Annotated in this window: 48 protein-coding genes; 33 read left to right on the top strand and 15 right to left on the bottom strand. The window is 72.9% G+C overall.

Annotation, left to right across the window (positions count from 1 at the left end):
* Positions 1-180: 180 nt before the first annotated feature.
* Both ACFV3E_RS08005 and ACFV3E_RS08010 read right to left on the bottom strand, forming a co-directional pair.
* Positions 181-609, bottom strand: a complete 429-nt coding sequence (locus tag ACFV3E_RS08005) for an ATP-binding protein (protein ID WP_500533987.1) — start codon at positions 607-609, stop codon at positions 181-183.
* Complete coding sequence (locus ACFV3E_RS08010) at positions 609-1,511, bottom strand: MEDS domain-containing protein (RefSeq protein WP_500533988.1); 903 nt, start codon at positions 1,509-1,511, stop codon at positions 609-611. Before ACFV3E_RS08010 ends, ACFV3E_RS08005 begins: the two co-directional genes overlap by 1 nt.
* An 856-nt stretch (positions 1,512-2,367) precedes the next feature.
* On the opposite strand from ACFV3E_RS08010, the gene ACFV3E_RS08015 reads away from it, so the two are divergent.
* From ACFV3E_RS08015 to ACFV3E_RS08025, 3 genes are read left to right on the top strand one after another with little or no spacing between them, the layout of a single operon-like run.
* A complete protein-coding gene (locus ACFV3E_RS08015; protein WP_500533990.1) occupies positions 2,368-6,285 on the top strand; it encodes a Pls/PosA family non-ribosomal peptide synthetase in 3,918 nt (1,305 codons plus the stop codon).
* The gene (locus ACFV3E_RS08020; RefSeq protein WP_500533992.1) at positions 6,282-7,646 is read left to right on the top strand and encodes a M1 family metallopeptidase; all 1,365 of its coding nucleotides are present in this window, start codon (positions 6,282-6,284) and stop codon (positions 7,644-7,646) included. The genes ACFV3E_RS08015 and ACFV3E_RS08020 overlap by 4 nt, the downstream gene beginning before the upstream one ends.
* Positions 7,643-7,933 (top strand): glutaredoxin domain-containing protein, encoded by a 291-nt coding sequence (locus ACFV3E_RS08025; protein WP_500533993.1) that lies wholly within the window; start codon positions 7,643-7,645, stop codon positions 7,931-7,933. Before ACFV3E_RS08020 ends, ACFV3E_RS08025 begins: the two co-directional genes overlap by 4 nt.
* On the opposite strand, the gene ACFV3E_RS08030 is transcribed toward ACFV3E_RS08025, so the two are convergent.
* The 3 genes from ACFV3E_RS08030 to ACFV3E_RS08040 all read right to left on the bottom strand — a co-directional run bounded on the left by ACFV3E_RS08030 (position 7,912) and on the right by ACFV3E_RS08040 (position 9,404).
* The gene (locus tag ACFV3E_RS08030) at positions 7,912-8,352 is read right to left on the bottom strand and encodes a protein-tyrosine phosphatase family protein (RefSeq protein WP_500533995.1); all 441 of its coding nucleotides are present in this window, start codon (positions 8,350-8,352) and stop codon (positions 7,912-7,914) included. The two genes, ACFV3E_RS08025 and ACFV3E_RS08030, sit on opposite strands and share 22 nt — an antisense overlap.
* A complete protein-coding gene (locus ACFV3E_RS08035; protein WP_500533997.1) occupies positions 8,342-9,097 on the bottom strand; it encodes a hypothetical protein in 756 nt (251 codons plus the stop codon). Before ACFV3E_RS08035 ends, ACFV3E_RS08030 begins: the two co-directional genes overlap by 11 nt.
* A 79-nt stretch (positions 9,098-9,176) precedes the next feature.
* On the bottom strand, positions 9,177-9,404 hold the full coding sequence (locus tag ACFV3E_RS08040; RefSeq protein WP_500533999.1) for a hypothetical protein: 228 nt from the start codon (positions 9,402-9,404) through the stop codon (positions 9,177-9,179).
* Positions 9,405-9,720: 316 nt separating this feature from the next.
* Here ACFV3E_RS08040 and ACFV3E_RS08045 point away from each other — a divergent pair, with 316 nt between their 5' ends.
* The 3 genes from ACFV3E_RS08045 to ACFV3E_RS08055 all read left to right on the top strand — a co-directional run bounded on the left by ACFV3E_RS08045 (position 9,721) and on the right by ACFV3E_RS08055 (position 12,349).
* The gene (locus ACFV3E_RS08045) at positions 9,721-10,911 is read left to right on the top strand and encodes an AfsR/SARP family transcriptional regulator (protein WP_500534000.1); all 1,191 of its coding nucleotides are present in this window, start codon (positions 9,721-9,723) and stop codon (positions 10,909-10,911) included.
* Between the two features lie 143 nt (positions 10,912-11,054).
* Positions 11,055-11,483, top strand: coding sequence for a hypothetical protein (locus ACFV3E_RS08050; RefSeq protein WP_500534001.1), 429 nt, complete (start codon positions 11,055-11,057; stop codon positions 11,481-11,483).
* Positions 11,480-12,349, top strand: a complete 870-nt coding sequence (locus ACFV3E_RS08055; RefSeq protein WP_500534002.1) for a DUF4332 domain-containing protein — start codon at positions 11,480-11,482, stop codon at positions 12,347-12,349. Before ACFV3E_RS08050 ends, ACFV3E_RS08055 begins: the two co-directional genes overlap by 4 nt.
* 12 nt (positions 12,350-12,361) lie before the next feature.
* Here ACFV3E_RS08055 and ACFV3E_RS08060 read toward each other — a convergent pair whose 3' ends face one another.
* Positions 12,362-12,670 carry a hypothetical protein gene (locus tag ACFV3E_RS08060; RefSeq protein ID WP_500367359.1) on the bottom strand — a complete coding sequence of 103 codons (309 nt, stop codon included), beginning with the start codon at positions 12,668-12,670 and terminating at the stop codon, positions 12,362-12,364.
* A 427-nt stretch (positions 12,671-13,097) separates the two neighbouring features.
* Here ACFV3E_RS08060 and ACFV3E_RS08065 point away from each other — a divergent pair, with 427 nt between their 5' ends.
* Complete coding sequence (locus tag ACFV3E_RS08065; RefSeq protein WP_500534003.1) at positions 13,098-13,409, top strand: hypothetical protein; 312 nt, start codon at positions 13,098-13,100, stop codon at positions 13,407-13,409.
* A gap of 32 nt (positions 13,410-13,441) precedes the next feature.
* Here ACFV3E_RS08065 and ACFV3E_RS08070 read toward each other — a convergent pair whose 3' ends face one another.
* Positions 13,442-14,020 (bottom strand): hypothetical protein, encoded by a 579-nt coding sequence (locus ACFV3E_RS08070; RefSeq protein WP_499513305.1) that lies wholly within the window; start codon positions 14,018-14,020, stop codon positions 13,442-13,444.
* 106 nt (positions 14,021-14,126) lie between these two features.
* Between ACFV3E_RS08070 and hemL the strand changes: the two genes are divergently transcribed.
* From hemL to ccsB, 8 genes are all read left to right on the top strand, one after another.
* Positions 14,127-15,440: a glutamate-1-semialdehyde 2,1-aminomutase gene (gene hemL, locus ACFV3E_RS08075; protein ID WP_500534004.1), complete on the top strand. Its 1,314-nt coding sequence runs from the start codon at positions 14,127-14,129 to the stop codon at positions 15,438-15,440.
* On the top strand, positions 15,437-16,111 hold the full coding sequence (locus tag ACFV3E_RS08080) for a histidine phosphatase family protein (protein WP_500534005.1): 675 nt from the start codon (positions 15,437-15,439) through the stop codon (positions 16,109-16,111). Before hemL ends, ACFV3E_RS08080 begins: the two co-directional genes overlap by 4 nt.
* 197 nt (positions 16,112-16,308) lie before the next feature.
* Entirely contained in the window at positions 16,309-17,640 is a 1,332-nt protein-coding gene (locus ACFV3E_RS08085) for a polysaccharide deacetylase family protein (RefSeq protein ID WP_500534006.1), read from the top strand.
* A gap of 89 nt (positions 17,641-17,729) precedes the next feature.
* The gene (locus ACFV3E_RS08090) at positions 17,730-18,302 is read left to right on the top strand and encodes a type 1 glutamine amidotransferase domain-containing protein (RefSeq protein WP_500534007.1); all 573 of its coding nucleotides are present in this window, start codon (positions 17,730-17,732) and stop codon (positions 18,300-18,302) included.
* Between the two features lie 87 nt (positions 18,303-18,389).
* On the top strand, positions 18,390-19,007 hold the full coding sequence (locus tag ACFV3E_RS08095) for a TlpA family protein disulfide reductase (RefSeq protein WP_500534008.1): 618 nt from the start codon (positions 18,390-18,392) through the stop codon (positions 19,005-19,007).
* A 1-nt stretch (position 19,008) separates the two neighbouring features.
* The gene (locus ACFV3E_RS08100) at positions 19,009-19,767 is read left to right on the top strand and encodes a cytochrome c biogenesis CcdA family protein (RefSeq protein ID WP_500367346.1); all 759 of its coding nucleotides are present in this window, start codon (positions 19,009-19,011) and stop codon (positions 19,765-19,767) included.
* Positions 19,768-19,770: 3 nt separating this feature from the next.
* Positions 19,771-21,543 (top strand): cytochrome c biogenesis protein ResB, encoded by a 1,773-nt coding sequence (gene resB, locus ACFV3E_RS08105; RefSeq protein ID WP_500534009.1) that lies wholly within the window; start codon positions 19,771-19,773, stop codon positions 21,541-21,543.
* Positions 21,540-22,622 (top strand): c-type cytochrome biogenesis protein CcsB, encoded by a 1,083-nt coding sequence (gene ccsB, locus ACFV3E_RS08110; RefSeq protein ID WP_500367342.1) that lies wholly within the window; start codon positions 21,540-21,542, stop codon positions 22,620-22,622. The genes resB and ccsB overlap by 4 nt, the downstream gene beginning before the upstream one ends.
* Positions 22,623-22,649: 27 nt before the next feature.
* Here ccsB and ACFV3E_RS08115 read toward each other — a convergent pair whose 3' ends face one another.
* Genes ACFV3E_RS08115 through ACFV3E_RS08125 form a run of 3 tightly spaced genes read right to left on the bottom strand, consistent with a single transcriptional unit; the run spans position 22,650 to position 24,478 of the window.
* Positions 22,650-23,603 (bottom strand): isopenicillin N synthase family dioxygenase, encoded by a 954-nt coding sequence (locus ACFV3E_RS08115; RefSeq protein WP_500534010.1) that lies wholly within the window; start codon positions 23,601-23,603, stop codon positions 22,650-22,652.
* Positions 23,600-24,046, bottom strand: coding sequence for a nucleoside deaminase (locus tag ACFV3E_RS08120; protein WP_500534011.1), 447 nt, complete (start codon positions 24,044-24,046; stop codon positions 23,600-23,602). The genes ACFV3E_RS08115 and ACFV3E_RS08120 overlap by 4 nt, the downstream gene beginning before the upstream one ends.
* Before the next feature lie 21 nt (positions 24,047-24,067).
* On the bottom strand, positions 24,068-24,478 hold the full coding sequence (locus ACFV3E_RS08125; RefSeq protein WP_499513316.1) for a PLD nuclease N-terminal domain-containing protein: 411 nt from the start codon (positions 24,476-24,478) through the stop codon (positions 24,068-24,070).
* A gap of 88 nt (positions 24,479-24,566) precedes the next feature.
* On the opposite strand from ACFV3E_RS08125, the gene ACFV3E_RS08130 reads away from it, so the two are divergent.
* A complete protein-coding gene (locus ACFV3E_RS08130; RefSeq protein ID WP_500534012.1) occupies positions 24,567-26,018 on the top strand; it encodes a menaquinone biosynthesis decarboxylase in 1,452 nt (483 codons plus the stop codon).
* Positions 26,015-26,938 (top strand): menaquinone biosynthesis prenyltransferase MqnP, encoded by a 924-nt coding sequence (gene mqnP, locus ACFV3E_RS08135; protein ID WP_500367335.1) that lies wholly within the window; start codon positions 26,015-26,017, stop codon positions 26,936-26,938. Before ACFV3E_RS08130 ends, mqnP begins: the two co-directional genes overlap by 4 nt.
* Positions 26,939-26,968: 30 nt before the next feature.
* On the opposite strand, the gene ACFV3E_RS08140 is transcribed toward mqnP, so the two are convergent.
* Positions 26,969-27,598 (bottom strand): magnetosome magnetite crystal formation protein family, encoded by a 630-nt coding sequence (locus ACFV3E_RS08140; protein ID WP_500534013.1) that lies wholly within the window; start codon positions 27,596-27,598, stop codon positions 26,969-26,971.
* A 42-nt stretch (positions 27,599-27,640) separates the two neighbouring features.
* Positions 27,641-28,177, bottom strand: a complete 537-nt coding sequence (locus ACFV3E_RS08145; protein ID WP_500534114.1) for a rhomboid family intramembrane serine protease — start codon at positions 28,175-28,177, stop codon at positions 27,641-27,643.
* Positions 28,178-28,440: 263 nt separating this feature from the next.
* Here ACFV3E_RS08145 and ACFV3E_RS08150 point away from each other — a divergent pair, with 263 nt between their 5' ends.
* The 5 genes from ACFV3E_RS08150 to ACFV3E_RS08170 all read left to right on the top strand — a co-directional run bounded on the left by ACFV3E_RS08150 (position 28,441) and on the right by ACFV3E_RS08170 (position 31,985).
* Positions 28,441-29,130 (top strand): UbiX family flavin prenyltransferase, encoded by a 690-nt coding sequence (locus tag ACFV3E_RS08150; RefSeq protein WP_500534014.1) that lies wholly within the window; start codon positions 28,441-28,443, stop codon positions 29,128-29,130.
* Positions 29,131-29,211: 81 nt separating this feature from the next.
* On the top strand, positions 29,212-29,667 hold the full coding sequence (locus tag ACFV3E_RS08155) for an Lrp/AsnC family transcriptional regulator (protein ID WP_499513321.1): 456 nt from the start codon (positions 29,212-29,214) through the stop codon (positions 29,665-29,667).
* 47 nt (positions 29,668-29,714) lie between these two features.
* On the top strand, positions 29,715-30,878 hold the full coding sequence (gene mqnE, locus ACFV3E_RS08160; protein WP_500534115.1) for an aminofutalosine synthase MqnE: 1,164 nt from the start codon (positions 29,715-29,717) through the stop codon (positions 30,876-30,878).
* A gap of 180 nt (positions 30,879-31,058) precedes the next feature.
* The gene (locus tag ACFV3E_RS08165) at positions 31,059-31,577 is read left to right on the top strand and encodes a GNAT family N-acetyltransferase (protein WP_500534015.1); all 519 of its coding nucleotides are present in this window, start codon (positions 31,059-31,061) and stop codon (positions 31,575-31,577) included.
* 108 nt (positions 31,578-31,685) lie between these two features.
* Complete coding sequence (locus ACFV3E_RS08170) at positions 31,686-31,985, top strand: DUF4229 domain-containing protein (RefSeq protein WP_500534116.1); 300 nt, start codon at positions 31,686-31,688, stop codon at positions 31,983-31,985.
* Positions 31,986-32,037: 52 nt separating this feature from the next.
* On the opposite strand, the gene ACFV3E_RS08175 is transcribed toward ACFV3E_RS08170, so the two are convergent.
* A complete protein-coding gene (locus tag ACFV3E_RS08175) occupies positions 32,038-32,892 on the bottom strand; it encodes a MaoC/PaaZ C-terminal domain-containing protein (protein ID WP_500534016.1) in 855 nt (284 codons plus the stop codon).
* 429 nt (positions 32,893-33,321) lie between these two features.
* On the bottom strand, positions 33,322-33,525 hold the full coding sequence (locus tag ACFV3E_RS08180) for a cold-shock protein (protein ID WP_354796699.1): 204 nt from the start codon (positions 33,523-33,525) through the stop codon (positions 33,322-33,324).
* Between the two features lie 306 nt (positions 33,526-33,831).
* Here ACFV3E_RS08180 and ACFV3E_RS08185 point away from each other — a divergent pair, with 306 nt between their 5' ends.
* From ACFV3E_RS08185 to ACFV3E_RS08225, 9 genes are all read left to right on the top strand, one after another.
* Positions 33,832-34,704: a menaquinone biosynthetic enzyme MqnA/MqnD family protein gene (locus ACFV3E_RS08185; protein ID WP_500534017.1), complete on the top strand. Its 873-nt coding sequence runs from the start codon at positions 33,832-33,834 to the stop codon at positions 34,702-34,704.
* 141 nt (positions 34,705-34,845) lie between these two features.
* Complete coding sequence (locus ACFV3E_RS08190; protein ID WP_500534018.1) at positions 34,846-36,534, top strand: serine/threonine-protein kinase; 1,689 nt, start codon at positions 34,846-34,848, stop codon at positions 36,532-36,534.
* A gap of 53 nt (positions 36,535-36,587) precedes the next feature.
* Positions 36,588-37,787 carry a cyclic dehypoxanthinyl futalosine synthase gene (gene mqnC, locus ACFV3E_RS08195; RefSeq protein WP_500329493.1) on the top strand — a complete coding sequence of 400 codons (1,200 nt, stop codon included), beginning with the start codon at positions 36,588-36,590 and terminating at the stop codon, positions 37,785-37,787.
* A gap of 8 nt (positions 37,788-37,795) precedes the next feature.
* Positions 37,796-38,200 carry an imidazolonepropionase-like domain-containing protein gene (locus ACFV3E_RS08200; RefSeq protein ID WP_500534019.1) on the top strand — a complete coding sequence of 135 codons (405 nt, stop codon included), beginning with the start codon at positions 37,796-37,798 and terminating at the stop codon, positions 38,198-38,200.
* 162 nt (positions 38,201-38,362) lie between these two features.
* Positions 38,363-39,052, top strand: coding sequence for a class I SAM-dependent methyltransferase (locus tag ACFV3E_RS08205; protein ID WP_499513330.1), 690 nt, complete (start codon positions 38,363-38,365; stop codon positions 39,050-39,052).
* Positions 39,053-39,167: 115 nt separating this feature from the next.
* A complete protein-coding gene (locus ACFV3E_RS08210) occupies positions 39,168-40,457 on the top strand; it encodes a geranylgeranyl reductase family protein (protein ID WP_499513331.1) in 1,290 nt (429 codons plus the stop codon).
* 129 nt (positions 40,458-40,586) lie between these two features.
* The gene (locus ACFV3E_RS08215; protein WP_500534020.1) at positions 40,587-41,051 is read left to right on the top strand and encodes a helix-turn-helix domain-containing protein; all 465 of its coding nucleotides are present in this window, start codon (positions 40,587-40,589) and stop codon (positions 41,049-41,051) included.
* Positions 41,044-41,403 (top strand): DUF4180 domain-containing protein, encoded by a 360-nt coding sequence (locus ACFV3E_RS08220; RefSeq protein ID WP_500534021.1) that lies wholly within the window; start codon positions 41,044-41,046, stop codon positions 41,401-41,403. The genes ACFV3E_RS08215 and ACFV3E_RS08220 overlap by 8 nt, the downstream gene beginning before the upstream one ends.
* Positions 41,404-41,703: 300 nt before the next feature.
* Entirely contained in the window at positions 41,704-42,102 is a 399-nt protein-coding gene (locus tag ACFV3E_RS08225) for a hypothetical protein (RefSeq protein ID WP_500534022.1), read from the top strand.
* 318 nt (positions 42,103-42,420) lie between these two features.
* Here the strand turns inward: ACFV3E_RS08225 and ACFV3E_RS08230 are convergent, their stop codons facing one another.
* Entirely contained in the window at positions 42,421-43,203 is a 783-nt protein-coding gene (locus ACFV3E_RS08230) for a C40 family peptidase (protein ID WP_500534023.1), read from the bottom strand.
* A 555-nt stretch (positions 43,204-43,758) separates the two neighbouring features.
* Between ACFV3E_RS08230 and ACFV3E_RS08235 the strand changes: the two genes are divergently transcribed.
* Positions 43,759-44,118 (top strand): NADH-quinone oxidoreductase subunit A, encoded by a 360-nt coding sequence (locus tag ACFV3E_RS08235; RefSeq protein WP_089226370.1) that lies wholly within the window; start codon positions 43,759-43,761, stop codon positions 44,116-44,118.
* Positions 44,119-44,133: 15 nt separating this feature from the next.
* On the top strand, positions 44,134-44,629 hold a 496-nt coding region (locus ACFV3E_RS08240; RefSeq protein ID WP_500534024.1), incomplete at its 3' end, for a NuoB/complex I 20 kDa subunit family protein.

Raw genomic sequence — 44,629 nt, forward strand, 5'->3', positions numbered from 1 at the left:
CGGGCGCGCACTCAACGGCGCCGCCAGAGGTCGTGCTCGGGTGACCGCCGCGCACAGCGGCGGGCGTGGCGGACCGGAGCGGGCCAGGCCTGGGACATGTGCTGCTCGGAGACGTCTTGCGCTGTCGCTGGACTGCACGCGGCGGCCCGGGCCGCCCGGCCCTGCCCGGGCGCCGCCCGCTCAGTGGAGGCGGATCGCGAGGGTGACGACCGCGCCGACCGGGCCCGTGGCGATCGTGAGGTGGTCGGTGACCAGGCGGGCGAGCCACAGGCCGCGTCCGCAGCGGGAGTCGAGGCCCGGCAGCAGTTCGGGGATGACGGTGGCGCTGAAGCCGGGGCCGGCGTCGGTGATCCGGCACTGCACCTCGCCGTCGGTCCGGCGCAGCATCAGGCGGCCGCGGCCGCCGCCGTGGGTGATCGCGTTGGAGGCCACCTCGTTCACCGCGAGGACGAACTCGCCGCGGCGTGCCGCCGGGAGCCCCGACCACATCGCGAACTCCTCCGCCAGTACCCGCAGTCGGGGCAGCTCGCCCTCCGTGAAGTCGCGTTCCAGCCAGCAGCCCCCGGCGGCCGGATCGCCGGCGGAGGGTTCGTGCAGCTCCTCCAGCATCAGCCGCTCACCTCGATCAGTGTCAGCCCCGGCAGGGACGTCGCGCCCAGCGTGCGCAGCAGCGTCAGGTGGAAGGCCGAGCAGCGGACCTCCACCCGTACCCCCCGCTCCCCGGCGGCGGCCGCCAGCGTCAGGAGTTCCGTCGCGCAGCCGACGCCGAGGAAGTGCAGGTCGCGCAGGGCCAGTACGAGCCGCCCGCCCTCCGCGGTCCGCCGCAGCGCGTCCTCGACCACGCCGTGGAACCGTTCCCGTGTGCTGAGGTCGGCCTCGCCGAGCAGCCGCAGCAGGCCCCCGGTGTGCGTCGCGTACAGCGCGCCGAGCCGGGTCAGCAGGTTGCGCGGGTGGGCCTGCGCCATCGCGTCGAGCACGTCCCCGGTGAACCACCGGCGGTCGTAGGCGCAGATCTCCGCGTACGGCCGGCCGGTGAAGAGGTGGTCGGCGTGCGTCTCGCGGTGCACCATCGCCTCGATGGGCGCGCCCATGTCGCGCACCCAGTGCATGTCGATGTACGCGCGCAGGCCCGCGTACCCGTCGCGGACCGCGCGGTCCGTCTCCTCGGCGAGCCGGCCCTGCTGCCGCACCGCCGTGAACGCGAGGTCCGGACGGATCAGCTCGCGCATGCTGCTCAGCACGAGCTGCCCGCGGCGGTGCGCCGATTCCACCCGTGCGTCGGCGTCCCCGGGATGCCCGGTGTCGTCGGCCGGACCCAGGTGGGCCAGCACCTCCCGGTCCGGCACGCCGGGGGCGGCGAAGACCATGACCCGCTCGCCGGCCGCCAGCCCGAGCCGTGCGAACGCGGCCAGGACGTCCCAGCGTGTGTCGTCGCCGTCGTAACTGACGAACGCGTGGTCGCCGGGCCGCATCCGCTGCACCGGCACGACCCGCACATCGGCGGCAGGCATCGGTCCTCACCCCCTGGTTTCCGAGCTGCCGAGGGTAGGAGCGCGCACCGCGGGACCGCCAGGCGGGACCGACTCTGCCCGGGATCGGGCGGGGAGCGATCGGGGGCACGCCGGAGCTGCCCGGAAGCGCCCGTCCGTCAACGCGATGTGACGGACGGGCGATCAACGCACCGGCCGTCCGGACGCCGGCCCGGCCGTTCTGCGTGACGTCACCCGGATGCGCCATGAAGCGGAGGTTCTCGTCCCCGCCGTGGTCCAGTGGGTAGCGAGGTCCCGCCCCCACCAGCAGGGAGTGGCGGCCCGTGCCAAGCTGGGGTCCGTCAGGTCTGTGGCGTGCGTCACACGCGGTGACCCCGCTTCTCGCCGGTCGTACGGCGTCGGCCGAGGACGCCACGGGCGACGTACGCGCCCGGCCCGACTGCCGGGCAAGGGCCGGTGAACGGAGTGGGGGCCGTCGGATCGGCCGTGGGAAGGAGGTGGCGACGACGCCCCGCCGGGCCCGGCACGACTGTGAGAGCGGCCACGTGCCCCCCTTTCGGCGGCCTGCGGGGATTAAGCACCGGTAAACTCCCTGTTCGCCATTTGTGACGCCGGGTGAACGAACCCGTCGCCGGTCCGGTCCGGACGGCGGCGGTACGGGGATGCCGGGCGTGCGCCAGTCGCGGGGACGACCCCGCGCGCCGGGACACCGTGGTCCCCGGCCGGCCGGTCGAGGGGCACCGGCACCGCAGTGGTCCTGAGTTTTTGGAGGGTTTGACATGCGTCTGTCTCTGGCCGTGAGCGACCGGAACAAGGTGCCCGGCGCCTCCGCGGCGGCGCCACCGACCCCCGGCTCGTCCGAGCCGGGGAGCACCGTATGACCCTCGTCGAATCGCCCTTCCCGCTCCTCGAGGACCCCGCGCCCGCCGGTGTCGCCGGCACCTCCGGCGTCCTGTGTCCCGCGCGGGCGCTCTTCCGGGCCGGCGACGCCGCCCCCGTGCGCACGCTGCTCGGGGTCCTGGCCGCCACCGCCCGGGCGCACCCCACCGCACCCGCCGTCGACGACGGCACCACGACGCTGAGCTACCGTGCCCTGGCCGCCGCGACCGAGCGCCTGCGCCGCCGCCTGGCGGAGGCCGGCATCGGCGCCGGCGACCGGGTGGGCGTACGGGTGCCCTCGGGCACCGCCGACCTGTACGTGGCGGTCCTCGCCGTGCTCTCCGCGGGCGCCGCCTATGTGCCGGTCGACGCCGAGGACCCCGAGGAACGCGCCCGGCTGGTCTTCTCCGAGGCGGAGGTGTGCGCCGTCATCGGCGAGCACCTCACGATCACCCCGTGCGCCGAGCCGCGCGGCACCGTCGGCCGCCGTCCCGGGCCGGACGACGACGCGTGGATCATCTTCACCTCCGGTTCCACCGGAAAGCCCAAGGGCGTCGCCGTCACCCACCGTTCGGCCGCCGCGTTCGTGGACGCCGAGGCCCGGCTCTTCCTCGCCGAGGAGCCGCTGGGACCCGGCGACCGGGTGCTGGCCGGGCTCTCGGTGGCCTTCGACGCCTCCTGCGAGGAGATGTGGCTGGCGTGGCGGCACGGCGCCTGCCTGGTGCCCGCGCCGCGCTCACTCGTCCGCACCGGGCTGGACCTCGGCCCCTGGCTCGTCGAGCAGGGGATCACGGTCGTCTCCACCGTGCCCACCCTGGCCGCGCTGTGGCCCGTCGAGGCGCTGGACGACGTCCGCCTGCTGATCTTCGGCGGCGAGGCCTGCCCGCCGGAACTGGCCGAACGGATGGCCGTCGAGGGGCGCGAGGTGTGGAACACCTACGGCCCGACCGAGGCCACCGTCGTCGCCTGCGCCGCCCAGCTCACCGGCGAGGGCCCGGTCCGCATCGGACTGCCCCTGGACGGCTGGGAGCTGGCCGTCGTGGACGCCCACGGCGAACCGCTGGCCATGGGCGCGACCGGCGAGCTGGTCATCGGAGGGGTCGGCCTCGCCCGCTACCTGGACCCCGCCAAGGACGCCGAGAAGTACGCGTCGCTGCCCGCCCTCGGCTGGGACCGCGCCTACCGCAGCGGCGACCTGGTCCGCGCGGACGCGGAGGGCCTGGTCTTCGTCGGCCGCGCCGACGAGCAGGTCAAGCTGGGCGGCCGCCGCATCGAACTGGGCGAGATCGACGCCGCGCTGCAGGCGCTGCCCGCCGTCGCCGGGGCGGCCGCCGCCGTCCGCACCACCAAGGGCGGCAACCAGATCCTGGTCGGCTACGTCGCGGTGACCGGGGACTTCGACCAGGCCGACGCGCTCGCCCGGCTCCGCGAGGCGCTGCCGGCCGCCCTCGTCCCGCTGGTCGCCGTCGTGGACACCCTGCCCACCCGGACCTCGGGCAAGGTCGACCGGGACGCGCTGCCCTGGCCGCTGCCCGGGCTCGACGCGCCCGCCGTGGAACTGGGCGGCACCGAGGGCCTGCTCGCCGGCCTGTGGGGCGAGCTCCTCGGCGCGCCGGTGACCGGGCCCGACGCCGACTTCTTCGCGCTCGGCGGCGGCAGCCTGACCGCAGCCCGCCTCGTCTCGCAGCTGCGCAGCCGCTACCCCGCGGCCGCGGTCGGCGACGTCTACCAGCACCCCGCCCTCGGGGCGCTCGCCGCCCGCCTGGACGAGGCCGACGCCCGCCGTGCCGCCGCGCGCCCCGTACGGCCGGTGTCCCGGCGCGCCGCCGCGGTCCAGCTGGCGCTGATGCTCCCGCTGTTCGTCCTGGCCGGACTGCGCTGGGGCGTCGTGGCGGCCGCCATCGGCAACGCGCTGCGCCTCCTCGGCCCGTTCCCGTGGGTCCCGGCCGTCTCCTGGTGGTGGGTGCTGGCCGGCTGGGCGCTGCTCATCAGCCCCGCCGGACGGGTCGCCGTCTCCGCGGGCGGCGCCCGGCTGCTGCTGCGCGGGGTGCGTCCCGGCACCTATCCGCGCGGCGGGGCGGTGCACCTGCGCCTGTGGGCCGCCGAACGCCTCGCGCAGGTCAGCGGCGCCGGCAACCTCACCGGTGCCTGGCTGAGCCACTACGCCCGCGCGCTGGGCGCCAAGGTCGGCGACGGCGCCGACCTGCACTCCCCGCCGCCGGTCACCGGCATGCTCAAGCTCGGCAAGGGCAGTGCCGTGGAGCCCGAGGTCGACCTGTCCGGTCACTGGCTCGACCGCGACCTGCTGCACATCGGCAAGATCCGCGTGGGGGCGGGCGCCACGGTCGGCTCCCGCAGCACCCTGCTGCCCGGCGCCCGGATCGGCAAGCGCGCCGAGATCGCCCCCGGTTCCGCGGTCGTGGGCGCCGTCCGGGCCGGGCAGCGCTGGGGCGGCGTGCCCGCCGTCCGCACCGGCAAGGCCCCGCACCGCAGCCCCGACTCCCGCCCGCCCCGACGGCTGCGCTGGTCGGCGACGTACGAGGCGACCGCCTTCGCCCTGGACCTGATGCCCGCGGTGTCGGCGCTGCCCGCCCTGCTGGTGCTGGCCCGGTTCCTGCGCGGCGCCGGCGCCGCGCCGCTGCCCGCCGCGCTCGCTGCCGTGCCCCTGGCCACGCTCGCCTGGCTGCTGACGTACGCGCTGCTGGTGCTGGCCGGGGTGCGGCTGCTGGGCGTGGGGCTGCGCGAGGGCCACCACCCCGTGCACGGCCGTGTCGCCTGGCAGGCCTGGACGACGGCCCGGCTCATGGACCGGGCCCGCGCGCACCTGTTCCCGCTCTACGCGAGCCTGCTGACGCCTGTGTGGCTGCGGGCGCTCGGCATGAAGGTCGGCCGCCACGTCGAGGCGTCCACCGTGCTGGCGCTGCCGACGATGACCACCGTCGGCGACGGGGCCTTCCTCGCCGACGACACCATGGTGGGCAGTTACGAGCTCGGCGGCGGCCTGATGCGCATCGCGGAGGCCCGGATCGGCAAGAAGGCCTTCCTCGGCAACTCCGGCATGACCGCCCCCGGCCGCTCGGTGCCGAAGAACGGCCTGGTCGGTGTGCTCTCGGCGACGCCCAAGGGGGCCAAGGCGGGCAGTTCCTACCTGGGCATGCCGCCGATGCGGCTGCCGCGCGTCCCCGAGACGGGCGACCGCAGCCGCACCTTCGCGCCGCCCCGGCGGCTCGTGCTGGCCCGCGCGGCCGTCGAGCTGTGCCGGGTCGTCCCCGTGATGTGCGCGGTCGCGCTGGTGGTGCTGGTGCTCGCCGGGTACGCGGCGGTGGCGGACCGGTACGGGGCGCCCGTGGCGCTCGCGGCCGGCGGGGCGCTGCTCGCGGGCGCCGGTGCGGTCGCCTGCGCGGTGGCCGTGGTGATGAAGTGGCTGCTGGTCGGGCGGGTGCGGGCGGGCGAACAGCCGCTGTGGAGCTCGTTCGTGTGGCGCAACGAACTGGCCGACACCTTCGTCGAGGTGCTGGCCGTGCCGTGGCTCGTCGGCGCGGTCGGCGGCACCCCGCTGATGAACCTGTGGCTGAGGTGCCTGGGGGCGCGGATCGGACGCGGCGTATGGTGCGAGACGTACTGGCTGCCGGAGGCCGACCTGGTCCGGGTCGGGGACGGCGCGACCGTCGGCCGCGGCTGCGTGGTACAGACACACTTGTTCCACGATCGGATCCTGCGGATGGACGAGGTCGTACTCGGGGAGGGCGCGAGCCTCGGCCCGCACGGCATCGTGCTGCCCGGGGCGACGGTCGGGGCCCGGAGCGCGATCGGTCCCGCCTCGCTCGTCATGCGGGGCGAGAGCGTGCCCGAGGGCACCCGCTGGCTCGGCAACCCGATCTCCGCCTGGCACACAGAGGGGGCCCGCACAGGGTGAGCAACGGCAAGCGCGTGCGTGGCGGGGCCGCCGTCCCCGCCACGCCCGGGGCGGAGGTGTCCGCGGACAGCTACTTCCCCGAGCACGGCAACGGCGGCTACCGGGTCACCCACTACGACCTGGAACTGGAGTACCGCCCGGCGGCCAACCGCCTCTCGGGCCGGGCCCGGATCTCCGCGCTGGCGGACCGGGCCCTTTCCGCGTTCAGCCTGGACCTCGGAGCCTTCCGTCTCGACCGGGTCCTCGTCGACGGGCGCCCCGCCCGCTACACCCACCGCGCGGGGAAGCTCCGCGTCAAGCCCGCGAAGGCGCTGCCCGAGGGCCCGTTCGCGGTCGAGGTCCGCTACGTCGGCAACCCGAGGCCCGTCCGCTCCCGCGACTGGGGGGAGCTGGGCTGGGAGCAGCTGGAGGACGGCGCGCTCGTCGCCAGCCAGCCGATCGGCGCGCCCTCCTGGTTCCCCTGCAACGACCACCTCGGCGACCGGGCGGGCTACCGGATCACGGTGACCGCGCCCTCGCCGTACACGGTCGTCGCCAACGGCAGCCTGGAGTCGTACCGGGTGGGCGCCTCCACGACGACCTGGGTGTACGACCAGCCGCGGCCGATGCCGCCGTACCTGGCGACCGTGCAGATCGGCCAGTACGAGCTCATCGACCACCTCGGCGGCGCCGTACCCCAGCCGGCCGCCGTCCCGCCCCGCCTGACCGCCGACTTCGACCACGACTTCGGGCGCCAGCCGCGGATGATGGAGGTGTTCAGCGAGCTCTTCGGGCCCTACCCCTTCGGCGAGTACGCGGTCGTCGTGACCGACGAGGAACTGGAGGTCCCGGTCGAGGCGCACGGGCTGTCCGTCTTCGGCAGCAACCACCTGGACGGCCGCCGCGGCTCCGAACGCCTCGTCGCCCACGAACTCGCCCACCAGTGGTTCGGCAACAGCCTCGCCCTCGCCGACTGGCGGCACATCTGGCTCAACGAGGGCTTCGCCGCGTACGCCGAATGGCTGTGGGCCGAGTCCTGCGGCGAGGCGCCCGCCGCCCGCAACGCGGCCCGCGCCCACGCCAGGCTCGCCGCCCAGCCCCAGGACCTGCGGCTGGCCGACCCCGGTGCCCGGAACATGTTCGACGACCGGGTGTACAAGCGCGGCGCCCTCACCCTGCACGCGCTGCGCACGGTCATGGGCGACCCGGCGTTCTTCCGGCTGCTGCGGGCCTGGACCGCCGCCCACCGCCATGGCACCGTGACCACCGGGCAGTTCACCGCCCTGGCCCAGGAGCACACCGACCGGCCGCTGGAGGCGCTGGTCTTCCACCCGTGGCTGCACGGGACGCGGCTGCCACGCCTGCCGATCGGGGGAGCATGAGCGACGCGCACACGGACGGGGGCGGGATCGTCGTCCACTGGCGGCCGGGCTGCCCGTTCTGCATGAAGCTGCGGGCGCAACTGCTGTTCACGCGGCTGCGCCACACCAAGGTCGACATCTGGCGCGATCCGGACGCCGCCGCCTTCGTGCGCTCCGTCGCGGACGGGAACGAGACCGTGCCGACCGTCACCGTGGCGGGGCGGCCCCTGGTCAACCCCTCGCTGCGGCAGCTCAAGGAGGCGGTCAGGGCGTACGCCCCGCACCTTCAGGCGAAGCGCGACACGTAGCGGCGCTGCCAGGGCGTCTCCACCGCGCGCCGGGTGTAGTGCTCCCGGACGTAGCCGACGGCTTCACCGGACGGCACCCCGTCCAGCACCGCCAGGCACGCCAGGGCCGTCCCCGTACGGCCGAGTCCGCCGCCGCAGGCGACCTCCACCCGCTCGTCCGCAGCACGCCGCCATGCCGCGCGCAGCGCCTGAGCGGCGTCCGCACGGTCCGCGGGCAGCCGGAAGTCCGGCCAGCGCACCCAGCGGCTCTCCCAGGCCACCGCCGGGGGTTCGTGGCCCAGCAGGTACAGCCCGAACACGGGGACGGGACCGGCCGGCAGCGGGTGCCGCAGCCCCCGTCCACGCACCAGCCGCCCCGACGGCAGCCGCAGCACCCCCGGGGCGCCCGGCTCCCAGCCGGCGGCGGGCTCAGCGCCCATGGCCGCCGCACGCCGCCGGGTAGAGCACGGCGCCGGCCAGTTCGCCGCCGTCCGCGGCGTCCGCCGCCAGGCCCGACAGGCGCAGGCACGCCTCGGCGGTGGCGTCCACGGGAGGGCACTCGACGCCCACGGCGCCGACCGCGGTCACCGAGCCGTCGTGGTGGAGTTCGCCGCCGGAGGACGGCGCGGGCAGCCCGCCCTGCAGGATGCCGAGGGCGACGACGTCGCCCGACGCGCCCGAGGCCTCACGGATGTCGAAGCGCCAATGGGCGTCGCTCGCTTTGAGGAGGTATTTCCCGGACCTCCCGCATTCCGCCAGGGAATCCCGGCGGGCGCGGACGAGTTCGGCTATCGCGCAGCACAACGGGGCGTCATGTCCGGCCGTCGTGCGGAACCGGCTGAAATCGGCGAGCGGCGCGGACCGCATCGCGCCGTCGAGGAGGACGACCGCCGACTCCCGTGCGTGCGGATGGCCCTGCTCGGCGATGTCCAGCAGAAAGGGGGCCGCGACCACGGCACCGGGGAGCACCTCGCCGGTGCGCCCGCGCAGCAGGGAACTGCTGGTCAGGGCCGCCACGGCGGAGGCGACCGCATCGAGGTCGCGGGCCGCGGCCAGTGCCCTCAGCCCGGCCGCGGGGTCGGGCCGCTCGGCCCGCGCCCCGTCCCGGGCGTCGGCGGTCCGAGGGCGCGGCCGCGGCGTGGGAATGGCATTCCAATTGACGGCGTCGATCTCGGTGAGCAGCATCCGCACATGATTCCACCCGCTCCGGAATTTCGGGGTTCCGCATGCGGGACAAGCGTTCGAGCGGCTATGCTCCGCCGCCTCAAGCGGTATGACGCAGATACAGCGCGCCGCAACTGTGGCAGAAGGGCTGCGCCGCCGGCGTCCCCCACACGTCCTCCGCCTGCACGGCCGCGGCGGGGGAGAGCTCCCGACCGCACAGCCCCGTCGCGGCGCCGTCCTCCACCATGTGCCACGCCCTCAGCCGGCTTCCCTCGGCCGGGCCGCCGTCCTCGGTGTCGTACTCGGCGCGCATCTCGTACACGGGCATCGTCGTGCCTCCGGGTCGGTCATGCCCTTCTTGGTGCCGGTAGTCCAGTATGTCCGGGCTCCGCGTGCGCGGCGATCGCAGCCCCGCGGGGGCGGACGTACCGCAGACGGCGGGCCCGGGGCTCGGCCGGTCGTACGACCGGCCCGGGCGGGAGCGCGTGCGCCGACCGGCGCGGCGGCGTCCCGGCGGCCACCGGCCGTCGCCGGCGTCACTGTGGGCCCCGCCGGGCCCGCCGGTGCCCGGGGCGCCGATTGACAGGCCGGGACCGGCGTCCTTGAGTGAGGGACGCCAGGCAGGAGCCTCAGGGGGAAGCGTCATGCCGAGCCACAGTCAGCCGCCCGCACCGCAGCCGCCACTGCCCGGAGTGCCGCCCGAGCGGCTGTGCGGGGAGCTGCTCGGCGCGAGCGACGCCGCCGCGGACGCGGGGGACCTCGCGACCGCCGCGGTCCACGCACGTACCGCCGCGATGCTGGCGGCCTCGGCGGGGCTGCCGGCGCTGTTGCGCGCCGCGCAGTGGCAGCAGGGCCGGCTGGCGCTGCTCGCCGGCGACCGGGAGGCCGCGGACGGCTGGTTCCGGCAGGCCGGCCCTTCCGGCCCTTCCGGCGCCGCCGCTCCCGCCGTCCCTTCCGTTCCCTCCGGCCCGGTCCCGTCCGGGGCCGACGCCGGCGGCGCCCGGCTGTGGGCCCGCTTCCGCCGCGGCCCGCGCGTACCGGAACAGCCCGCGCCGCCACCGGACCGCCCCGCCGCGCCGCTGCTGGCGGTGGGCCTGCTCGGCTCGCTCAGCGTCAGCGTCGACGGTGTTCCGGCCGAGGGCTGGCACGGCCGCCGCACCCGTTCCCTGCTCGCCTTCCTGCTCACCCACCGCGACCCCTGGCCGCACCGGGAGACGCTGATGGACGCCTTCTGGCCGGACTCGGCCCCGGGGGCGGCGCGCAACAGCCTCGGCGTCGCGATGCACCAACTGCGCCAGACGCTGGGCACCGCGACCGGTGAACCCGTGGTCGTCTTCCGCTGCGGTGCCTACCGGCTCGGTCCCGGGCTCGGCCTCTGGCTGGACTGCGACGAGTTCGACCTGCTGCTGCGCACCGCCCGGGAGGCGGAGGACCGGGGCGACCGCACCGGCGCGGCCGAGGAGTACGAGCGGGCGCTCGCCCTCTACCGGGGCGAGTTCCTCGCCGAGTCGCCGTACGAGGAGTGGACCGTCCTGCACCGGGAGCGGCTGCGGCTGGCCCACCTCGACGCCCTCGCCCGGCTGAGCGAACTGCACTTCACCGCGGGCCGCTACGCCCCGTGCGCCGAACTCTGCCGCCGCCTGGTCGCGTTGGACCCGTGCCGGGAGACCGCGCACCGACGGCTGATGCGCTGCCTGAGCCGGATCGGCCAACCGCACCTGGCCATCCTCCAGTTCCGGGCCTGCGTGCGGACGCTGCGCGAGGAACTCGGCGTGCCGCCGCAGCGCGAGACCGTCGAGCTGCACCAACGGCTGCGCGACGACCTGCCGGTGTGAGCGGCGCGCCCTGCGCTTATCGCGTCGCGGCCGCCGGGTTAAGCGACGGCACGGCGGCCGGTTAAGCGCGGTGCGGAAGAACGGACGCCGAGCCCGGCGGCGACCCGCCGCCGCGCCGGCGCCCACCTCGCAGGGGAGAGAACATGCCCGCACAGCCCGACCTGAACAACCCCGCCTTCGGCTTCGACACGCACGACATCCAGGTGACGGACAACGACGCGATCCCGTCCGGCCTGGTCCTCACCGCGTCCCTGCCGATCACGGTCAGCGTGACCTTCGAGGTCGGTGGCTTCATGCTGCCGTTGCTGCACGACACGCCCTTCAGGGTGACCTACGCCTTCGCCGCGCTCTCCGGCACCGACGACTTCACGTGCCCTGTCGACGGCAGGCTCGTCACGCTCCCGGCGCCCGCGAAGACCCTGTACAGCGGTGCCGACACGGCCGTCACCGTCCCGGCGAACACGCTGCGGCCCGGGCTCTACCAGGTCTCGGCGGTGATCCAGTTCCCGGGGGCCACCACCATGGGCGCCTTCGCCACGCTGCCGGTGATCGAGGTCGTCGAGGGGCCGTGAACGAGGACGAGCTGACCCGGATCGACGGCGTCGGCGCGACCACCGCGCGCCTGCTGGCCGCCGCCGGGATCCGTACGTACGCCGAGCTGTCGGCCGCGTCCACGGACGAGGTGATCGCCGCGGTGCGCGACCTGCGTGTGGTCTCCGCGATCCGGGTCGAGCAGTGGCGCAAGGACGCCGCGGAGCTGGACTCGGCGGTCCCGCCGCCGGGGCCGGCTCCGGCGGAGTCGGCGGACACCGGGTACGAGAGCTTCGTGCTGCGGGTCCGGCTGGACCGGGGGCGGATCCGGGCGACGGAGATCCGCAGGGTGCGCACCGGGGAGACCCGGCACTGGCCGGAGTGGGACGCCGGAGCGCTGCTCGCCTGCGTCCTGGGCCGCCCGGCCGATCCCGGTCCTGGTCCCGGCTCCGTTCCCGATCCCGATCCCGTCCCCGATCCCGTTCCCGTCCCCGGACCCGGACTGGCCACCGGGACCGGGGGCGGGAACGACGGCGATCCCCGTGCCGGCGTCGCCACGCCGGTCACGCTGCTGGCCGAGCCGCTGCTGGCGGTCGCGGGCGGCGCCGTACGGCCGGGGGTGCCGTTCACGCTGGACGTCACGCTGGCCCTGCCCCGGGCCACCGGTTCCGGGGCGTGCTTCGCGTACTACGCGGCCGTCACCGTGAGCCCGGGCGTCGCGGGCCGTCGCGTGCTGGCGGACGACCGGGGCGTGCTGCGGACCGGCGATCCGGTCGTACGGCTGTCGCTGCCCGGTCTGCCGCCGGGCACCCACCGCCTGGGGATCGCGGTGAGCCTGCGCGAACCCGGCGGGCACCGTCCCAGCGCGCTGGCGGCCACGGTGGAAGGGATCGTGCTCACCGTGTGACGTGCCACCGCGTCACGCGGCCGAGTCCGTGTCCTCGTCCCACTCGACACCGATCTCCCGCAGCCAGCGCCGGTCCTCCGGGCCCGGAGGACCGGGCGGCCCGGCCAACGGCTGCGGGGGGCCGGTGAGTTCGGCGCCGGTGAGCGACACCCCGCCCTTGCCGCCCGCGTGCGCGACGCTCTCGTCACCGCGTTCGAGGACCAGGAGTTCGTAGTGGGGCGGCCACCGCAGCAGGATCCGCCGCCGGCAGACCGGGCAGTACCACTCCTCGGCGCCGGAGCTCCTCGTCTCCGCCAGCCGCATCTCGTGGATCTCGCTCATGCTCGTCTCCGTCCGCGCGAGGGGCACAGGGGAGGGCGGCGAACCGCCCCGCGTACCGGGTTGATGCCCGATCCGCCCCGATCAACCCCGGTTGTACGGGCGCCTCGTGTGACCGGCGGACGACGGGCCGTCACCGATTTCGTCACCCTTCGTGACCGGGGAAGTTCCCACCGCATGAATCGAGTCCGAAATTAGGGGATTTCACCCTATGTATTGACTGCGGGGAGTAATGGAACTTAAGGTTCATGTCAGAGGATGACTCCTATGAGCCGCATCCCGTCCGACATTTCACGTCTGTGATGGTGCGTCCGCACCCGAGGCTCGGACGCACCCCCCGTCGCACCCGTGCCACGCGCACCGGCCGGTGCGACCCGCGCCCGGTCCTCCACGACCGGCGCCCACGTTCCGCATCTCGAAGGGAACGACCATGCGCGTCACGAGCACGACCATCCGCCGGGTCGCCGCAGCGGCACTCGCGGCACCGATCCTCGCCCTCGTCGGAGCCGGCGCGGCCGGCGCCGCGCCGCAACAGGCTGCGCCCGCCTCGCACCAGTCCGTCGTCACCCACGGGGACGGCTGCCGGGGCTACGGCGACTGGGGTTACGGATGGCGTTACGACCATCACTTCGACGACGACTGCGGCTACGGCTACGGCGGTTATGGAGGCTACGGAGGCTACGGAGGCTACGGCTACGGAGGTTACGGCTACGACAACGGCGTCGTCGTGGTGGTGCTGTAACCGTCAGTGAACCCGCACCCGCCCGGCGCCCGTCACGGCCACACCAGGCAGTACAGCTGGTGCCCGCTCTCGTGACAGCGCTGGGCGAAGTCCTGCCACTCGTGCAGCATCGTGTAGATCACGAACGCGTCCCGCGGCCCGCGGCGGTCGGGAACGGTGGACCAGATGAAGGCGGCGGCGCCCAGGGCCTCCTCGTCGGCCTTGCGCAACGGCTCGACGACGGAGTGGGGCAGCTTGACGACGGCGTAGTCGGGGTGGAGCACGACGAGTTCCAGCGGCGGGACCTTGGCCGGGGGTATGCCCTCGATGCCGGTCAGCACCATGGCGGCCATGGTCTCCGGCTTGACCTTGGTGTACATGCCCTGGCCCAGCTCGTCGCCGCCGAGTTCCTCGGGTCGCATCGAGATGGGGACCCGCGCGGCGGTCGCACCATCGGGTGCGCCGAAGTACTTGTAGGTCACCCCCACTCGGCCACCCCTGCTCCCGCTTTTCTCAACGGCCCTGTCGCGCTCTTTCGGCGGCCGGCGGCGCCGACCGGTGGGGCGGGCGTGCTCCGCGTCGGGGTCGTCCGCCCCGCCGCCCACGTCGCCGCGTTCGCCACCGCGCTGCATTCCACTACCCGACCATCCGCAGACCCAACCGCGCAACCCGATCATCGTCTCAGATGCACGGTCGATACCTCGTCGCGCAACGCCCGGCATTTGAGAGCATGTGCTTGTGAGCTATCCGTACGCCTACGAAGCGCCAGTTTCTCAGACCTTGTTCGATCGAGCAGCCGCCGTGACCCCTGGTGGGGTGAACAGCCCGGTACGCGCCTTTCGTGCCGTGGGCGGTACGCCCCGGTTCATGGTGTCCGGAACGGGTCCTTACCTGAAGGACGCGGATGGTCGCGAATACGTCGACCTCGTCTGCTCGTGGGGGCCGATGATCCTCGGCCACGCCCACCCCGAGGTGATCGCCGCCGTGCAGGCGGCGGTTACGCGGGGTACGTCCTTCGGCACGCCCGGTGAGGGCGAGGTGGAACTGGCCGAGGAGATCGTGGCGCGCGTCGCGCCGGTGGAGCAGGTGCGGCTGGTCTCCTCCGGCACCGAGGCCACGATGTCGGCGATCCGGCTGGCACGCGGGTTCACGGGCCGGGCCAAGGTGATCAAGTTCGCGGGGTGCTACCACGGTCATGTGGACGCCCTGCTGGCCGCCGCGGGTTCCGGGGTTGCCACTTTCGGGTTGCCCGACACCCCCGGGGTGACGGGCGCGCAGGCCGGGGACACGATCGTGCTCCCCTACAACGACCTGGGGGCCGTACGGGCCGCGTTCGCCGCCCACCCCGGTGAGATCGCCTGCGTGATCACCGAGGCGTCGCCCGGCAACATGGGCGTCGTGCCGCCGGCCGAGGGCTTCAACCAGGGCCTGGCGGACCTCTGCCGGGAGAACGGCGCGCTGTACGTCTCCGACGAGGTCATGACCGGCTTCCGTGTGTCGAGGGCCGGCTGGTACGGCATCGACGGCGTCCGCCCCGACCTGATGACCTTCGGCAAGGTGATGGGCGGCGGCTTCCCCGCCGCGGCCTTCGGCGGCCGTGCCGACGTGATGGCGCACCTCGCGCCCGCGGGCCCGGTCTACCAGGCGGGCACGCTCTCCGGTAACCCGGTGGCCACCGCCGCGGGCCTGGCCCAGCTGCGGTTGCTGGACGACGCGGTGTACGAGGCGGTGGACTCCGTCGCCGCCGAGGTGTCGGGCCTGGTGGCCGCCGCGCTCTCCAAGGAGGGTGTGGCGCACACCCTGCAGACCGCGGGCAACATGTTCTCGGTGTTCTTCACCGGGGACCGGGTGACGAACTACGACGAGGCCAGGAAGCAGGAGGCGTTCCGCTTCACGGCCTTCTTCCACGCGATGCTCGCCCAGGGCGTGTACCTGCCGCCCTCCGCCTTCGAGTCCTGGTTCGTGTCGTCGGCGCACGACGGCGCCGCCATCGAGCGGATCGCGGCCGCCCTGCCGGCCGCCGCCCGCGCCGCAGCGGAGGCCACCGCATGAGCGAGATCACAGTCGTCCACCTGATGCGGCACGGCGAGGTGGAGAACCCCACCGGCGTGCTCTACGGGCGCCTGGCCGGCTACCACCTGTCCGAACTGGGCCGGAAGATGGCCGACCGGGTCGCCGAGCACCTCGCGGGCCGTGACATCACCCACGTCGTCGCGTCCCCGCTGGAGCGCGCCCAGGAGACCGCGGCGCCGATCGGCGCCGTCCTCGGCCTGGACGTCGCGAGCGACGAGCGGCTGATCGAGGCGGACAACGTCTTCCAGGGCAAGACCTTCGGCGTCGGCGACGGCGCGCTCAAGCGCCCCGCCAACTGGAAGCACCTGGTCAACCCGTTCCGGCCGAGCTGGGGCGAGCCGTACGCGGACCAGGTCGTCCGCATGACGGCCGCGCTGGAGGCGGCCCGGGACGCGGCCCGCGGCCACGAGGCGGTGTGCGTCAGCCACCAGCTGCCGATCTGGATCGTGCGCAGCGCCGTCGAGCAGCGGCGCCTGTGGCACGACCCGCGCAAGCGGCAGTGCACCCTGGCGAGCCTGACGTCCTTCACGTTCGAGGACGACAGGATCGTCTCCGTCGGCTACACCGAGCCCGCCCGCGACCTGGTCCCTGCGCATCTGCTGGCCGGGGCGAAGCCGGTCAAGGGCGGCAGCAAGGGCTTCGGCGCCTGACGACCGCCTCCCGCTGGTTCCGGAGGGCGCCGGTCACGCAGACCGGCGCCCTCCGGCACGCGCCGTGACGGCCGCCGCCGCGGGGCCCGATCCGGCGCCCTGCCCGGTGAATTCGTGCGCCCCGCGAAGGAACCCGCCGTACGCGCACGGCATCTAGCGCGGTGAGCGGGGGCGAGGCACGGGGATTGGGGCGCGGAATGCGGGAGATCAGCCGACGAGGGGTACTGGGCCTGGCGGCCGGAGCGGCCGCCGTCGGGCTGGCGGGCTGCGCCGGGGAGGGTCCCGGCGCACGGCACGTCAGCGAGGGGCCGTCGGCGTCGCCCACCCCGTCCGCCGGCAGCCCGCAGGGGCGGCCCTCCCCGTCCCCGTCGGTGCGGACGATCGGCGACGGCTCGACGGCCGACACCGGGCCGCAGCCCCATCAGCCCGCCGTGGAGCGCCTGGAACCCGGGCAGACGCCACCGCAGTTCGTGATCTTCTCCTGGGACGGGGCGGGCGAGCTGGACAACGGCCTCTTCGAGCGGTTCCGGGGGCTCGCGGGCGAGCACGGGGCGACGATGACCTTCTTCCTCTCCGGCGTCTACCTGCTCCCCGAGTCGAAGAAGAGGCTCTACAAGCCGCCGCGCAATCCCGTCGGCGCCTCCGACATCGGCTACCTCACCGACGCCCACATCCGCGTCACCCTGGAGCAGTTGCGGCTGGCCTGGCTGGAGGGCCATGAGATCGGCACGCACTTCAACGGCCACTTCTGCGCGGGAGCGGGCTCGGTGGGCCGCTGGAGCCCGGCCGACTGGCGCAGCGAGATCGAACAGGCCGTCGGCTTCGTGGAGAACTGGCGCACCCACACCGGTTTCACCGACCTGCCCCCGCTGCCCTTCGACTACCGCAAGGAGCTGATCGGCGGCCGTACGCCCTGCCTGCTGGGCCAGCGCTCGCTGCTGCCCACCGCCGCCCGCCTGGGCTGGCGGTACGACGCCAGCGGGCCGGGCGGCCTGCAGGTGTGGCCGGGCAAGAGCCACGGGCTGTGGGACCTGCCGCTGCAGGCGGTGCCCTTCCCCGGCCGCTCCTTCGAGGTGCTGTCGATGGACTACAACATGCTGGCCAACCAGTCGGTGAACTCCACGCGCGGCAACCCCGCCCACTACCCGGCCTGGCGGCGGCAGGCCCGCGACGCCTACCTGGGGGGCTTCCGCCGGGCGTACGAGACCAACCGCGCGCCGCTGTTCATCGGCAACCACTTCGAACAGTGGAACGGCGGGATATACATGGACGCCGTCGAGGACGCGCTGCGGCGGATGTCCGACCACCGGGACGTGCGCCTGGTGTCGTTCCGCCAGTTCGTGGACTGGCTGGACGCGCAGGACCCGGCGGTGCTGACGAAGCTGCGCACCCTCGGTCCGGGGCAGCGCCCCGCGGGCGGCTGGCGCCGCTTCCTCGCGCAGGAACGTTCCTCCGTGTCCCCCTCCGCCACGTCACCCTCCTCCACGCCCTCCTCCGCCATGCCCTCCGCCTCTTCCTCCCCCTCCTAGACCGAACCGCCCGTTTCGTCCCGGGGGTGGCGGGCAGGCGAGCCGGTGAACGGGAACGTCCCAGGACCGAGCCGAGGAGGTGGGAGGCCATGCGCGCGTCCCTGCAGGGGAGGAGGATCGCCTTCCTGGTGGCGCCGGAGGGCGTCGAGCAGACCGAACTCACCGGCCCCTGGGAGGCCGTCCGCGAGGCGGGCGGGACGCCCCGGCTGGTCTCCACCCGCCACGGCCGCGTCCAGGCCTTCGAGCACCTCGACCGGGCCGGCACCTTCCCCGTCGACGACACGCTCGGGGAGGTGGTCGCCGCGGACTTCGACGCGCTGGTGCTCCCCGGCGGTGTCGCCAACCCCGACCTCCTGCGGATCGACCCGGACGCCGTCGCCTTCACCAGGGACTTCTTCACCGAGGGCCGCCCCGTCGCGGCGATCTGCCACGCGCCGTGGCTGCTCGTCGAGGCCGGCGTCGTGCACGGACGTACCCTCACCTCCTGGCCCAGCGTCTGCACCGACGTCACCAACGCCGGCGGCACCTGGATCGACAAGGAGGTCGTGGTCGACTGCGACGGCCCCAACGTCCTGGTCACCAGCCGCAGGCCCGGCGACCTCAAGGCCTTCCAGGACGCCCTGGTGGACGAGTTCGCGCACCAGACCGGGAGTCGCGATTAACCGCCGCTTACTTGGGGCATTTGCCGCTTTCGGCAAAGCTGTCGGGGGTGCGCGAGATCGCTCCCGGCCTCATGCGAAACTTTTCACATGAGTCCTACGCGCGCCCTCCGACGCCGTCCGCTCCGCGGTGCCGCGGCACTGGCCGGAGCAGCCGCGTTCGCGCTGGCCGTCACGGCCTGCTCGACCTCCACCGCGTCCTCCGACGGCACCGGCCCCGGAACGAACTACGTCGGCGGCACCGGTGAGATCTCCACGGTCAAGCCGGGCCACCGGGTGGCCGCGCCGGAGCTGAGCGGGAAGTCCGTCGAAGGAGCCCCGCTCAGCCTCGCCGACCACAAGGGCAAGGTCGTCGTCCTCAACATCTGGGGCTCGTGGTGCCCGCCCTGCCGGGCCGAGGCGCCGCACCTGGCCAAGGTGGCCAGGGAGACCGCGTCGCAGGGCGTGCAGTTCATCGGCATCAACACCCGGGATCTGCAGACCGCGCAGGCCAAGGCCTTCGAGAAGGAATTCGACATCCCCTTCCCGAGCTTCTACGACCCGTCCGGGGACCTGGTGCTGCGCTTCCCCAAGGGCAGCGTCAACCCGCAGGCCATTCCCTCCACGCTGATCATCGACCGTCAGGGGAAGATCGCGGTGCGCGCGCTGAAGGAACTCGGCGCCGACGAACTGCACGAGGTCCTCGACCCGGTGATCGCGGAGAAGTGACGTGAGCGTACTCGCCGCCGGCGCCAACCAGACCGTGGTGAACGGCGCCCTGCTCGCCGCCGTGCCGGTGGCGCTCCTCGGCGGCCTGGTCTCGTTCTTCTCGCCGTGCGTGCTGCCCCTCGTCCCCGGTTACCTGTCGTACGTGACCGGGGTCACCGGCACCGACCTGGCCGAGGCCCGGCGCGGCCGGATGTTCGTGGGCGCGTCGCTGTTCGTCCTGGGCTTCACTGCGGTCTTCGTCTCCGGCGGCGCGCTGTTCGGCAACTTCGGCACGACGCTGCTGGAGCACAAGGTGGTCATCACCAGGGTGCTCGGCGCGCTCACCATCGTCATGGGGCTCGCCTTCATGGGGGTGGTCGGCGGCATCACCCAGCGTGAGTTCCGCTTCCACCGCAGGCCCGCGATGGGCCTGGCGGGTGCGCCGCTGCTCGGAGTTCTCTTCGGCATCGGCTGGACGCCGTGCCTGGGTCCGACGCTGAGCGCCGTCAACTTCCTCGCCTTCAACGAGGCCAGTGCCGGCCGCGGGGCACTGCTCACCGCCGTGTACTGCCTCGGCCTCGGCCTGCCGTTCATACTGGCCGCCATCGCCTTCCGCCGTGCCCTCGGCGCCTTCGGCTGGGTCAAGCGCCACTATGTGTGGGTGATGCGGCTCGGCGGTGGCATGCTCGTCGCTGTCGGCCTGCTGCTCGTCACCGGCGTGTGGGACCACATCGTCTACCAGATGCAGATCTGGTCGTCCGGCTTCACTCCAGGGATCTGATCCATGAGTTCCAAAGACACCGCCGGGGCACCCCCCGACGCGGCGGCGGACGCCGGTGCCGACCTCGGCGCGGCCGGCGCACAGCTGTCGACCGCGCCCGTCGAGGACCTCGGCCAGGTCGTGCCCGGCTCCTTCGGCGGCGTCCGCAGACCGGGTACGGCCGGCGGACTCGCCTGGACCGGGCGCGAGGTGTGGGGCTGGACGCGCTGGACCTGGCGCCAGCTCACCTCCATGCGGGTGGCGCTGATCCTGCTCTTCCTGCTGTCGCTGGCCGCCGTCCCCGGTTCGCTGGTGCCGCAGACCAGCGTCGACGAGATCAAGGCGCAGGCCTTCAAGGACGCCCACACCACCCTGGCGCCGCTCTACGAGAAGCTCGGGCTGTTCAACGTCTACAGCTCGGTGTGGTTCTCGGCGATCTACATCCTGCTGTTCGTCTCGCTCGCCGGCTGCATCGTCCCGCGCAGCTGGCAGTTCGTCGGCCAGCTCCGGGCCAGGCCGCCGGCCGCCCCGCGCAACCTCACCCGGCTCCCGGCGTACGCGACCTGGCGCACCGAGGCCGAGCCGGACGCGGTGCTCGCCGCCGCCCGGCGCGCGCTCCGCGGCCGCCGCTTCCGCACCCAGGTCACCGGTACGGCGGTCGCCTCGGAGAAGGGCTTCCTGCGCGAGGCCGGCAACCTGCTGTTCCACATCGCGCTGTTCGGCCTGCTGATCTCCTTCGCGGTGGGCGGGCTGTTCAAGGCCGAGGGCGGGAAGCTGATCGTCGAGGGCGACGGCTTCAACAACACGCTCACCCAGTACGACGACTTCAAGCCGGGCACCTTCTACGACGCGGACGACCTGGACACATTCGGCTTCAAGCTGGACGGCTTCACCGCCTCGTACGCGCGCAGCGGCCCGCAGAAGGGCACCCCGCGCACCTTCCGCGCCAACATCCGCTACTGGACGAGCCCCGGCGGCAAGCAGACGAAGTCCGCGATCGAGGTCAACGAGCCGCTGGAGGTCGGCAGCACCAAGGTCTACCTGATCGGCCACGGCTACGCGCCCGTCGTCACCGTCAAGGACGGTCAGGGCAACGTCGTCTTCCAGGGCCCGGTGCCGTTCCTGCCGCAGGACGGCAACCAGACCTCGGTCGGCGTGATCAAGGCGATGGACGTCCGCGACCACGCCGACAAGAAGACCCAGTACGGCTTCCAGGGTCTGTTCACCCCGACCTTCGCGCTGAACGCGCAGCAGGGCCCGCACTCGTCCTTCCCGGCCCTGGACTACCCGGCGCTGATCCTCACCGCCTACCACGGCGACCTGGGCGTGGACGCCGGACTGCCGCAGAACGTGTACCAGCTCGACACCGACAAGATGAAGCAGTTCAAGGACGCCGACGGCCGGATCGTGAGCAAGGCGATGAAGCCGGGGGAGACGCTCGCGCTGCCCGACGGCGACGGCTCGCTCACCTTCGACGGCGTCAGGACCTGGGCCACCTTCCAGGTCTCCCACCAGGCCGGCAACGGCTGGGCGCTGGTGAGTGCCGTCGCCGCCATCCTCGGCCTGGCCGGATCGCTGTTCATCCAGCGCCGCCGGGTCTGGGTGCGCGCGGTGCGCGGCGCGGACGGTGTCACCGTCGTCGAGCTGGCCGGACTCGGCCGCAGCGAGTCGGCCCGGATCGCCGACGAGCTCGGCGAGCTCGCCGCCGACCTCACGGCCACGGCCCCGCCGCTGCCCGAAGCGGACCCCGAACCCTCAGAAGAACCCCTGCCCGATGACGAAGGAGCGCGCGCGTGACCATCGCTGCCGCGGTCAACGAGAACGTCGCCCACCTCAGCAACTACCTGATCTACTCGGCGATGGCGGTCTACACGCTGGCCTTCCTCGCCTACATCGCGGAGTGGGTCTTCGGCAGCCGCAGCAAGGTCGCCAAGACCTCCGCCGCGCTCGCCCCCGGCGCCGCCGGGTCCGCGCCCGCGGTCACCGTGACCGTGAAGCAGGGCGGCGGCACCGCCACCCTGGCGCGTCCCAAGGTCGTCACCCGGGCCTCCGCCAGTGACCGCGGCTTCGCCGACGGCCCCGGCGCGGCCGGCGACACCGAGCAGGGCGACCTCTACGGCCGCATCGCGGTGTCCCTGACCGTGCTGGCCTGGGCGCTGCACGTGGCCGCCGTGGCGGCGCGCGCCTTCTCGGTGCAGCGCGCCCCCTGGGGCAACATGTACGAGTTCTCCACCACCTTCGGCGCCACGGCGGTCACCGCCTACCTGGTGCTGCTCCTGCTGGGCAAGAAGGTCCGCTGGATCGGGCTCTTCCTGACCACCACGGTCCTGCTCGACCTCGGCCTCGCCGTCTCGGTCCTCTACACCGACAGCGACCAGCTGGTCCCGGCGCTGCACTCCTACTGGCTCTGGATCCACGTCTCCTGCGCCATCATCTCCGGCGCGGTGCTCTACCTGGGCGCGGTGGCGAACGTGCTCTACCTCTTCCGCGACCGCTACGAGACCGGCCTCGCGGCCTCGGGCACCGCCGAGGGCACCTGGGCGAACATCATGTACCGCCTGCCGTCGGCCGCGAGCCTGGACAAGTTCGCGTACCGCGTGAACGCCATGGTCTTCCCGCTGTGGACGTTCACGATCATCGCCGGCGCGATCTGGGCCGAGGCGGCCTGGGGCCGCTACTGGGGCTGGGACCCCAAGGAGACCTGGTCCTTCATCACCTGGGTGGTCTACGCGGCCTACCTGCACGCCCGCGCCACCGCCGGCTGGAAGGGCCGCAAGGCCGCCTACCTGGCGCTGCTCGCCTTCGCCTGCTTCCTGTTCAACTACTACGGCGTGAACATCTTCATCACCGGCAAGCACTCCTACGCCGGCGTCTGAGGCCCGGCGTCCGGCCCCGGCCGGGGTTCAGCCCAGGCCGATGGCGTCCAGCTTCGCCCGCAGGTACGCGTGCGAGTCCACGGGCTCGTACGCGTGCCTGCCGACGGGCGCGGGCAGCGGCGTGACGCGGGTGCCGGGGTCGCACTCGTAGAACCACACCAGCGACATCAGCTCCTCCGCCGGGGCGTCGGCCGGCGGGGGCAGCACGCGGTGCCGCCCGGAACGCCAGCGGTCGCCGGTCCAGCGGGCCATCAGGTCGCCGATGTTGACGGTGAAGGAGTCCGGCTCCCAGGGGGCGTCCTGCCAGCCGTCCTCGTCGGTGTGCACCTGGAGCCCGCCCTTGCCCCGCTGGCGGTCGAGCACGGTGACCGTGCCGAAGTCGGTGTGCGGGCCGATCCTGAACTGGCCCGGCTCGGGCGGTCCGACCACGTCGGTGCCCGGGTACCAGTTGATGTTGAAGCCCCAGGTGGGGTGGCGGGTGTGCCGGGTGAAGAGGTCCGCGGGCCCGCCCAGGGCGGTGGCCAGCAGCTCCAGCAGGTGGTCGGAGAGAGCGCGCATGTGCGTCACGTACGCGTCCACCAGCGGGCGCAGCCGCGGCGCCTCGGCCGGCCAGAGGTTCGGCAGGAACCACTCGGCGTCCACCGCCGGGTCACCGGTCGGCTCCTCGGCGGCGAACGACCAGGACTCCTTCAGGTCCGGCGGGGTGGCCGTGCCCTCCGCGTAGCCGTTGGCCTCCGCGCCCGGGCCCAGCCAGCCGCGGCCCCCGACCCGTACCGCGTACGGCTCCTTGACGGCGGCCGGCAGCCCGAAGAAACCGCGGGCGGCCTCCCGGATCGCGGCGCGCAGTCCCGGGTCGACGCCGTGCCCGGTGACCAGCAGGAAGCCGGCCGAGCACAGCGCCTCGTCGACGGTGGCGGCGACGCGGGTGCGGCCGGCGGCGTCACCCGTGAGCCAGGGACCGAGGTCGATGGTGGGGATCATGCGCCGATGTCCTCGTTCCACAGCTCGGGGCGGGCCGCGGTGAACTCCGTCATCAGGGCGACGCACTCCGGGTCGTCCAGCAGGACGATCTCCACGCCGTGCTCGGCCAGCCAGTCGTGGCCGCCGTGGAAGGTGCGGGCCTCGCCGATGACGACACGGGAGATCCCGAACTGCCGGACCAGGCCGCTGCAGTACCAGCACGGCGACAGGGTGGTCACCATCGTCGTCCCGCGGTAGGTGCGCTGCCGCCCGGCCGCCCGGAAGGCCGCCGTCTCGCCGTGCATCGACGGATCGCCGTCCTGCACACGGCGGTTGCGGCCGCGGCCCAGCACCGTGCGGCCGTCCGGGCCGTACAGGGCCGCCCCGATCGGGATCCCGCCCTCCGCGAGGCCCGCCCGGGCCTCGGCGACGGCGGTCGCCAGCATCGCCTGCGCGTCGTCCATGACGCCCAGTGTCCCGCAGGATCAGCCGCGGGGCTGGTTGTCCTGGCCGTCGGCGGGGCCGTTCTCGCGCTGCCGCAGCTCCTCCTCGCGGCGGCGCAGGTCGGCCTCCCAGCTCTTCAGCAGCTGCTCGTCCTTCTTGTTCTCCTCGCGCAGCGAGTGCAGGAACTCCGGGTTGTCGTCCGGGGCGACCCACTGCGTGCGGTGGTTGCGGTGCCACTCCGCGGGCGTGCTGCCGCCGGCCGGGGCGGTGCGGTGCTTGCCGGCCACCAGCCAGGCGATCGGCCCGATCAGCACCTCGCCGAAGAGCAGGATGACGATGACCCACACGACCTTGGGGAGGCCGCGGACCTGCTCCTCGGGCGTGTTGAGGCAGTCGATGAAGGCGTAGATCCACAACGCCAGCACCAGCAGGAACGGGATGTACCGGATCATCGCGGGAGTGCCCCCCAGGCAGCGACGGCGGGGCGCGGCAGGGCCCCGGTGACGGGTCCAGGGTAGTGCGTGCCGGATACTGGACCGCATGGCTTACGACGATCTTCGCTCGCTGCTGAGGGCCCTGGAGAAGGAGGGGGACCTCAAGCGCGTCACGGCAGAGGTCGACCCGTACCTCGAGGTCGGTGAGATCGTCGACCGCGTCAACAAGGCGGGCGGCCCGGCGCTGCTGTTCGAGGACGTCAAGGGCTCCACGATGCCCCTGGCGATGAACGTGTACGGCACCGACCGCCGGCTGCTCAAGGCGCTCGGCCTGAAGTCCTACGCCGACATCGGCGACCGCATCGGCGGGCTGCTCAAGCCGGAGCTGCCGCACGGTTTCGTCGGCGTCCGCGAGGCCTTCGGCAAGCTCGCCGGGATGACGCACGTACCGCCGAAGAAGGTGAAGGACGCCCCCGTCCAGGAGGTCGTCCTCACCGGCGACGACGTCGACCTGGACGCGCTGCCGGCCCTGTTCACCTGGCCCGAGGACGGCGGCTCCTTCTTCAACCTCGGCCTGACGCACACCAAGGACCCCGAGACCGGCGTCCGCAACCTGGGCCTGTACCGGCTGCAGCGGCACGACCGCCGCACCATCGGGATGCACTGGCAGATCCACAAGGACAGCCGCAACCACTACCAGGTGGCCCAGCGGCGCGGCGAACGGCTCCCGGTGGCCATCGCGTTCGGCTGTCCGCCCGCCGTGACGTACGCCTCCACCGCGCCGCTGCCGGGCGACATCGACGAGTACCTCCTCGCCGGCTTCGTCGGGGGCAGGCGCGTCGAGATGGTCGACTGCAAGACGGTGCCGCTGCAGGTGCCCGCCCAGGCGGAGGTGGTCCTGGAGGGCTGGCTGGAGCCCGGGAAGATGCTGCCCGAGGGACCGTTCGGCGACCACACGGGCTTCTACACCCCGCAGGAGCCCTTCCCGGCGCTGACCATCGACTGCGTGACGATGCGCCGCCGGCCGCTGCTGCAGTCCATCGTGGTGGGCCGGCCGCCGACCGAGGACGGCCCGCTGGGCCGGGCCACCGAGCGGTTCTTCCTCCCGCTGCTGAAGGTCATCGTGCCGGACATCGTGGACTACCACCTGCCGGAGGCGGGCGGCTTCCACAACTGCGCGATCGTCTCGATCGACAAGAAGTACCCGAAGCACGCCCAGAAGGTCATGCACGCCATCTGGGGTGCGCACATGATGTCGCTGACCAAGCTGATCGTCGTGGTCGACGCCGACTGCGACGTGCACGACCTGCACGAGGTCGCCTGGCGGGCGCTGGGCAACACCGACTACGCCCGTGACCTGTCGGTGGTCGAAGGTCCCGTGGACCACCTCGACCACTCCTCCTACCAGCAGTTCTGGGGCGGCAAGGCAGGCATCGACGCGACCCGGAAGCTGCCCGAGGAGGGCTACACCCGCGACGGCGGCTGGCCCGAGATGGTGCTCTCCGACCCGGAGACCGCCGCGAAGGTCGACCGCCGCTGGAAGGAGTACGGCCTGTGAGCGCCGAATCCGCGACTCCGGACCTCTTCGGACCCTCCCCGCGCCCGGACGGCAAGGTCCGGGCGTTCCTGCGGCTGGTGATGATCGAGCACTCGGTCTTCGCCCTGCCCTTCGCCTACATCGCCGCGCTCAGCGCGATGTTCGCGCAGGACCGGTCCGTCCACTGGTGGCAGCTCTTCCTGATCACCGTCGCCATGGTGGGCCTGCGCACCTTCGCGATGGCCTGCAACCGGATCATCGACCGCGAGATCGACGCCCGCAACCCCCGCACCGCGGGACGCGAACTGGTCACCGGCGCCGTGTCCGTGCGTTCGGCGTGGACCGGCGCGCTGATCGCCGTGGTGTTCTTCCTGGGCGCCGCCGCGCTGCTCAACCCGCTGTGCCTGGCCCTGGCGCCGATCGCGGTGGTCCCGATGGTGGTCTACCCGTACGGCAAGCGGTTCACGGACTACCCGCACGCCATCCTCGGCCTCGCCCAGGCCATGGGCCCGGTCGGCGCCTGGCTCGCGGTCTCCGGCTCCTGGTCGTGGGACGCCGTCGTCCTCGGCCTCGCGGTGGGCGTGTGGATCGGCGGCTTCGACCTGATCTTCGCCTGCCAGGACGTCGCCGCCGACCGCGCCCACGGGGTGCGCTCGGTGCCCGCCCGCTTCGGCGTCGACGGCGCGCTGTACGGGGCGCGGGTGAGCCACGTGGTGACGACCGTGCTGCTCGTCTGGTACGGACTGGCGGTCGGCGCCGGGGCCTTCTGGTGGGTCGGCATGCTGATCGTGGGCGGTGCCTTCGTCTACGAGCACAGCATCGTGAAGCCCGGCGACCTCAGCAGGCTCAACCGGGCGTTCTTCACGGTCAACGGCTTCATCGGGATGGCGCTGTTCCTGTGCGCCCTGCTCGACCTCGCGGTGCGCGGCCTGGGCGTGTGACGCCCCCGCGCCCGGCGCGGTCGCGCCCGGTCAGCGGCGCACGAACGGCAGGGCGATGAACTTCGGGTAGCTCCACCACTGACCGCCGTTGGCCTTGGTGCTGCCGATGATGCAGAAGATCACCCCGGTCAGGAGGTGCAGCGCGGCCAGGGCCATCAGGCCGAAGGCCACGAAGGGCAGCCAGACCGGTCCGCCGTTCTCGTGCGCGGCCACGGCGGCGATGCCGCCGCCGTAGCCGACGAAAGCCAGGAGGCCCGCGATGGCCGCGGTGATGCCGTAGTTGATCCCCTGCGCGGCGTGGTGCCGGATGAAGGGGTCGTGCTTGTTCCGCTCGTTGGAGCGGATGACCAGCGGGGTCACCCAGGCCAGCGCCCAGCCCAGGCAGCACATGCTGCTGCCCGCCACCACGGTGAGCAGCGCGCCCAGGTGGGCCCACATGGCCGGCGTGGTGGGCGGCCGCAGCGGCGGGGGCGGGTACGGCAGCGGCCCCTGGGGGTGGCCGTAGCCGTAGCCGTAGGGGGGCTGCGGCGGTGCGGGCGGTGGGTACGGCGGGGGCGGCGACGGCATGGCGTGGGGCCCCTGCGCCGGACCCGGCTGCGGTGGCACGGGCGGCACGGTGTCCCGCGGCGGTACGTCGTCGTGCTTGCTGAAATCGGTCATGGAGAACCGCCCCCCGTCGTTTGGTCCCCGGATCCTACGGCCTCATCTGATCAGCCCGTCGGCGGGGCGGTCCCGGAAGAGGAAGGCGCCCACGACGCCGCCGACGAGGCCGAAGAGGTGGCCCTGCCAGGAGACCCCCTGCGCGGTCGGCAGGACACCCCACAGGATCGAGCCGTACGCCACCGCGACGACCAGCCCGACCGCGATGTCGATGAGGCGCCGGTCGACGAAGCCGCGCACCAGCAGGTACCCGAACAGGCCGAAGACGACGCCGGAGGCGCCGGCGGTGTTGGTGTGCGGCGGCGCCACCAGCCAGACCCCGCCGCCGCTCGCCATGACGATGACGAACACCACGCTCAGCAGGCGGGTCGTGCCGCGCAGCGCCGCGAGGAAGCCCAGCACCAGCAGCGGCAGGCTGTTGGCGGCGACGTGGTCGAAGCCGAAGTGGATGAACGCGGCGGGGATGATGTCGCGCAGTTCGCCGATCTGCCGCGGCACGATCCCGAAGGTGTCGAGCGCGTGATGGGTCATCACGTCCACGCACTCGATCAGCCAGAGCAGCCCCACCCAGATGAACATGATCGCCGCGGCCGTCTTCGCCCGCTCTCCCGGAGCGGCGTCGCCGCGGACACGCCGCCGGGCGTCACCGGCGTCATGGCCGGCGATGGGTTCGTACGCCACAGGCCCCCCCTCGTGGTGGTGGACCGCCCGCCGGTCCGGCCGGGCTCCCCTCACGGTAGACAACGACGACGGCGTCCGCGGCGGTTCCCGGGCCCACTCGTCCATTCCGCCCAGCCGGACCGGCCGGGGTGGTGCCACGGGTGGCCGGATAGGCTCGCGGCATGGACGACAGCGAACGCGGGACACCGTGGGTGGTCGGGGTCTCCGGGGCTTCCGGGACGCCGTACGCCGCGGCGGTGCTGCGGGCGCTGCTGCACGCCGGCGAGGCGGTGGACCTGGTGGTCAGCCGGGCCGCCCGGCTCACCGTCCTGGACGAGACCGGGTCGCCTTTCCGGGACGCACACTGGCGCGAGGACCTGGCCCGCTGGCTGGCCCGCGGCGCGGACGGCACCACGGACCGGTTCGAGACCGATCTCAGCCGGGTGCGCCACTGGTCCGCCGGGGACCTCGCGGCCGGGCCGAGCTCGGGTTCGTACCCGGTCAAGGGGATGCTGATCGTGCCGGCGAGCACCGCCTGCGTGGCGGGCGTCGCCCTCGGGCTCTCCAAGGACCTGCTGCAGCGGGTGGCGAGCGTCACCCTGAAGGAGCGCCGGCCGCTGGTGGTCGCGGTGAGGGAGACGCCGCTGGGCGGGCAGACCCTGCGGCACCTGGTCGCGCTGGACGAGGCGGGCGCCGTGGTGCTGCCGGCCTCGCCCGCCTTCTACGCCGGGGCCAGGGACATCCAGGACCTGGTCGACTTCGTCGCCGGCCGCGCGCTGGACGCCGTACGGGTGCCGCACAAGCTGTACCGCCGCTGGGAGGGCGAGCTGGGGGCCGCCGGGGCCGGGGTCGACGGGGCGGCCGCGGATTGATGCGCAGGGCACATCCCCGTTCATGCCTTAGATTCTTGTCCTGACAGCGCAGTCGCGGCACGAATGAAGGGGTCCAGTCTGATGGACGCGGTGGACAGGCAGCTCATCCAGGCCCTCCGTGAGAACGGCCGGGCCTCGTACGCCGAGCTGGGCCGGCTGGTGGGCCTGTCCGGACCGAGCGTCACCGACCGGATCAACCGGCTGGAGCAGGCCGGTGTCATCACCGGCTACCGCGCCACGATCCGCCCCGCGGCGCTCGGCCTGGGGGTCACCGCGCTGGTGGGCCTGCAGCTCAGCGACGCCGCCGACCACGAGGACGTGGCGACCCGGCTGCGCGACCTGGACGAGATCGAGGACTGCTGGTTCATCGCCGGCGACGACTCGTACATGCTCAAGGTGCGCGTCCCCGACGTGGACGGCCTGGAGCACACCATCCGCCGGCTGTCCGGCACCAAGGGCGTCGCCCGGACCCGCACCACCATCGTGCTCTCCACGAAGTGGGAGAACCGGGTCGGGGAACTTCCCGAGAGCATCTAGGCGTAAGGTCGGAGGGTCGATTACGGATGGTGAAGGCGAGGCGGGCGATGGACGCGGGGCTCAAGCGCGAGCTGGAGGAGAAGGTCTACGCGGGTGAGCGGCTGACCCGCGAGGACGGCATCGCCCTCTACGAGTCCGACGATCTGGCCTGGCTGGGCGGCCTCGCCCACCACGTGCGGACGCGGAAGAACGGTGACGTCGTCCACTTCAACGTCAACCGTCACCTCAACATGACCAACGTCTGCACCGCCTCCTGCGCGTACTGCTCCTTCCAGCGCAAGCCGGGGGAGAAGGACGCCTACACGATGCGCATCGAGGAGGCCGTCCGGCTGGCGAAGGAGATGGAGGGCGAGAACCTCACCGAGCTCCACATCGTCAACGGCCTCCACCCGACGCTGCCGTGGCGCTACTACCCGCGCTCGCTGAAGGCGCTCAAGGAGGCGCTGCCGGACGTCTCCCTGAAGGCCTTCACCGCCACCGAGATCCACCACTTCGAGACGATCTCCGGGCTGAGCGCGAGCGAGATCCTGGACGAGCTCATCGAGGCGGGCCTGGAGTCGCTGACCGGCGGCGGCGCCGAGATCTTCGACTGGGAGGTGCGGCAGCACATCGTCGACCACCGCACCCACTGGGAGGACTGGTCGCGCATCCACCGGCTGGCGCACGAGAAGGGCCTCAAGACCCCGTGCACCATGCTGTACGGGCACATCGAGGAGCCCCGGCACCGGGTGGACCACGTGCTGCGGCTGCGCGAGCTGCAGGACGAGACCGGCGGCTTCCAGGTCTTCATCCCGCTGCGCTACCAGCACGACTTCGTGGACCTGAAGGACGGCAAGGTCCGCAACACCCTCCAGGCGCGCACCACGATGGCCAGCGGCGCCGAGGCGCTGAAGACCTTCGCGGTCTCCCGGCTGCTGTTCGACAACGTGCCGCACGTGAAGGTGTTCTGGGTCATGCACGGCGTGCAGACCGCCCAGCTCGCGCTGCAGCACGGCGCGGACGACATGGACGGCTCGGTCGTCCAGTACAAGATCACGCACGACGCCGACAACTACGGGACGCCCAACAAGCTCACCCGCGACGACCTGCTGGAGCTCATCCAGGACGCGGGCTTCCGTCCGGTCGAGCGCAACACCCGGTACGAGATCATCCGTGAGTACCCGGGTCCCGACGCGGCGCGCCGCGAGTCGCCGCAGCCGATGCGTCTGTGAGCCCGGGCGTGGGGGGGGGGGGGGGGGCGGGGGCCCCCCCCCCCCCCCCCCCCACGCCCAGCGCACATCTCCGGCCCCGGGGCGCACGCGGGGGCGCCGAGGACTCCCCTTCACCCCGATGTCGTCCGGCGGCCGAACGCCCGTCGATCGGTGTCAGCCTCGATGCCTAGGGTGTGCGCCATGGCACTGCGCTTCACCCTCGACCCCGAGCTCACCCCCGAACTGCGGGAACAGCTCGTCTCCCTGTGGACCGACGTCAGCAACGCGGGCGGCGCCGTCGGCTTCGTCGCGCCCGTGGACCGGGCCGACGTCGCCCTCGAGGCGGAACGGCACTACGCGGCACTGTCCGGGGGCAGGGCGCACATGGTCGCCGGTTTCGACGGCGACCGGCTGGCCGCCTCGACCTTCCTCACCTTCAACACCCACCGCCTGATGAGGCACTGGGCCTGGCTGTACACCGTGATGGTCGACCCGTCCCTGCAGGGCCGCGGGAACGGCGCGGAGTTGCTGCAGGCGGCGGAGCGGGCCGGCCGCGACCTCGGACTGGAGGGGCTGAAGCTCACCTGCCGCGGCGGCATGGGTCTGGAGCGCTTCTACGCCTCGGCCGGCTACAAGGAGGTCGGGCGTGTCCCCGCGGCGATACGCGTCGCCGCAGGTGACGACCGTGACGACATCACGATGTGGCTCCCGCTGACCTGACCCTTCCGGGCCCGTGCTTCACTGATACGGGTACGTCCGGTACCTCCCGCAGGCCGGAACGAGGGAACGAAGGAAGTGGCTACGACCGTGAGCTGGAAGCCGAGCCCCATGCTGCGCTACTCCCTGATGCGTCTCGGCCTGTTCGCGGCCTGCTTCCTGGTGATCTGGGGCCTGGTCTACGTCCACGTGCTGCCCGCCGGCCTCGGCGACTCCAACCTGCTGTGGGTGATGCTGCTCGCGCTGGTGATCAGCGCGCCGCTCAGCTTCGTCGTGCTGCGCGGGGTGCGCGAGGAGGCCTCCGTGCAGGTCGCCGCGCGCGTGGAGCGCACGAAGGCCAACCTCGCCGCCAGCGCCTCCCAGGAGGACGAGGCGGACGACGCCTCGCGTGCGGCGGCGCAGCGCGGCTGACACACCGGAGGCCGGGACGCACACCGCCGCCCCGCTCGCCCGCGCCTGGACCCTAGGGTCCGACGGTCCCGGTGAGATGGATCCGGTCCCCGGAGCGGACGGCGAAGCTCCTTCCCTCGCCCGGCCGGGAGGGGTCCGGGGCCGAGGCCGCGTAGGTGACGGTGGCGGGCAGCAGGACGGGGGCCTTGAACTCGGCCCGCAGGGTGACCGTTTCGGCGTCCTCGGGCACGGCCTCGGCGGCGCAGCGCGCGACGGTCCACATCCCGTGGGCGATGGCGCGGGGGAAGCCGAGCGGCCGCGCGGTCAGCGGATGGACGTGGATCGGGTTCCAGTCGCCCGACACGGCGGCGTGCCGGCGCCCGAGGCCGGCGGGGAGCCGCCACTGCGCCACGGCGGGCAGTTCCGCCCCCTCGGCGGCCGTGGTGCCACCGCCGACCGGGGCCCCGCCTCCCGTACCGCCCGCGCGGGTCCGTGCGAGGTAGCCGCTGCGGTCGCGCCAGACGACCTCCCCGCCGACGGACGCCTCGGTGACGAGCACGACCTCCACGCCGCGCCGGTGGGCGCGCAACTGATCGGCGTGCACGGTGATGTCGGGGCGGTCGCCGGGCAGCAGCGGGCGCCGCTGGACGATCTCGATCCACGTGTGCACGAGGCCGAGCAACGGCAGCGGGAAGCTCCGCCGGGCCATCAGCCGGGCGGCGAGCGGGAAGCCGAGGACGTGCGGGTAGGTCAGCGGGAGCCGTTCCGCAGGGGGGAAGCCGCACACCTCGGCGTACGCGGCGAGCCGCCGGGGGTCCACCCGGACGTCCTGCGCGGTCATGTGACCGGCGGGCAGCGGCGTGTCGGCGGCCGGGTGCTTGCCGAGGCCGGTCAGTACGCCTCGGGCGAGGGTGAGGAGCAGGGGCATCGTGGGTTCCCGCGCGGGTCGGTGAGCGGTCGGTGGGCGGTCTGCCTGCACGTGAGGTTACCGAAAGTAACAGCCCCGGCGTGAGCGCCGGAAGCGGATGCGCCACAGGGCCGGGGCCCGACCGGGCGCCCTGCTCTCCGACGCTGAACTGCCGGCCGGCCTTCACTCGGCCATGGACGACGCGCATTCCACCGTTTACCGTGCCGAGTCCCCAGGCCGTTTCGCCGCGCTCCCCGTCGAATTCAGCGGTCGGGGCATCTCAGCGCGTCCAGGAAACCGCGCCGGGCGGTCGTCGCCGCCGAATTCGCACAGGAGATCGAGGCGCTTTGCATTGCGTTCTGACCGGGGCCCCTGCAAAGGCAGGAGCCCCGCACGACCGTGCGGGGCTCCTTGGGTGCTGCTCGTTGGGTAAGACGTGTCAGTCCGCGATCAGGCGGGGGAGACGTTCTCGGCCTGCGGGCCCTTCGGACCCTGCGTGACGTCGAAGGTCACCGCCTGGTTCTCCTCCAGCGAACGGAAGCCGGAGGCGTTGATCGCCGAGTAGTGGACGAAGACATCGGGGCCGCCGCCGTCCTGGGCGATGAAGCCGAAGCCCTTCTCGGCGTTGAACCACTTGACGGTTCCGGTAGCCATAAGCCCTCCTTGGGCCAAAGGGTTGCCCTGCTCCAGAACCTGCCCTGCGCACTGCAAGAAGTCTGAAAACTACAAAAGCCCGCGGTCACATGCTCCGCAGGCTCTGTACTGCAAGGGAAACCAAACTGCAACTTGCGACGACAGTAGCACGGAGCATCTGCGGCGGGGAAGAGCGACAAGATCGGTTTTCAGCCGTGCCGCGGGACGCGCGAACGCGGCGTGGACGCGGTGCCGGACCGCGACGGCCCGGCGTGGGAGGCCGGTACCCGCCGCAAGATCCCGGGGGCGGGGGTTTAGCCTCCTGATGTGGACAAATCTGCGCCTCTTCCCTCCGCCGGTGGTGTGCGCCGGGCCCGGCCCCGCGTCGGGCACATCCAGTTCCTGAACTGCGTACCCCTTTACTGGGGGCTCGCCCGAACGGGTGCCCTGCTCGACCTGGAGCTGACCAAGGACACGCCCGAGAAGCTCAGCGCCCAGCTCGTCTCCGGGGACCTGGACGTCGGCCCGATCACCCTCATGGAGTACCTCCGGAACGCCGACGAGCTGATCGCACTCCCGGACATCGCCGTCGGCTGCGACGGGCCGGTGATGTCCTGCGTGATCGTGAGCCAGGTGCCGCTGGGCGCGCTCGACGGCTCCCGGGTCGCCCTCGGTTCCACCAGCCGCACCTCGGTCCGCCTGGCCCAACTGCTGCTCGCCGAGCAGTACGGGGTCGAACCCGAGTACTACACGTGCCCGCCCGACCTCTCGCTGATGATGCAGGAGGCCGAGGCGGCCGTCCTGATCGGGGACGCGGCGCTGCGCGCCTCGCTGCACGACGCGCCGCGGCTCGGCCTGGAGGTCCACGACCTCGGGCTGATGTGGAAGGAGTGGACCGGGCTGCCCTTCGTCTTCGCCGTCTGGGCGGCCCGCCGCGACTACCTGGAGGCCCTGCCCGGCGTGGTGCACGAGGTGCACCAGGCCTTCCTCGCCTCCCGCGACCTGAGCATGGAGGAGGTGGAGAAGGTCGCCGAACAGGCCGCCCGCTGGGAGGCCTTCGACGCCGGCACCCTCCGGCGCTACTTCACCACCCTGGACTTCTCGCTCGGCCCCGAGCAGCTCACCGGCATCGCCGAGTTCGCCCGCCGGGTGGGCTTCCCGGCGCAGGCGCGCGTCGAACTGCTGGGCGCCGGGGGCTGATCCGCACGGCCGGCGGCAGCCCGCCGCCGGCCCGGGCCCGACCCGCGGGCCCACTACGATCGGCGACGGCCCCGGCTGGGGTGACCACGGCGGCCACGGGTACAACTCCACTGACCTTCCGCACCGGCGAGAGGCGCGCAGATGCAGCCCCTGCAAGCGAACGACCCCCCGGCGATCGGCCCGTACCGCCTCCTCGGCCGGCTGGGGGCCGGCGGGATGGGCCGGGTCTACCTGGGGCGCAGCCCCGGCGGCCGGACGGTGGCCGTGAAGGTGGTGCGCTCGGAGCTCGCGGACGACCTGGAGTTCCGCACCCGGTTCCAGCGGGAGGTCGACGCGGCGCGCCGGGTCGGCGGTGCGTGGAGCGCGCCGGTGCTCGACGCCGACACCGACTCGCCGGTGCCGTGGGTGGCCACCCGCTACGTCGCCGGTCCCGCCCTGTCCGAGGCCGTCGCCACCTTCGGGCCGCTGGCCCCGCAGGGCGTACGGGCGCTGGGCGCCGGACTCGCCGAGGCGCTGGAGGCCGTGCACGAACGGGGGCTGGTGCACCGCGACATCAAACCGTCCAACGTGCTGCTCTCGCTCGACGGTCCCGTGCTGATCGACTTCGGCATCGCCCGTGCCATGGACGCCACGGCCGCGCTGACCAGCAAGGGGGTCGTCGTCGGATCGCCCGGCTACATGGCGCCCGAGCAGGTCACCGGCAGACCCACCGGCCCCGCGGCCGACATCTTCGCCCTCGGCGCGGTGCTGGCCTTCGCTGCGACCGGCCGCGGCCCCTTCACCGGGGACAGCGCGGCCGTCCTGCTCTACAAGGTCGCCCACGAGGAGCCCGAACTCGAGGGCATGCCCGATGAGTTGCGCCGGATCGCGGAGTCCTGCCTCGCCAAGGACCCCTCGGTGCGCCCGACGCCCCGCCGGCTCGCCGAACTGCTGACGGCCGGCGGCGACGCCGCCTCGCTGGTGCGGGCCGGCTGGTTGCCGTCCCCGCTGACGGAGCGCCTGGGGAGGCAGGCCGTCGAGCTGCTCGACCTCGAACCGACCCCGCCCCTGGGCTCGAACGGCCCGGTCGGCGGTCCCCCCGTCGGGATCACCGGGGGGACCGCCGGGGGGCCGGGCGGCGGCTACGGCTCGTACGGTTCGCACCCCTCGTACGGGTCGTTCGGGCCGCCGCCCTCGCTGACCGAGCCCCAGGACGCGCCGCCGTTCGCCGCCACGCCCCCGCCCGCCCCCGTCCCGGGCCGGCGCCGCGGCCGCGCCGCCGCGCTGGCCGCGACGGGGATCCTGCTGGCCGCGGCCGCCGTGACCCTGGCGCTCGTGCTGCCGGGGCTCGGCGACGACGCGGACCAGGCCAAGGGCGGTGAGCGCACCCCCTCGCAGAGCGCGGGCTCCGGGTCCTCGACAGGGTCCTCGGCCACGTCCTCGGCCACGTCCCCGTCCTCGCCTCCGGCCTCGGAACCGCGGCTGGACGAACTCCCCAAGGCCTTCGTCGGTACGTGGAAGGGCGACACCGTCACCGCCCACGGCGTGCCGGGGACGATGGAGATCACCCTCCGCGAGGGCAAGGTCGGCGCGGTCGTCGGGCGGGACAAGAGCGTGCTGGACCTGCTCGGCCAGTCCTACGACTGCAGCGGCGACTGGAAGCTCGCCGAGGCCACGGACAAGAGCATCGTGCTCGACACCAGCGGCGGCACCAACCCGCATCCCGGGGTCTGCTCGGACGGCTCGGCCGACGAGCGGTTCACGCTCAACGCGGACGGCTCGCTGCACTACCGCTCGGGCGACTCCCTGGCCGGTCAGCCGGAAGGGGACCTCAGGAAGCAGGGCGGCTGACCCCCTGGCGTAGGCTGGGCGCGTCCGTCACGACCCCCGGAAGGGATGCCCCGGTGAGCGAGAACGCCGACCTGCAGTCCGTCCTCGACCGTGCGGCCGACGGCGGCCGCATCACGCCCGAGGAGGCGCTCGACCTCTACCGTTCCGCGCCCCTGCACGCCCTCGGCGCCGCCGCCGACGCCGTACGCCGCCGCCGCTACGCCGGCACCGAGCACATCGCGACGTACATCATCGAGCGCAACATCAACTACACCAACGTCTGCGTGACGGCGTGCAAGTTCTGCGCCTTCTACGCCCCGCCCAAGGACACCGCCAAGGGCTGGACCCGCGACCTCGACGACATCCTGCGCCGCTGCGCGGAGACCGTCGAACTCGGCGGCACCCAGATCATGTTCCAGGGCGGCCACCACCCCGACTACGGCGTCGAGTACTACGAGAAGCACTTCAGCGCCATCAAGCAGGCCTTCCCGCAGCTGGTCATCCACTCCCTCGGCGCCTCCGAGGTCGAGCACATGGCCCGCATCTCCAAGGTGCCGGTGGAGGAGGCCATCACCCGCATCCACGCCGCGGGCCTGGACTCCTTCGCGGGCGCCGGCGCCGAACTGCTGCCGGCTCGGCCCCGCAAGGCGATCGCCCCGCTGAAGGAGAGCGGCGAGCGCTGGCTGGAGATCATGGAGGCTGCGCACAACCTCGGCGTCGAGTCGACCTCCACGATGCTCATGGGCACCGGCGAGACCAACGCCGAGCGCATCGAGCACCTGCGCATGATCCGTGACGTCCAGGACCGTACGGGCGGCTTCCGCGCCTTCATCCCGTACACCTACCAGCCGGAGAACAACCACTTGAAGGGCCGCACGCAGGCCACGCTCTTCGAGTACCTGCGGATGATCGCCATCGCGCGGATCTTCCTGGACAACGTCGCCCACATCCAGGGCTCCTGGCTCACCACCGGCAAGGAGGTCGGCCAGCTGTCGCTGCACTACGGCGCCGACGACCTCGGCTCGGTGATGCTGGAGGAGAACGTGGTCTCCTCGGCCGGCGCCAAGCACCGCTCCAACCGGATGGAGCTGATCCACCTGATCCGCGCCGCCGGCCGGGTCCCCGCCCAGCGCGCCACCACCTACGAGCACCTCGTCGTCCACGACGACCCGGCGAACGACCCGGTCGACGACCACGTCGTCTCCCACCTGTCGTCGACCGCCATCGAGGGCGGCACGGCGCACCCGGAGCTGAAGCTGCTCAGCACCTCCTGACGCCGCCGATGCTGACGATCCATTCCGGGACCGACGGCACGGCCCTGCTGGTGGACGGCGGCCTCCTCGCCGCCGTCGGCCCGCTCGACGCGCTACGGGCGGCCCACCCGGGCGCCCGTGTCCGGAGCTGGCCGGGAGCGCTGCGTCCGGGCCTGACCCACGAGGGCGGGCTCCCGCAGGCGCCCACCCCGCGCGAACGCGTGCACGCCCTGCTGCTGCGCGGGGTCACCGCCGTCGCCACCGCCCCGGCCGACCCCGCGCTGCGCTCCGCCCTGGACCGCAGCGGGCTGCTGCCGGCCCGCCAGGCCCCGCCCCTGGAACCGGGCGTCCGGGCGGACTTCGCCGTCTTCGACGAGCAGGGCGCCTGCCTCGCCACCGTCGTCGGCGGCCGGCTCCTGCACCGCAGGGCCTGACGGGCCCACCCGCCCACCCCCCACCAGCCGGCCCGACGGACCGCCGCACGGCCCCGGGCGGTGCTCCGCGCGGGCGCTCGCCCCGGATCCCGCCCGGCCTCCCGTGGCGGTAGCCAGGGCCCCTGCGCGGGACGCGGGGCCGCCGGGTGAAGAATGGGGGGCGTGACCCGAGCCTCCCTGGACAAGCAGCCGCACGAAGTCGCCGCGATGTTCGACGACGTCGCGGCCAACTACGACCTGACCAACGACGTGCTGTCGCTCGGCCAGGACCGCCGCTGGCGCAAGGTCGTCGCACAGGCCCTCGCCGTCCGTCCCGGCGAGCGCGTGCTGGACCTCGGCGCCGGCACGGGCACCTCCTCCCTGCCCTTCGCCGAGGCGGGCGCCCACGTGGTGCCCTGCGACTTCTCCCTGGGCATGCTGCGGGAGGGCAAGCGCCGCCACCCCTTCCTCCCGCTCACCGCGGGCGACGCGACCAGGCTGCCGTTCGCCGACGGGGTCTTCGACGCCGTCACGATCTCCTTCGCGCTGCGCAACGTCCACGACACCGACGCCGCGCTGCGCGAGATGCTGCGGGTCACCCGTCCCGGCGGCCGGGTCGTCATCTGCGAGTTCAGCCACCCCACCTGGGCGCCGTTCCGCACGGTCTACACCGAGTACCTGATGCGGGCGCTGCCGCCGGTCGCCCGCGCGGTCAGCAGCAACCCCGACGCGTACGTCTACCTCGCCGAGTCCATCCGGGCCTGGCCCGACCAGCCCGGCCTCGCCGCGCGACTGCAGAAGGCCGGCTGGTCGAAGGTCGCGTGGCGCAACCTGTCGGGCGGCATCGTGGCACTGCACCGCGCGGTGCGCTAAGCCGGGGCGCCCGGCCCGCGCGCAAAAGCGGCCACATAGACTGCACGGGTCCGGTCCGGCCGCCGCCGGCTGGTCGCAGACAGGCCCGCATCAGCCCAGAGCAGCGAGGAGCACCGTGACCGAGACCGCCGCTTCGGAACGCAGCGCCGATGTGATCGTCGTGGGTGCCGGGCCCGCCGGTTCGACGACGGCCTACTACCTGGCGAAGGCGGGACTGGACGTCCTGCTGCTGGAGAAGACCGCCTTCCCGCGCGAGAAGGTGTGCGGCGACGGCCTGACGCCCCGGGCGACCAAGCAACTGGTCGCGATGGGCATCGACATCTCCGAGGAGGCCGGCTGGCTCCGCAACAAGGGCCTGCGCATCATCGGCGGCGGGGTCCGGCTGCAGCTGGACTGGCCCGACCTGGCCTCGTTCCCCGACTACGGGCTCGTGCGCAAGCGCGAGGACTTCGACGAACTCCTCGCCGGCCAGGCGCAGAAGGCCGGTGCCCGGCTGTACGAGCGCTGCAACGTGGGCGCCCCGATCCGGGACGAGCGCACCGGCCGCATCACGGGCGTCGAGGCCAAGCTGGGCGAGGAGAAGACCCCGGTCACCTTCCACGCGCCGCTGGTGGTCGCCGCGGACGGCAACTCCACCCGGCTCTCCCTCCAGATGGGCCTGCACCGCCGTGAGGACCGCCCGATGGGTGTGGCCGTCCGCACGTACTTCACCTCGCCGCGGCACGACGACGACTACCTGGAGTCCTGGCTGGAGCTGTGGGACCGGCGCGTCCCGGGCGACCCGCGGCTGCTGCCCGGCTACGGCTGGATCTTCGGCATGGGCGACGGCACCTCCAACGTGGGCCTGGGCGTCCTCAACACCTCCGCCTCCTTCAAGGAGCTGGACTGGCGTGAGGTGCTGAAGGCCTGGTGCGCCTCGATGCCCGAGGAGTGGGGCTACACCGAGGAGAACATGACCGGGCCGATCCGCGGCGCGGCGCTCCCGATGGCCTTCAACCGCCAGCCGCACTACACCAAGGGCCTGCTGCTGGTCGGCGATGCGGGCGGCCTGGTCAACCCGTTCAACGGCGAGGGCATCGCCTACGCGATGGAGTCCGGCCAGATCGCCGCCGACGTCATCGTCCAGGCGCACGCGCGCGGCACCGCGGCCCAGCGGGAGCTGGCGCTCCAGTCGTACCCGCGGATCCTCAAGGACACCTACGGCGGCTACTACACGCTCGGCCGGGCCTTCGTGAAGCTGATCGGCAACCCGAAGGTCATGAAGCTGGCGACCCAGCGCGGCCTGACGCACCCGATGCTGATGCGCTTCACGCTGAAGCTGCTGGCGAACCTCACCGACCCGTCGGGCGGCGACGCGATGGACCGCGTGATCAACGGTCTGTCGAAGGTGGCGCCGCGCTCCTGACGCCCCGGCATCCGCTAGCCGCGCCGGCCCGTGCTGTACGGGCCGGCGCGGCTTTTTCCTGCCGTCACATCACGAGAGGGTATCCGCAAACATCCCTATCGTTACCTTCACAGGGTAGGATGCGTATCCATGGAGAGGGAGTGGCTGTCCGTCGAGCAGGTCGCGGACCGGCTCGGCCTGCACGTGCGCACGGTCCGCGGCTACATCCGCGACGGCCGGCTGAAGGCCGTGCGCATCGGCAAGCAGTACCGCGTCGCCCGGGCCGACCTGGACGCACTCACCGGTGCGCCGGCCGCCGCCGCCCGGCACCGGGTGGAGGTCTCGGCCATCGTCGAGGTCGACGGCATCGGGGCGGCCGCAGCGGACCGTCTGAGCACCCTGCTCGTGGCCGGCGCCCAGATGGCGCGGGACCCCCACGAGTTGGCCCGGGTCCGGACGGCGTACGACGACGAGCGCTCGCGGCTGAAGGTCGTGGTGCTCGGCGGCGCCGCGGCGACGGCGGACGTCCTGCGCACCGTCGACGGCGTCCTGGGAGGGGAGAACGACATGTTCCCGGAGGAGCACACCGAGGACCCGGAGGCGGGCCGTGGCTGACGTGGTGACCGAGCGAGGGGGCGTGCCCGTCCTCGTCTGCGGCGAGGAGGGCGCGAGGATCTCCGGCGTCCAGGACGCCCTCGACGTGATCGGATCCGCCTTCTCCCGGGCGGAGGTGGTGGCCGTGCCCGTCGGCCGGTTCGACGAGCGGTTCTTCGCCCTGCGCACCGGGCTGGCGGGGGAGATCCTGCAGAAGTTCGTCAACTACCGCATCCGGCTCGCCGTCGTGGGTGACGTCTCGGCGTACACCGCGGCCAGTACGGCCTTTCGCGACCTGGTCCGCGAGTGCAACCGCGGCGACCGCACCTGGTTCGTCGACGACCTCGAAGCGCTCGACGCCCGCCTGGGCTGACCGGCGCCGGCCCGCCCCAGGGGCGAACTCCCCTCCCCATGGCGCCCGTTGCCCCGGCCGGCGTCGCGGCCCGCCGGCCGGGAAGGCGAACTCCGCCGTCGCGGGACCCGGTTGACACGGGACGGTGGGAAGGGGCGTGGGCCGGGCGGATCGCCGATCCTCTGACATCGATGTCGTTGACATCGATGTCAGATGCGCCTGCCCCGGAGTCAGCTCGCGCCCGAAATGCGGGATTTGAGGCGTTGTGCTCATACTTTTGATCACTGCTCGGGGATCCGTGATCAAGAGAAGGGTGCAGTCATGAGCACGCGCATACACCAGGTCCTGGCCGCCGCGGCCGCATCGGTCCTGCTCGCCGGAGGGGGCGTGCTCGCCGCCGGCCCGGCCTCGGCGGCCCCCACGGACCACCGCCCGGGCGACCGCCAGGGCGACGACCGGCGGGGTGATGACCGGCGGGGCGACGACCGCCGCGACGACGACCGCCGCGACGACGACCGCCGGGGTGACGACCGCCGCGACGACGACCGCCGGGGCGACCGGCAGGGGCAGTGCTCGATCGGGCAGGGTTCCTGGAAGCTGGAGTACCGTCCCGGACGCCTGGTGCGGGTGTCCAGCCACGGCCGCGTCAAGTGGGTCCGCACGCCGGGCCAATGGGTCAGGGTCTGGCACAGCGGGGGCCGTGACTGCCACCGTCGATGAACCCGGCGTCCGGAGCCCGCTCCCCCGCCACGGCGGAGCCGGCTCCGGCCCGTGAGCCCCGGACGGGGCTCCCCGGTCGTCCGGCCCCGTGTGCGGTACGTCTCCTTGCGGCGGGGCCGGACTTTCGTTTGCGGGCGCCTGCCGCGGGGCGCGGTGCGGCGGCGCCCCCTCGCGGCGGCGGGGGAGGAGGGCGCCGGGTGGCCCGGCGCACGCGTGCGCGGGTCCTGTCCGGGGCACGGAGGACCGCACGGGGGGCGGAACGGAGGAGGCCGCCGGCCCGGTGCGGGCCGGCGGCCTCCGTGGGGACGGGGCGCGTGATCAGAGCACGCGGACGGCGGACGTCGGCATGTAGTTGGACATCTGCTGGATGACGACGCCCTTGCTCGGGTTCGCCGCGTCCAGGTACTGCCCGCCGCCGATGTAGACGGCCACGTGGTAGGCGGAGCCGGCTCCGCCCCAGAAGACGAGGTCGCCCGGCTGGACCGCGCTCACGGAGATCTGGGTGCCGAAGGTCGACTGCGCCTGCGAGGTGCGCGGGAGCTCGACGCCGATGGTGCGGAAGGCGGCCTGGGTGAGACCGGAGCAGTCGTACGCACTGGGACCCGTGGCGCCGTAGACGTACGGCTTGCCGACCTGGGCCTTCAGGAAGCCTATGACGGAGGCGACGCTGCCCGTCGCGCTGGAGGAGGAGGCCAGCGCGGTGCGTCCGGCGGAGCGCGACGCGGTCGCGGTCTCGCGCGCCTTGGCGGCCTTGGCCGCGGCGCGGTCGCGCGCGTCGGCGGCGGCCTTCTTCTTCTGGGCGGCCTTCATGGCCTCGGTGCGGGCCTCCGCACGGGCGGCGTCCAGCTGCTGTTCGACGACGGTCTCGTCGATGGCGTCAGCGGCCTCCGCGGCGGTGGCGGTGGTGGAGAGGGCGGGGATGACGGGGATGCTCCCCGTGGTCGCCGGGTCGGCGGCCGAGGGCTCGGCGTTCGCCGAAGACGACATTCCGGTCAGGGCGAGCGTTCCGATGACGCCGCCGGCGACTCCTGCGCGGCGCACCCAGTTGGGGCTCTGCGAGGCGCGTCGCCGGCGGCGTATATGCGAGGTCTGAAGGGACATGAAGACTTGGGTATCAGGCCCGGTCGGTTCCGTTCAACAAAAGTGTGATGCGCCACAGTTGGCTGTCGAGCAGTGGTATTGTCCCTTTTTCGATCTTCCTTATTCAGGATGTTCGGGACATTCAAGTCCAAATCCTCGTGCGCGCGTTCACGTGCCTCCGGCCGCCGTCAGCGGGGTGTTTCGCGGCTCACCCGCGGGAGTGGCGAGGCGCTATCACGTCCCCCGGTCCAGCTCCAATTTGCCTTCGCTCGTCGGCGCCTGATAGTGCGGCACCCCTGTTTACCAGCGGAAACGCAGGAAAATGTGACTTCTGGTGATCGTTTGGGATTACTGAGTGAGAAGATCACCGCTCATCCCTGTTCATGATCGTTCGCCTGGTGTCGGAGATCACAAAGGTCAGAGTGAACCCCGTGTCGCAGATCACAGACCAGGAGGCATAGGATGCGGGCAGTCTGGGCTTGTGAACTGCCTCACATGGAGAGGATCTAGGTGGCGCGGGGCGCACGTCCGGGCACGGTCCGTCATCAGTCATCGTCGACTGGAAGGAGCGGGGACGTGAATGCCTACGCGCCCATCCTCGTGCTGGGCGGCCTCGGGGCCGGCTTCGCGATCTTCTCCGTGGTCATGGCCTCCATCATCGGCCCAAAACGGTACAACCGGGCCAAGTTGGAGGCGTATGAGTGCGGCATCGAGCCGACTCCGCAGCCAGCCGGGGGCGGCCGTTTCCCGATCAAGTACTACCTCACGGCGATGCTCTTCATCGTCTTCGACATCGAGATCGTCTTCCTTTACCCCTGGGCCGTCACGTTCGACGCCCTCGGGGTCTTCGGGCTCGTCGAGATGCTCCTCTTCGTGCTCACCGTCTTCGTCGCCTACGCCTACGTCTGGCGTCGCGGCGGCCTGGAATGGGACTAGGGGCGGAGAATAGCCATGGGTATTGAAGAGAAGTTGCCGAGCGGCTTCCTGCTCACCTCCGTCGAGTCGGCGGCCGGCTGGGTCCGGAAGGCCTCGGTCTTCCCGGCCACGTTCGGCCTCGCGTGCTGCGCCATCGAGATGATGACGACCGGGGCCGGGCGGTACGACCTGGCCCGTTTCGGCATGGAGGTCTTCCGCGGGTCCCCGCGCCAGGCGGACCTGATGATCGTGGCCGGCCGGGTGAGCCAGAAGATGGCCCCCGTCCTGCGCCAGGTCTACGACCAGATGCCGAATCCCAAGTGGGTGATCTCGATGGGGGTCTGCGCATCGAGCGGCGGGATGTTCAACAACTACGCCATTGTGCAGGGTGTTGACCATGTGGTGCCTGTTGACATTTATCTCCCCGGATGTCCGCCCCGTCCCGAAATGCTGATGGACGCGATTCTCAAGCTCCACCAGAAGATCCAGCACAGCAAGCTCGGCGTGAACCGCGAAGAGGCCGCGCGCGAGC

This window comes from Streptomyces sp. NPDC059718 (genome assembly GCF_042733315.1).
Taxonomy (GTDB): Bacteria; Actinomycetota; Actinomycetes; order Streptomycetales; family Streptomycetaceae; genus Actinacidiphila.

Excerpts from the sequence above, each read along its gene's own strand:
- ACFV3E_RS08005 (WP_500533987.1), bottom strand. The coding sequence starts at position 609 with ATGCTGGAGGAGCTGCACGAACCCTCCGCCGGCGATCCGGCCGCCGGG.
- ACFV3E_RS08010 (WP_500533988.1), bottom strand. The coding sequence starts at position 1,511 with ATGCCTGCCGCCGATGTGCGGGTCGTGCCGGTGCAGCGGATGCGGCCC.
- ACFV3E_RS08015 (WP_500533990.1), top strand. The coding sequence starts at position 2,368 with ATGACCCTCGTCGAATCGCCCTTCCCGCTCCTCGAGGACCCCGCGCCC.
- ACFV3E_RS08025 (WP_500533993.1), top strand. The coding sequence starts at position 7,643 with ATGAGCGACGCGCACACGGACGGGGGCGGGATCGTCGTCCACTGGCGG.
- ACFV3E_RS08030 (WP_500533995.1), bottom strand. The coding sequence starts at position 8,352 with ATGGGCGCTGAGCCCGCCGCCGGCTGGGAGCCGGGCGCCCCGGGGGTG.
- ACFV3E_RS08035 (WP_500533997.1), bottom strand. The coding sequence starts at position 9,097 with ATGCTGCTCACCGAGATCGACGCCGTCAATTGGAATGCCATTCCCACG.
- ACFV3E_RS08040 (WP_500533999.1), bottom strand. The coding sequence starts at position 9,404 with ATGCCCGTGTACGAGATGCGCGCCGAGTACGACACCGAGGACGGCGGC.
- ACFV3E_RS08045 (WP_500534000.1), top strand. The coding sequence starts at position 9,721 with ATGCCGAGCCACAGTCAGCCGCCCGCACCGCAGCCGCCACTGCCCGGA.
- ACFV3E_RS08050 (WP_500534001.1), top strand. The coding sequence starts at position 11,055 with ATGCCCGCACAGCCCGACCTGAACAACCCCGCCTTCGGCTTCGACACG.
- ACFV3E_RS08060 (WP_500367359.1), bottom strand. The coding sequence starts at position 12,670 with ATGAGCGAGATCCACGAGATGCGGCTGGCGGAGACGAGGAGCTCCGGC.
- ACFV3E_RS08065 (WP_500534003.1), top strand. The coding sequence starts at position 13,098 with ATGCGCGTCACGAGCACGACCATCCGCCGGGTCGCCGCAGCGGCACTC.
- ACFV3E_RS08070 (WP_499513305.1), bottom strand. The coding sequence starts at position 14,020 with ATGCAGCGCGGTGGCGAACGCGGCGACGTGGGCGGCGGGGCGGACGAC.
- ACFV3E_RS08080 (WP_500534005.1), top strand. The coding sequence starts at position 15,437 with ATGAGCGAGATCACAGTCGTCCACCTGATGCGGCACGGCGAGGTGGAG.
- ACFV3E_RS08085 (WP_500534006.1), top strand. The coding sequence starts at position 16,309 with ATGCGGGAGATCAGCCGACGAGGGGTACTGGGCCTGGCGGCCGGAGCG.
- ACFV3E_RS08090 (WP_500534007.1), top strand. The coding sequence starts at position 17,730 with ATGCGCGCGTCCCTGCAGGGGAGGAGGATCGCCTTCCTGGTGGCGCCG.
- ACFV3E_RS08095 (WP_500534008.1), top strand. The coding sequence starts at position 18,390 with ATGAGTCCTACGCGCGCCCTCCGACGCCGTCCGCTCCGCGGTGCCGCG.
- resB (WP_500534009.1), top strand. The coding sequence starts at position 19,771 with ATGAGTTCCAAAGACACCGCCGGGGCACCCCCCGACGCGGCGGCGGAC.
- ACFV3E_RS08115 (WP_500534010.1), bottom strand. The coding sequence starts at position 23,603 with ATGATCCCCACCATCGACCTCGGTCCCTGGCTCACGGGTGACGCCGCC.
- ACFV3E_RS08120 (WP_500534011.1), bottom strand. The coding sequence starts at position 24,046 with ATGGACGACGCGCAGGCGATGCTGGCGACCGCCGTCGCCGAGGCCCGG.
- ACFV3E_RS08125 (WP_499513316.1), bottom strand. The coding sequence starts at position 24,478 with ATGATCCGGTACATCCCGTTCCTGCTGGTGCTGGCGTTGTGGATCTAC.
- ACFV3E_RS08130 (WP_500534012.1), top strand. The coding sequence starts at position 24,567 with ATGGCTTACGACGATCTTCGCTCGCTGCTGAGGGCCCTGGAGAAGGAG.
- ACFV3E_RS08140 (WP_500534013.1), bottom strand. The coding sequence starts at position 27,598 with ATGACCGATTTCAGCAAGCACGACGACGTACCGCCGCGGGACACCGTG.
- ACFV3E_RS08145 (WP_500534114.1), bottom strand. The coding sequence starts at position 28,177 with ATGTTCATCTGGGTGGGGCTGCTCTGGCTGATCGAGTGCGTGGACGTG.
- ACFV3E_RS08150 (WP_500534014.1), top strand. The coding sequence starts at position 28,441 with ATGGACGACAGCGAACGCGGGACACCGTGGGTGGTCGGGGTCTCCGGG.
- ACFV3E_RS08155 (WP_499513321.1), top strand. The coding sequence starts at position 29,212 with ATGGACGCGGTGGACAGGCAGCTCATCCAGGCCCTCCGTGAGAACGGC.
- mqnE (WP_500534115.1), top strand. The coding sequence starts at position 29,715 with ATGGACGCGGGGCTCAAGCGCGAGCTGGAGGAGAAGGTCTACGCGGGT.
- ACFV3E_RS08165 (WP_500534015.1), top strand. The coding sequence starts at position 31,059 with ATGGCACTGCGCTTCACCCTCGACCCCGAGCTCACCCCCGAACTGCGG.
- ACFV3E_RS08170 (WP_500534116.1), top strand. The coding sequence starts at position 31,686 with ATGCTGCGCTACTCCCTGATGCGTCTCGGCCTGTTCGCGGCCTGCTTC.
- ACFV3E_RS08175 (WP_500534016.1), bottom strand. The coding sequence starts at position 32,892 with ATGCCCCTGCTCCTCACCCTCGCCCGAGGCGTACTGACCGGCCTCGGC.
- ACFV3E_RS08180 (WP_354796699.1), bottom strand. The coding sequence starts at position 33,525 with ATGGCTACCGGAACCGTCAAGTGGTTCAACGCCGAGAAGGGCTTCGGC.
- ACFV3E_RS08190 (WP_500534018.1), top strand. The coding sequence starts at position 34,846 with ATGCAGCCCCTGCAAGCGAACGACCCCCCGGCGATCGGCCCGTACCGC.
- ACFV3E_RS08200 (WP_500534019.1), top strand. The coding sequence starts at position 37,796 with ATGCTGACGATCCATTCCGGGACCGACGGCACGGCCCTGCTGGTGGAC.
- ACFV3E_RS08215 (WP_500534020.1), top strand. The coding sequence starts at position 40,587 with ATGGAGAGGGAGTGGCTGTCCGTCGAGCAGGTCGCGGACCGGCTCGGC.
- ACFV3E_RS08225 (WP_500534022.1), top strand. The coding sequence starts at position 41,704 with ATGAGCACGCGCATACACCAGGTCCTGGCCGCCGCGGCCGCATCGGTC.
- ACFV3E_RS08230 (WP_500534023.1), bottom strand. The coding sequence starts at position 43,203 with ATGTCCCTTCAGACCTCGCATATACGCCGCCGGCGACGCGCCTCGCAG.